Origin of the sequence: Stenotrophomonas sp. BR163 (genome assembly GCF_047520985.2) — a bacterium.
GTDB classification, from domain to species: Bacteria; Pseudomonadota; Gammaproteobacteria; order Xanthomonadales; family Xanthomonadaceae; genus Stenotrophomonas; species Stenotrophomonas sepilia.
On sequence record NZ_JAXBRE020000008.1, the window covers coordinates 1 to 57,040 of the forward strand.

A 57,040-nucleotide genomic window follows, 5' to 3' on the forward strand; every position below is an offset into this window, starting at 1 on the left:
GTTGGCGCCATGGATGGCGCCATCGAGCTTACATGGATGTACTTGCAGCGTGTCCCGCCGCCCCACCCCGGCCCAACCCAGCACGTAGAAACAACGAGCCATGACCCGCTGTTGCTGTTGCTGTTGCTGTTGCTGTTGATTTCACAGCAGTCGCGGCCGCAGGCCGCGCGGAACTCTCACAAGTGCCGCAGTTCCTGCTTCAGCGTCGCCACGCACCGGCGGCTGACTTCCAGCGGCTGCTTGCCATGCCGCAACACCGCCTGCACCTGCCCGCCCGAGCCCCGACGCAGCTCCACCAGCTCGTGGCGCGCCACCAGGCAGTTGCGATGGATGCGGATGAAACGACTGGCGAACTCTTCTTCCAGCGACTTCAGCGATTCCTCGATCAGGTCCTCGCCGCGCGCGTGGTGCACCACCACGTACTTCTCCTCGGCCTGCAGGTAGTGGATATCGTCCAGCGGAATCAGGCGCAGGCTGCCGCGCAGGCGTGCGCACAGCACGCTGCGTGCCTGCTGCCCGCTGTGCTCCTGTGGCCGGCCACCGCGGCCGGCCAGGAACGTGCGCGCACGCGCGATCGCCGCCGCCAACCGTTCGGCACGCACTGGCTTCATCAGGTAGTCGATCGCTGCGGCCTCGAACGCCGACAGCGCATGCGCATCGTAGGCGGTGCAGAACACCACCGCTGGCCGGGGTTCGAAACTGGCCAGGTGGCGGGCCGCTTCCAGGCCATCCAGCCCGGGCATCGCGATATCCAGCAGGACCAGGTCCGGCTGCAGCTCCGCGCACGCGTGCAGGGCCTGCTCACCGTTGCCGGCCTCGGCCACCACGTCCACGCCGTCCTGTGCCGCCAACAGGCTGCGCAGGCGCTCGCGCGCCAGCGGCTCGTCGTCGGCAATGACTACCCTCACGATCGTTCCCTCACTGGATCGGCACTGTCACCTGGCAGGCATAGTAGCCCTCGCTCCAGCCAGCCGTCATCCGCGCGGTGCTGCCGAAGCGCCAGGCCAGCCGATGGCCGATGCTGTGCTGGGCATGGCCGGCGCCGCGTGCCAGCGCCAGTCCCGGCGCCTGCGGATCGGGTGCCGGGTTGCGTACGCGGATCTGCAGCTCATTGCCCTCGCGCGCCAGCTGCAGTTCGATGGTGCCGCCGTCGGGCAGGCGCGAGATGCCATGCAGCACGGCATTTTCCACCAGCGGCTGCAGTACCAGCCTTGGCAAGGGCAGGTCCCATGGCAGCGGCTCGTCGCGCTGCCAACGCACCTGCAGGCGTTCGCCCAGGCGCAGCGATTCGATCGACAGGTAGCGCTCTGCCAGCTCGCATTCGTCGCGCAGGGTGGAATCGCCCTCGCCCGCCCCCAGCGCGGCACGGAACAGATCGGACAGGTCGAGCACCGCGCGCTCGGCGACTGCCGGGTCACGATGCAGCAGGCTGGCGATCAGGTTCATGCTGTTGAACAGGAAATGCGGGCGGATACGCGCCTGCAGCGCGTCGGCCTGCGCGCGCGCGTTGGCCTGCACCTGCGCGGCCCAGCGATCGCTTACGTAGAAGTAGCGCAGCGCCAGCGCGGCGATCAGCGCCGTGGTTGCCGCGCTGCCGAGGGTGAAACGCCAGAAGCCGATGCCACTGGCGAAGCTGTCGCCCAGCACCGCGTACAAGGCGTGCACGATGCCGGCACAGACCACCGCGATCAGGGTCGCCAGTGCGATGGCAGCGACCGCCCCCAGCACCTGCGGCAGCCTGGACAGCGCCTGCCGCAGCAGGCACAGGCTGGCGGTCACCGCCAGCGCCAGCCACAGCGCGAATCCGCTGGCCGACAGCAGTTCGCCGAAGGTCCAGTGACGGCTGCCGTCCGGCGCCAGCGCCAGTACCACCACCACCAGCTCGGCCAGGCCGAGCATCGCCGCCAGCCGTGGCAGGCGGCACAGTTCCGGCATCCACGGCGGTGTGCTGGCCGGCGACATGGCTCAGGCGGCGCCCAGGCGTTCCTGCAGCCAGTCACCCAGTGCCTGGATCTCCTCGGCACAGACCTGGTGGGCCATCGGGTAACTGTGCCACGCCACATCCAGGCCCAGCGTACGCAGTGCCTGCGCGCTGTGCGCGGCGACGGCCTGCGGGATCACCGGGTCGCCACTGCCATGGGCCATGAACACCGGCACCTGCACCGCGCCGCCAACACGCGTGGCGCTGCCGGCTTCGGGCAGATAGGTGGACAGCGCGATCAGGCCGGCCAGTGGCGCGGTACGCGAGAGCGCGGCCGTCAGGATGATCGCCCCACCCTGCGAGAAGCCTGCCAGGAAGATCTTCTCCGGCGCGATGCCGCGCTCGATCTCGCGCGCGATCAGTGCGTCCAGCTGCACCACCGATTCCTGCACGCCGGCCATGTCGGCGCGCGAACGGAAGTCCATGCCCACGATGTCGTACCAGCCGCGCATCGGCACGCCGTTGTTGATCGTGATCGGCCGCACGGGTGCGTGCGGGAACACGAAGCGCAGCGCCGGCCAGTGCGGCCGCACCAGTTCCGGCACGATCGGCGCGAAATCATGGCCGTCGGCGCCGAGGCCGTGCAACCAGATCACCGACCACTGCGGCGAGGCGCCGGTTTCCTGTTCCACCGTTTGCAGCATGATGCGGCTCCTTCAAGTTCGAGCCGCATTATGCCGCTGGCGCGGGGCAATCAGTACAGCGGCGGTTGCTCGGCCGCTTCCCGCCGCAGCTGCGCGGCGCGTACCAGCACCGGTGGCGGGATGTTCTCTTCGGGGATATCGAGCAGGCCGAGGCGATGCAGGAAAGCACCGGGGCCGCGCGAGGAGGTCAGCGCCACCACCGGAACGGCCAGAACCATGCCGATCACCACCGGCGCCATCCAGGCCGCCAGCGACGGCGATACCGCCCAGGCCAGCACGCCCATGAAGGCGCCGAACACACCCAGGCCACCGTAGCCACGGATCAACGCCATCCACGAGATGCCGCCGTCGTCACGCTGCTGCGCGTCCCAGCCGGAATCGCGCCCGGACAACACTTCGGCCACGCCGCGTGACTGCACGTACATCACCACCGGCGCCATCAGCGCGGCGAGCACGGTTTCCACCAGCATCGATACGAAGGCACGGATCGGACCGCCACAACCGCGGCGGTCGACCGGGTCCAGCAGCATTGCCAGGTAGCCGAGCACCTTGGGCAGCAGCAGCACCGCCATGGTGGCGGCGAACAGGCGCACCACCTGTTCTTCATCCTGTGCGCGCCAGTACACGCTGGGCGACAGGTGCAGCAGGGCGTTGAAATCGATGCCTTCCTGGAACAGCGGGATGGCGATGCCGATCAGCATCAGCATCGCCCACATCGGTGCGGTGAAATAGTGGCCGATGCCGATCAGCATGTGCGTGCGGCTGATCCAGTGCAGCCCGCGGCTGCCGACCACCTTGCCATGCTGCAGGTTGCCCTGGCACCAGCGACGGTCGCGCACCAGCAGGTCGGTCAGCGTCGGCGGGCCTTCCTCGTAACTGCCACCGAGGTAGGGCACCATGTGCGCGGCCCAGCCGCCACGACGCATCAGCGCCGCTTCGACGAAATCGTGGCTGAGCACGTGGCCGCCGAACGGCTTGCGCCCCGGCAGCGCCGGCAGGCCGGCGTGGTCGGCGAAGGCGCGGGTGCGAATGATGGCGTTGTGGCCCCAGTAGTTGCTCTCGGCGCCGTGCCACCAGGCCACGCCGCGGGCGATCACCGGCCCGTACACGCGGCCACCGAACTGCTGCATGCGCGCGAACAGGGTGCGGCCGCCGATCACTGACGGCAGGGTCTGTATCAGTCCGACGTCGGCGTTGTGTTCCATGCCGGCCACCAGGCGCACGATGCTGTCGCCGGTCATCAGGCTGTCGGCGTCAAGGATCAGCATCTGCGGGTAGGCACCGCCGAAGCGGCGGACCCAGTCAGCGATGTTGCCGGCCTTGCGCCCGCTGTTGTCACCACGTCGACGATAGAACAGGCGCGTCTGCCCCTCCGGCACACGCTCGCGCAGCTCGGCGAACACCTGTTCCTCGGCAGCGGCGATGTCCTCGCGGCGGGTGTCGCTGAGCACGAAGAAGTCGAAGCGGTCGAGCTGGCCGGTGGCCGCCACCGACTCGTAGATCGCCTGCAGGCCCGCCAGCAGGCGGCGCGGGTCTTCGTTGTAGGTCGGCATCAACAGCGCAGTACGGCTGTGCACGACCGGCAACGGCTTGTCCGGGTCGATGCCGAGCCGATAGCCCCGGTCGAACACAGCCGTCAGGAAGCCGGCCAGGGCACTGGCAAACGAGAGCGCGATCCAGGCAAACAGGCCGACGAACAGCACCAGCAGGCAGGCTTCGAGCACGCTGATGCCATTGGCCGACAGCACCCGCCACATCATCCGCGTAGCCAAGGCGGTCATGCCGAGCGTGCCACCAAACAGGTACAGCCGGCGCAGGCCGATCAAGCGCGGCGAGGTGCGATGCCGCCGGACCTTCAGCGCGCCTTCGCGCAGGGTCTGTTCGGGCATCGGCAACGGCGATTCAGCGGGCAGCAGCGCCCAGCCGGCATCGAGCCGGGGCGTTCCTGCTTCCGCATGGATGGTCTGCACCCCCATCGTCGCTTACTCCGCGCCGTCGGCACGGCCGGCCATCCCGGCCGGGCTGCATGCACCAAGGTTCCCGGCGCGCTTTCCCGGCGCCCGCACTTGTCCTGGCTGTGTCGGCCTCACGCCGCACAGTCGATGTCTGTCACTACCGGAACCCACACGATCTCCAACGGGGCGGAATCGAAAATGCGGCCCAGTCTAGGGCCCAGAATGTAAGCCGGGTGCGAAGGTCTACACCGGGATTTGTCCCCATTCAGCAAATAGCAGGCGATCACGCCAGGGCATGGCCAGATGTCACTGCATCGCCCCCGGTACTGGATCGTAACAAACGCGAACGGTTATCATTTAATCAACCGGGCAGGTCACCGTCTTCCGCACGGCCGCGACCCACCCAGCTGCGCCGGTCCTGACCGCGCACCCGACGACCCACGGAAGGGGGGGGCTGCCTGCTGTCTGCCTGCGCCTGCTGCTTCCACCGGGTCACCCCACCTCCCATGGAAGCCGTCATGTCCCTGTCGTCCCGTTCCCGTTCCGCGCGCCTGCCGCGCACCCGCCTGGCCACCGCCTGCCTGCTGGCCCTGCCCGGCCTGGCCGCCGCAGAGGCCGCCGCCGATGCCTCCACCAAGGACCTGGATACCGTGGTGGTCACGGCTTCAGGCAGCCAGCAGTGGATCAAGGATGCCCCGGCCAGCATCAGCGTGATCAGTCGTGAGGACATCGAGCGCCAGCCGGTGCCGGACCTGGCCGCCCTGCTCAGCCGCGTACCGGGCGTGACCGGCGGCCTCAGCGCCGTCGGCGAGCAGTCCAAGATCAAGCTGCGTGGCATGCCGTCCAACTACACGCTGGTGCTGGTGGACGGCAAGCGCATGGGCAGCTCGGCCTCGACCAACTATCGCCCCGACCTCGGCCGCCAGGACCTGAACTGGATCTCGCCGGACCAGATCGAGCGCATCGAAGTGGTGCGCGGGCCGATGTCGTCGCTGTATGGCTCCGATGCGATGGGCGGGGTGATCAACATCATCACCCGGCGCATCGGCGACGAATGGAACGGCAGCGCCACCCACAGCTACACCCGCCCGGCTGACGGCAAGCGCGGCGATACCCAGCAGATCGGCGCCACGTTCTCCGGACCGCTGGGCGAACGCTTCGGCCTGCGCATCGGTGCCAACAGCATGCGCCGCGATTCGGACCGCTCCAACGGCGGTGTCTCCGGCAATGCCTACGCGGGCGAAAAGGACCGCAATGTCGATGCGCTGCTGCAGTGGAAGCTGAGCGACGCACAGGAACTGTCGCTGGAAGCCGGGCACGGCGTGCAGCAGGCCTTCATCGATGCGTCGCTGGAAAAGCAGGACGAAGGTGCCTGGGGTGCCAGTGAGCTCAAGCGCAGCTCGCTGGCGCTCAACCACGATGGCAAGTGGCGCTTCGGCAATTCGAAGATCAGTGCGTACTGGACCGAGTACAGGAACGACATCGGTGCTGCCGGCCGTTCCGAAGCCACCGATACGATCATCGAGGGCAGCCTGACCACGCCGTTCACCCTCGGCGTTGAACACCAGTTCGCCGTAGGCGGCCAATGGAAGCGGCAGGAGCTGACCAACACCGACACCATCGGCCGCGCGCCGATCGACTATGCCGGCAACGCGGTCAGCGGCTCCACTCTGGACGTGGACACCTGGGCGCTGTTTGCCGAGGACGAGCTGAAACTGCACCGCACCCTGGCCCTGACCGTGGGCGCGCGCCTGGACCATCACGAGCAGTTCGGCGGCCACGTCAGCCCGCGTGCGTACCTGGTGTGGCACCCTGCCGAACAGTGGACGATCCGCGGTGGCGTCTCCAAGGGCTTCCGTGCGCCCAGCCTGACCGAGAACTCGGCCAGTGCCGCTACCCAGTCCGGGGGCCGCGGCTGCACCTCGCTGATCCCGCTGGGCTACACCCGCGGCGGGTGCTACATGGCCGGCAACCCGGACCTGGATCCGGAGACCAGCACCAACCGCGAGATCGGCATCAGCTTCGACAATGACCTGGTCGATGTCGGCGTGACCTATTTCCACACCGACTTCCGGAACAAGATCGAGTACGCACCACTGGGCCGGTTCAATGGCATCTGGTGGACGCGCATGAGCAACGTACAGCGCGCGCGCACCCGCGGCATGGAAGGCAACCTCAACGTCCGCTTCGGCGAGCAGTGGCGCTGGCGCACCTCGGCGACCTGGATGAAGGAAGCCAGGAACCTGACCACCGGCCGCAACCTGATCGATACGCCTGAGTTCTCCGGCTATTCGTCGCTGGACTGGGCGCCCAGCACGGTGTTTTCCGGCAGCCTGTCGGCGCAGTACACCGGCAGGCAGACCGGCACCGCCACGACCTTCCTCAAGGCCTATACGCTGTATGACCTGACCGCGGCATGGAACGTCAACGAAGTGCTGACCCTGCGCGGTGGCGTCAGCAACCTGGCCGACAAGAAGCTGTATGCGGAAGGCTCCACCGACTACTTCGTCGCCGGGCGCAGCTACTTCCTGAGCATGACCGCGCGGTTCTGACCGGCGGCACGCGCCGTGATCGCGCTGGCGACATGCCAGCGCGATCGACGGTGTTGCGGGTTACTCGCTTTCCAGCGCGGTCGGTGCCGCATCCCGCGTGGCGGCCGTGCGCGCACGGTCCATCGCCACCGCCAGTTGCTGGCGTGCGAGCAGTTGTTGTGCCTGCACCACTTCAGGTGTCGGCAGGAGCACCGGTCCCGGTGCGTTTTCCGGTGTAGCAGCTGTGGTCATGCAACCTCCATGGACATCCCGCCGCCGCACGGGTTCAGCCGGGGCGGCAGCGGAACTGCGCACCCTATCCTAAAAACGAGGCGGGCGGGTGACGGCGCGGCGCTTGGCCGCAGGCGCGGGAACAAGGCAGGCGTCACATTCTTGACGCTAGCGCTTGGATCCTGAATAGGACTTGTCCTATCATGAAAACGTTTTCTCACAGGGATGTTTCCCAATGAATACCACCGACCTGTCCCAGTTCAGCCCGAAGTGGCAGTTCCGCTTCAACTTCTTCCGCCAGCACGGCGCCCCCAAGAACCCCGGCTTCAAGCAGGCCTGGAAGGCACTGTCCTTTGGTGACCGCCTGAAGATCAACCTGAACTTCTTCGCGTTGTTCTTCGGTGCCATCTACCTGCTGATTCTCGGCATGTGGCGCAAGGCACTGGTGGTGATCGGCATCAACATCGCGCTGGCCATCGTCAGCATGTTCCTGCCGGATGTCGTCGGGCGCATGCTGTTCATCGCCATGAACCTGCTGGTCGCCTCCAGCACCAACTACAGCTACTACCTGGAAAAGGTGGAAGGACGCGCCAGCTGGAATCCGTTTGAAGGAATGTTCTGAGCCATCAGACCTGCGCAGGATGCGCGGCAAGGATGCATCCGACGCCCGGCAGCCGCCGGGCGTCTTCGTTTCCGGCATCAGGCCGCGCGGCGGGCCATGCCCTCCGGCTCGGCCTGCAGGCGGAAGCGCGACACCGCCACTGCCAGCTGCTCGGCCTGCTCCTCCATCGCACGGGCGGCGGCACTGGCTTCCTCCACCAGCGCGGCGTTCTGCTGGGTGGTTTCGTCCATCTGCACTACGGTCTGGTTGACCTGCTCGATGCCGGCCGACTGTTCGCGCGACGCGGCCGAGATCTCGGCCATGATCTCGTTGACCCGGCCGACCTGACCGACGATGTCCTGCATGGTGCGCCCCGCACCGTGCACCAGCTGCGCGCCGGCACCGACCTGGGCCACCGAGGCGTCGATCAGCTCCTTGATCTCCTTGGCGCCACCCGCCGAGCGCTGCGCCAGCGCCCGCACTTCACTGGCCACCACTGCGAAGCCACGGCCCTGTTCACCGGCGCGCGCCGCTTCCACTGCGGCGTTCAACGCCAGGATGTTGGTCTGGAACGCAATGCCATCGATCACCGAGATGATCTCGGCGATGCGCTGCGATGACGCTTCGATCTGCTCCATGGTGTGCACCACCTGGCTGACCACCTGGCCGCCTTCGCTGGCCACGCTGGCTGCGGAACCGGCCAGCGTGTTTGCCTGCAGCGCATGGTCGGCATTCTGGCGCACGGTGGAGGTCAGTTCTTCCATCGACGCGGCGGTTTCTTCCAGGTTGGCGGCCTGCTGTTCGGTGCGGCGCGACAGGTCGCTGTTGCCGGCGGCGATTTCACCGGCGGCCAGGCGGATGCTGGCCGCCGACTGCTGGATCTGGCCGACGATCTGGGTCAGCTGCTGCACGGTGCTGTTGGCATCGTCGCGCATCACCGCAAACACGCCGTGGAAGTCGCCCTGCATGCGCGCACTGAGGTCACCGGCGGCGATCGCGCGCAGCAGCGTCGACAGTGCCGCCAGGTTGTGGTCGCTGACCTGCATCATTGTGTTCAGGGTCTCCACCATGCGGCGGAAATCATGCTCGAAGCGCAGTGCATCACCGCGCACGGCGAAGTCACCGGCGGCGGCGGCGGCGGCCAGTTGCTGGATCTGCTCGTTGATCGCGGCCAGGTTGCGCTTGGTGGTCGCCATTGCGGCAGTGAACACCGCCTTCTCGCCCGGCAGCACTTCCATGTCCACGCTGAGGTCGCCCACGGCATAGCGCTGCATCACTTCAACCAGGCGCTGGGTGACCGCATTGCTGGAGGCCACCAGCTGGTTGCTGTCGGCCACCATGCGGCCGTACTCGCCCGGGAAGGCCGCAGCATCCATGCGATAGCTGAGTTCACCGGCATCGTGCCGGCGCGCCATTTCGGCCTGCGCAGCCATCACCGACTGCAACTGCCCACGCATGCCCTGCATTGCGTCCAGCAGGCGCCCCACTTCGTCGTTGCTGCGCGCCGGCAGCGTGCTGTCCAGCTTGCCGGCGGCGACATCACCGGCCACGCGTACCGCTTCGGCCAACGGGCGGATCGCCAGGCGGCGCAGCAGCACGTAGACGCCGGCGCTGAGGGTCAGCGCGGCGATCACGCCGACCAGCAGGGTCAGCCACAGCAGTTGGCGTGCCTCAGACACGATCACCGCATGCGGCATCACCACGCCCAGCGCGAAGCGTTGCGGGGCGTCGCCCACGCGCAGCGGCACATACACGCGTACGTTGCCGGCCGCGTCGGGGCTGAAGGCCTCGAACGGACGGTCGGCGGCGATGTCGGCCAGCATGCTGCGGGTCAGGGCATCGTTGCGCGGCTTGCCGATCTCGGCGGCATTGGCCGAGGCCAGCACCACGCCCTTGGGCGACAGCAGTTCGACGCGGCCAGCCCCCATCGGCTTCAGCGTTGACAGGTGCTTCTGCAGCGCTGCCAGCGAGAAGTCGACGGTGAACACGCCCAGGAATCTGCCGTTCTCGATGATCGGCGTGCTCAGGGTGCTCATGAGCACCTTCTGGCCGGCGATGTCATAGGCGTAAGGTTCGCTGACCTTGGGCAGCTTGTCGCGGCTGGGCACCATGTACCAGTCACCGGAACCGCTGGCAGTCTCGGTGTAGTCGGTCATCACCGACTGCTGCGGTTTGCCGTCTTGCCAGGCCCAGTAGCTCATGTAGCGGCCGGTGGCATCGTGTGCTTCGGTATTGACGAACTCCGCATCCCTGCCGTCGAAGGCATCGGCCTCCCACATGGTGCTCTTGCCCAGCCATTGAGGATGAGCACGCAGCTGTTCGCCGAGCACCGCCGCCAGGCTGGCGCGGTCGGGTATGTCACCACGGGCACGCTGGGCCAGCACGGCCTCGACCATGGCGTCATTGCTGGCGAAAGCGGTGCCCAGATCAGCCGCCACCTGGCGCGCCTCAGCGTTGGCCTCGCTGGTCATGGTCTGGCGCGAGGCGCTGATCAGACTGGCGCTGGCCTGCCGGTAGATCAGGAAGGCGGTCAGGCCGAAGCACAGCAGCGCGATCACGGCGGTGCCCAGCATCAACTTGTGGGCGATGCTGCCCGGGCGTTGGGCAGTGGCAGAGCGGGAAGAAGACATGGGAGGGTCCGCAAGCAGTTCAGGACGACCGGCACCACGAGGGCACCGCGCAGGCGCGCGATCCGTCGCGCAGGCCACCGGCAGCCGGGGCGCGCCCGGCGCTGGAAGCGCACTGGGTTAGCGGCCGCCCGCCAACGAGGTTGAGGCGGTCGGCCTGCACATTCCTGAATCCGCTCAGGGTCGGCTCAGCGTTCCCCCCTCGCGATGCCCTCACTCGGCCACGCGGTCCTTGATCCACTGTGCCCGCGGCAGTACCTCGATGCTGCCGACGGCATACTGCTGCAGCACGTCGTCCGGCCCGAAGCACGGTTGCCAGCCCAGCTCGCTGCGCAGGCGGGCACTATCGTAGACACGGTCGATGCTCAATGGCAGCGGCCAGCCACGGCGTTCGAACTCGGCCAGCAGCTGCGGCGCGCGACGGGCCAGCACGCTGCGCGGGTGCGTGGCCAGCTCCAGGCAGTCCTCGCGCCGGAACGGCGTCGGCGCACAGGCGAGGTAGCGCGCGAACGGGGCGCCTTCGTCGAGCAGCAGTGCAGCATGTGCGCTGGCCACATCGCGGGCGTCGATGCCGCGATGCAGGCGGAACATCGCCATCCGTTCGGGCGGTTCCGGGAAACACCGGCCCATGCGCAGCACGCGAACGCTGAAGCCCGGCGTGGCGGCGGCTTCGGCCAGGGTCTCTGCCTGCAGCTTGGTACGGTGGTAGATCGTGCGCGGCAGCGGCTCGGTGTCTTCGTCGATCCAACGGCAGCCACCGGCCACCACGGCATGGCCATACAACGCAGTGGTGCTGGTCAGCACGAAGCGCCGTGCACCGGCTTCGCGTGCCGCCTGCAGCAGGTGTGCGGTGGCCTCCACGTTGATCTGCTGGAACACCGCATCCGGCACCAGGCCGACATGCGGGGCATGCAGGGCCGCGGTATGGATGACCGCATCCACGCCCTGCACCGCGCGCGCGACGGCCTGCCGATCGCTGACATCGGCAATGATGCGCGTGGTGGCAAACGGACTGCGGTCCAGCCCCACCACTTCGTGGGCGGCCGCCAACGCACCGAAGATCGCGCGCCCGATGCGGCCGGAACTGCCGGTCAACAGAATCTTCATTGAGTCCATTCACTCGAAGCGCCCGGGAACTACCGGGATGCTTCGATTCTAGGCATGCAATCGCGCATCCGCGATAGGACAGCCATGCAATCGTGCGTTCATCTTGACGACTTCGCAGACGCCAGCAGTTGCCGCGCGATGAACAGCGGATCGTCGCCGCCGGCCACATCAGGCCTCACGCCAGTACGTTCCCAGTTTCCACCGGTGCGCAGATTGATGGGTTGCCGGTCGGGAATACTGATCTGATAGCCATCGGGCAGCAGCACAGGATCACCAAACATATGCGCGGCACCGCCACTGCGCGTGCCGACAATCCGCGCGCGGCCCAGTGCCTGAAGCGAATAGGCGACGAACTCGGCCGCCGAACCGGTGCGGCGGTCGATCAGCACCACCAGCGGTTTCAGGTACGCAGGCAGGCTGGCAGGCGGCAGCGGTACCGGCGTGCGCCGGCCGCGCTGGTCCAGCTGCTGCACCGCGTCGATCTTCGCGTCCAGCAGCGTGCGTACCAGCAGGTCGGCACTTGCATCGTCGCCGCCCCCGTTCTGGCGCAGATCCAGCACCAGGCCATCGGTGTCGGCCAGCAGGGCAAGGGCCGCAGCGAACTTCGGGCGCGCCAGATCCAGCGGATAGAAGGTACTCAGCCGCAGGTAGCCAATGTTGCCCTCCATCACCCGCAGCTCGCGCACGCCGGCACCATTGCCGCGGGCATCGGCGCGCCAGGCCATCAACCAATCGTCCTGGCCGGCCGCTGCGTCCACGCGTTCAACATGGAAGTGGCCATCGAACATGTCCAGGTCCTGGTTCAGGCGTGCGCTGAACGCAACCGGATCCGAACAGCTGTCCGCATAGCGCTGCTGCACCGACCAGGTGCGCAGGGCATCGGCGATACGGGCGCCCTCCGCCTCGTCAAGGTACTGCGCCTGCACGGCGGTGGCCGCCGCGCGCAGCACGCCGTCCTGCGCCGGGCAGGCCCCTGCCAGCAACGCAGCGAGCATCCAGGACACGGCCATCAACCACCTCCGCGTTGAAGATATATAAGCGCTTATATATCATCCTGGTCATGGATCTCCAACACGCCACGCTCGGCACGTTGCTGCGCGCCCTGCTCGAGCAGCTGGACCCGGCGGTCGAGCAGGCCTACCGGGACCTGCAACTGGACTACCGGCCCCGCTACACACCGGTGCTGCGCACGCTGATGGCGCAGGGCCCCTGCCGGATCAAGGACCTGGCATCGGCCTGCGGGCTCAGCCATTCGGCGCTCAGCCAGACCGTGGCGGCGATGGTGCGCGATGGCTGGCTGCACGCGTCCAGCGGCGACGATGGTCGTGAACGCATCCTGCAGTTGAGCCCCCGCGCACAGCGCGCGATGCCTGCGCTGCAGGGGCAATGGCAGGCCACTGCCGTAGCGGCGCGCAGCCTCGATGCCGATGTGGGGCAGCCGCTGGAGCAGGTACTGCGCGACGCCCTTGCAGCGCTCGCACAGCGGCCCTTCGCGCAGCGCCTGCAGGACGCCCGCCGGCGCTGAAGCCTTACTGCTCTGCGGCCATTTCGATTTCGCTGGGGAAGGTCCAGCCGCCGTTGCCCAGGCGCAGCTCCAGCGTGCGGCACTGCGCGGCCAAAGGAGCTGTATGGCCGAGCACGTACTCCTCTTCGGTCGAGCCCATCACGCCGGCCTGGGTGAAGGGTGCAGTTCATCCTAGCCACGCAGGGCGATGCGCGCAGCGGCGTATCTGCGCCGTGAAAAGCAGTACGGTGCGGCGTGAAGGCAGCCGCACCGGTGCGGACACTCCGTTAGCCGGGGACCGGCAAGGATGAGCTTCCCTTCCATGCAACGGGAGCCTTCCCATGGCCGACCAGCACCACGGCACTTCCCATCGTGGCTTCGCCTCGATGGACCGGGACAAGCAGCGCGCGATCGCCGCAAAGGGAGGACGCGCCGCGCATGCGTCCGGCAATGCACATGAGTTCAGCCCGGCCGAGGCACGCGTGGCCGGCCGCAAGGGCGGCGAGGCGATCAGCCGCAACCGCCAGCACATGGCAGCGATCGGCCGAGAAGGCGGGCACGCTCGCCACGCCAATGCACGGCAGCAGCGGCAAGCGGCCGAAGCGACGCCAACGAGGGACGGTCCACAACGCCAGCAGGGCTGACCGCGGCGCGTCCAGGCGCGCCTGTGCTGCCGGAGCAGCCCGGATGCCGCGAGCAGGGCCAGCACGCCGGTAGACGGTCATCGTCCCGCGCGCACCGTCAGGCGTGGCGAGGCACCATCCACCGCTCAGGCGTGGGCGAGGATGTTCAACAGCCGACCGAACGGATCGCGGACGAAGAAGCGCCGCACGCCCCAGGGTTCGTCGGCCGGGCCATATTCCAGCGCGATGCCGGCCGCGCGCATGCGCTGCAGCACGTCCTGCAGATTGTCCACTTCGATCGACAGGTCCGGCACCGGCGTGCCCGAGCCCCCTTCGCTGGCGAAGCTGACCTGCGCTTGCGCACTGCCCTGCCCGCCGTGGGTGACGATCCAACCATGGTCCATCACCACCGGCATGCCGAGCAGCTCGCCATAGAACGCAGCGGCACGTGAGGGATCGGGCGTGGCGATGTTGGCGACGACACGCTTGACGGCCATGTTCCACTCCACCAGGAAGAATGTGTCGAGACTGCCCGACCTTGCGCACGAACAGAAGAGCCCCGTCACGGACGGGGCCCGTCTTCAGCCGAGCATGGCTGGGCTTACACCGCGCCGCAGCGCTCCATGACACATCGATCGTATTCGTACTGGCATTCCATGGCATCACCACCACCGGACACACATGCCTGGTAAGCCTTCCAGCAGGGTAGATCGCAGGGCTGGACCGGTCCGGCCACGGCCACCGAGCCGCTGCAGGCCAACGCGAACACAACACCGGCGATCACTTTCCCGAAAGTACGCATCGACATCGCTCCTTGATAAGCCTGGTGATCCCAGGCCGGGCCACCTTAGCGCTGCACACGGGACGCTGGGTGAAGGCCGATGCCGCTCGACTCAGCGGTGCAGCAACCCCAGCACACGCAGCTGCCCGGCCAGCTCATCAATGTTGCGCCACGGCAGGATCGGCGAATTGCCGCGCTCGTCCGGCGGGTTGTCCGGCAGCGCATCGGACCAGCCACCGGCCCCCACCAGCGGCAGCAGCGGCCGCTTGTGCAGCCAGGCCAGGCAAACCTCCGAGATCGTACCGGCGCGCCCGCCGATCACGATGCAGGCATCACCGGCCAGGGCCATGATCAGGTTGCGCGCATCGCCCATGCCACAGGGCACCACCACCGTGGCGGGCCAATCGGTTGCCGGCATGCCGCTTTCCGGGATCACGCTGAGCACCTGGCCACCGGCGGCTACCGCCTGCTCGGCAGCTACCCGCGTAGCGGCGCTGCCACAGCCGCTGACCAGCGTGATGCCCTGCACGGCCAGGAAACGCCCTGCTTCAGCTGCGCGCTCGAACGCGTCGCTGCCAGGATCGGCACTACCCAATATCGCCAACTGTGGTTTACGCAATGCGCTACGCATGGACGGCTCCAAGGCCTCGAAAAGAAAGGTCGCGGCGCCCGGCCCGGCGGAGCCACGTCATGCACCGATCACACAACATTAACACGTTCATAAAAATCCCTTCACATTACTGGGGGATATCGCCATGCCTTTGCGTTAACGGCCTTGATGTCCGTCAACCAAGGAAGTTGTCCGATGAATCACCCGCTGTACGGCCGTTCGTCCCGCTCCCTGGCGCACCGCCCGCTGGCGCTTGCCGTCGCCAGCTCGCTGCTGCTGGTCACCGCACTGCCAGCCATGGCCAGCGAATCACTCGAGGCTTGGCAGCAGCAGCGCCAGATGCAGGCTGCATGGGCGCAGCCTGCTGCCAACGCTGCACCCGCAGCGACGGCCGCTGCACCTGCCGCCAGCAGCACCGCCGTTCTTGGCAACCCGGGCGATCCGGCCAGCTGGCGCAGCGATGAGTTCAACGCCGATTGGGGCCTGGGTGCGATGGGCGCGGACTACGCCTATGCACGCGGCCTGACCGGCAAGGGCGTACGCCTGGCGCTGTTCGATTCGGGCTCCGCGCTGGCGCATCCGGAGTTTGCAGGACGCAATACCTCCAGCATCACCATCGGTGCCGACTGCGCGACGCAGGGTGTGGTCGCGGGGACCGGTGCCTGCGGGCAGACCCGCGGCGAACAGCCCGGCTACAACTACTACGGCCTCGGTGCCGGCGTTCCGGCCGCACTCGCGGCACGCCTGATCGCGGCCGGCCAGCCCTATGGCTTCAGCTACGCCGACCACGGAACGCATGTACTTGGCACCATCGGCGCCAACCGCAATGGCACCGGCATGCATGGCGTGGCCTTTGGTGCGGATCTCACCGCCGCCCGCGTGTTCGGCGACACCTACTATGAGTGGCGCCTGGATCCGGACAAGTACTATCGCCCGCGCGCGGTGTACCGCACTGATCCGGATGACGCCGCCACGCTGGATATGTATGCACAGATCCAGGCGCAGGGCGTGCGTGCCATCAACCACAGCTGGGGCATCTCCACGCGCAACATGACCGCCGCCGCGCTGGACCAGCAGTACGCCAACATCGGTGCCGACTACGGCGTGTATGGCAGCATCTACGCCAACAATGGCGATACCCCGGGCTCCACCCTCATCCAGGTGTGGTCGGCTGGCAACGGCAGCGGCGCCGTCGCCGGAATCACGGCCGCCATGCCGCGCTGGAAGCCCGAACTGGAACCGTACTGGCTCGCGGTCGCCAACGTCCGCCGGCCCAACGCCGCTGCGGGCGAAACCGACTATGTGATCGATGGCAGTTCCAGCATCTGCGGCGTTGCCGCCAACTGGTGCATCTCGGCACCCGGCACCGACATCGTCAGCACCATCGTGTCCGGCGATATCCAGGGCCGCGTCGAGAACACCTCCGCCTATGTGCGGCTGATCATCGACAGCGAGAATACCCAGTACGTCTATGGCACCAAGACCGGCACGTCGATGGCGGCGCCGCACATCACCGGCGCGCTCGGCCTGCTGATGGAGCGCTTCCCCTATCTGGACAACGCGCAGGTGCGCGACGTGCTGCTGACCACCGCACGCGACCTGGGTGCAGCAGGCATCGATCCGATCTACGGCTGGGGCATGGTGGACCTGAAGAAGGCCATCGAGGGCTACGGCTCGCTGCGCGTGGACACCAACGTGGTGATGAACCAGAAGGCCGGCGGCCTGAAAGTCTGGGAAGGCGATGCCTGGGACAACTGGACCAACGACATCGGTGGCCCTGGCAAGCTGACCAAATCCGGTATCGGCTGGCTGCGCCTGAGCGGCAACAACAGCTTCAACGGCGCGGTACTGCAGGACGGTACGCTGGAATTGAACGGCGCCAACACGCTTGCCTCGGCGGTCGAAGTACAGGGCGGCCAGTTGCTGCTCAACGGCAGCCTGGTCTCCACCGCACTGACCACTACCGGTGGCGTGAGCGCGGTCAGCGCCAGCGGCGTGTTGAACAACAGCAACCTGGTGATCAACGGCGGCGTGGTGTCCTTCAACGGCACGCAGACCGGCGGCACCACCACGGTCGGCGCCAACGGCCTGCTGAAGGGCGTCGGCACGCTCGGCAATACCCGCGTGGACGGCATCATCGCGCCGGGCAACTCGATCGGCACGCTGACCATCAACGGCAATTACGTGCAGGGTGCCACCGGCGTCTATGCCGCCGAGCTGGCCCCGGGTGGCCGCAGTGACCAGTTGCACGTGACCGGCACCGCCACCCTTGGCGGCACACTGGTCGCGCTGCCGGAGCCGGGTGTGTACTACCTCGGCGAGCAGTTCAACTTCCTGCGTGCCGACGGAGGCATCAACGGCCAGTTCGCCAAGACCGACTTCAGCGCGTTCTCCCCATTCCTGCAGTTCAGCCTGGCCTACGGCACCAACGGCACGCGCATCGACGTCGCCCGTGGCGCTTCACTGACCACCGCCGCGCACACGCCCAACCAGCGTGCCGTGGCGGCCGCCGCCGACCTGCTGCCGATCGCCCAGGGCCTGCCCAAACCACTGACCCAGCTGTTCCCGCAGCAGGTTGGAGGCGTGCTCGATGGCCTCAGCGGCGAGCTGCATCCGGCCACGGCCATCGCCCTGGTCGAGGGCAGCCGCTACGTGCGCGATGCCGCGTTGTCACGCCGTGCCGGCGCCGCCGCACCCGGTAGCGACGTGGGTGACGCGACGGGTGCATGGGTGCAGGCCATCGGTGGCAACAGCAAGCTGGACGGTGACGTCAACACTGCCCGCACCGAAGCCAACAGCAACGGCCTGCTGGTCGGCATCGACCGCGAATTCTCCGGCTGGCAGGTCGGCGTGCTGGCCGGTACGGGCCGCACCGACGTGAAGCAGCAGGAGCGTCGCGCCAAGTCGAAGATCGACAACACGCACTTCGGTGCCTACGCCAGCCACAACTGGGGCGGTTTCGGCCTGCGCGGTGGTGTGGCGTGGAGCAAGCACGAGGTGAAGAGCACGCGTGATGTCGCCTTCGCAGGCTTCAGCGACAGCCTGAGCGCGCGCTACGACGCCCGCACCCGCCAAGCCTTCATCGAAGCCGGCTACCGCTTCGGTGGCCCGGAAGCCGGGCTGGAGCCCTACCTGCAGGTCGCACGCGTGGAAGTGGACCTCAAGCGCGTCAACGAACGCGGTGGAGCAGCGGCACTGCAGGGCAAGGTGGACGATACCGGAACCACGATTGCCACTGCCGGCCTGCGCTTCGACAAGGGACTGAAGGCTTCGTTCCAGCAGGAGAGCTGGCTGCACCTGCGCGGTGGCGTCGGCTATCGCCGCGCTTCCGGTGATCGCAGCCAGGTCGCCAACCTGGCCTTCGCCAACGGAAGCACGACGTTTGCGGTCAACGGCGCGCCGATCGCCGACAACGCGGTGGTGGCCGAACTGGGCCTGTCGGCCTGGCTGACCGAGCGCCAGCAGCTGGAACTGGGCTACAGCGGCCAGTACGGCAGTGAAAGCCGCGACCACAGTGCGAATGTGCGCTGGTCGGTGCGCTTCTAGTTCCCGTCACGTGTTCTCATGAAGGATTGGGGCGGCCTGATGGCCGCCCTTTTTTTATCACCGGCCGAGGCTAGCGGCGGCCGCGCAACATCGCCGCGGCGACCAGGCTGGCCACTGGCAGCAACAGCCCATAGGCCACCAGCGGCCATACCGTATCGCCTGGCAGCAGCACCGTAGCCAGTGTTCCGAAGCAGGCCACGATCAGGCTCTGCATCGCGTAGTAGAGCGCCACCGCCATACCCGACGCATCGGCAAATTCACTCAACGCGCCGCTGGCAGCCACCGAAACCACCATCACCAGCCCCACCGCGATGCCCCACATGGGCAGCACGGCGCTGGCGAATGACAGTGGCAACTCCGCAGCGAGCGCCATCAACAACACACCCGCCACCATCACGCACAGGCCACGCACGAATGTGCCAGGCACCGCCCAGCGCGCGATGAACGTCTTCGCCATGCGCGACGTGAGGACCATCACCAGTGCCACCGTCGCGAACGCCAGGCTGAAGGTGATCTGGGAGTACTGCATGCGCTCGACCAGCACGCGCGGTGCGATCGAGAAGAACACGAAGAACGTGCCCATCGCGGCACTGAATCCCAGCGTGTAGACCCAGAAGGCACCACTGCGAAGAATTTTCTGCAGTGCCGGTCCAGCGTCTCTGCGCCCTGCGGGTCGGGTTTCCTGCCACTGGCGTTGCGCGCGCAGGACGGCGACCAGGCCAAGCACACCCAGCAGCACGAAGATCGCACGCCAGCCTGCTGCTGCAGCCACCAGTGCACCCAGCATCGGCCCCAGTGCCGGCACGAAGGCCAGCATCGAAGCGAACAGTCCATACAAGGACGCCCCCTGAGGTGTATCCGCGTATACGTCGCGGACGGTGGCAAACGTCGCTACCAGCGCTGCCGACGCGCCAATCGCCTGCACTGTGCGCCAGGCCAGGAAGAACCCGCTGTTGCTGGACAACGCCAGCGCAAACGAGGCAACGGTGAACAGCAACGCCCCCAGCAACAGCACGGGGCGGCGCCCGATCCGGTCGGACAACGGGCCGAACAGCAGTTGACCGACGCCGAGCACCAGCAGGTAGATGCTCAGCGTCAATTGCACCCGCGCAGGCGATGTTCCCAAGGCGCCAGGCATCAAGGGCACTACAGGTAGATAGATATCCATGGCCAGCGAGGCCAGGAGGTCGAACGGCGCCATCAGCGCAATGGCCGATGGCAGGGTATGGGCCCAACGCGGGGCCTGTCGATTGAACATGGGGAGTCTCCGCCCAGAGTGAGTCCGGCGGTGATCCATCCACTTCGCATGCATCGCAGGGATGTTCACCGCAACAACGTCTGCGTCGTTGTTGCGGCTCAGCGAACTGTCTGCGGACCGTTCCCGTTGTTCATGGTGCTCATTGTTGGCAGTGCGGAACCGGCAAGAGTGTAGCAGCGACCAATTCAGGGTGGCCGGGGCAGCGGTGCCGCCCCGGCCGCGGCGTCCCTGGGGAGTGGGACGCCGCTGATCGTCAGGCCGCCTTCATCGCATGCTTGCGCGCGCGCATCACGTTGTGGCACTCCTGCACTTCCGGCAACAGCTGGGTAACTTCCTGGCGGACCGCCGGCGGAAGCTCGTTGTCCTTCAGCACGTCCTTGAACGCGCCCAGCAGGCGGTCCTCCGATTCTTCCAGCTCGGCCACATAGCCATAGTTGGTGTCACCGAAGGCTGCACGCACCTTGCCGTAGAACTGCTGCATCGAACCCACCACGGTGCCATGCTCGGCCGGCTTGCCGCCGCTGGCAGCCACCGAGCCACTCAATGCGGCCACGATGCGACCCTTGACACCGGCAATGCGGGTGAACAGGGCCGACAGCTCGGCATCCTTCACCTTGGTTGCGGCTTCTTCATAGAACGACTTGCCGTCACGGGCGATCTCGATCAGGTCGTTGAGACGGTGTTCGATGGTGGACTGGGTGCTCATGGCGTTGCTCCTGTATCGTCGTTTCGGGGGAGAAAAGCAGCCTCGACCGCGCTGCCTGTGGATCCACTCTGGACACACTCGTGTGGTTCGCAGGTGAGCAACGATTGATACGTACATCACTTCACCCAACCCGCACTGACTTTTTCACGCGGCGGTGGCGCGTGGATCACATCGAGCAATCCTGGGCAGGGTCACCAAGGAACAAAGAGGATGATCAGCACGATCACCAGGACCGCAACGAGTGCTCCCATCAGCACGTTTCTCTGGCGCCAACTGGGCTTCGGTTTTCCGGGGGTATTCATGCCTGTTACCTGTCTCTGCGGATGACCCCGACAGACTGATGTATCCAGGACAGTGCGTGCGTGCAGAACACGTGCAGGCAACGTGCAGGGCACCGCCCGCATGTCGATTTACGGCGCACTCGCTCGTCAGATCATCAAAGCCATCCTTGACCGCGGACTGCTCCCATGCCTCCCATCCTCACCGTCTTCGCCACCTCCCCCCACCGCGGCCAGGGCCTGGCCCGTGACATGCGCGTGCGCTGGGCACTGGAGGAACTGGCCGTAGCCTATGACGTACAACTGCTCACCTTCACCGAAATGAAGCAGCCCGCGCACCTGGCACGGAATCCGTTCGGGCAGATTCCCACCTGGCAGGAGGGCGACCGGACCCTGTTCGAATCCGGCGCCATCGTCCTGCACCTGGCCGAACAGCACCCCGGCCTGCTGCTGCGCGATCCGTACGCCCGCATGCGCGTGATCATGTGGGTGTTCGCTGCGCTGAACACGGTGGAACCCCCCATCGTTGAGCGCTCCATGGCCTGGGTGCTGGAGCGCGAGCAGCCGTGGTACGCACAGCGGCTGCCAATGCTGGATGAGCGGGCTCGGGCGCGACTGGCGCAACTGTCGACATGGCTGGCCAAGGCGCCGTGGCTGGATGGCGATTTCAGCGTGGGCGACCTGATGATGGTCTCGGTGCTGCTGCGCCTGAAGAGCAGCGGGCTGCTCGACGAGTATCCGACGGTGGCCGCCTATGTGGCCCGCGCGACGCAGCGGCCCACCTACCAGCGCGCCTTCGCCGCGCAGCTGGCCGTATTCCAGAACGGGTAGTTCCACGCCATGCGTGGAAACACTCAGCGCAAGCTGCGCCGGCAGGCGGCCTGCACCAGCATCAGCTGCGCCACCAGGATCAGCATCGCGCAGCCCGACAACAGCCAAGGGTCGATGTACCACTGCTCATTGAAACTGAAGTCGCCTGCGGAAATGCGTTTCCAACCGTTGAAGTGCTGCATCGCTGCGACCACGAAGGCGAAGCCACTCGCTGTGTACGACAACCAGGGCACGATGAGGCTCCCAGGGCGCGCGAACAGCGTCAGCAGGCCGAGCACGCCGATGACCGTGCGCTGCACGCGGCAGTACGGGCAGACATAGGCCATCCCGCTCCATTCCACCGCCCAGGCCAGCAGGCTGACCAACATGCCCGCCACTGCGGCGGCGTGCAGGACTTTCGGCGTGATCGTCATGCCACTCTCGTGTGCCATCCCGTGCTCCTTGGTTGAAAGACCCGGGCAGGGTAGCAGTGCTGCAGCGTCATCCCTTCTTGATGACGGTCCGCTTGCCGATGGTGCTGGTTTTGCCAGCGGTCGGCCTGGCCAAGCCAGGAATCAGGAAATCGGTGACCTTGTGGCCCATCGACACCTTGGACGCCAACCAGCGCGGCATGCGCCCGCGACCGGTCCAGGTCAGGCGCTTGTATTCCGGGTCGCGATACTTGGGCGCGACTTTGCCGGATTTACGGCGGACGGCTTTTCGGGCGGGCGCAGGTGTTTCCGAGGCTTGGCCGCCAAAGAGTTCTTCAAGGGTGTAGCCGGCTTCGGCGGCGGCGGCCTTCAGCATCCGCCGCACCGCACTGGCCGGACGGCGGCTGGAAATCAGCTGTTTCCGCCGTTCAGCGGCAACCACCAGGGCACCCAGCTCGCGAAGGCTGAGCGATTCAATATCGATCGTCATGCGGGAAAGGTCTACTGCAGCGCGGCAGCTGTCAAGGCGCCCTGCCCGGCGCGTAGACACGGGCTTCACCGCCGGTGGGCTCCGATCGCCTGCGTCGGCCATCTCCGAGGACCTCGACGTGAGCACTTCATCGCATTCGCTCGCCTACCTGCTTGCACGCATCCTGCTGATGGCCCTGTTCCTGGTCTCCGGGCTGGGCAAGCTCGGCGATCTCAGTGGTACCCAGGGCTACATGGAGGCAATGGGAGTACCCGGCATCCTGCTCTGGCCGACCATCGCGTTCGAAATCGGCAGCGGCCTGTGCATCCTGCTCGGCTTCCAGACCCGGCTGGTGGCGGTCGTGCTCGCAGGCTTCAGCCTGGTCACCGCTTTCATCTTCCACCACAACTTCGCCGATCAGACCCAGCAGATCATGTTCCTGAAGAACCTGGGCCTCGCCGGCGGCTTCCTGCTGCTGGCGTGCACCGGGGCGGGACGTTACAGCATCGATGGGCGTGGGCGGCGCGGATGAGCGCGCGGCATGCCGCCATCACCCCTGACCCATGGGCGCGACGCGCCGCAGGCGCAGGTTGCGCCATGTCGGCTGGGAGCCGCGAAAATCCACCGCTTCGCCATCGCTGGTGAACAACAATCCTGGCTCCACCTCAGCAACCAGGCGGATGCCATCGATGTACAGCCAGCCGTGTCGTTGCTCCAGCACAACGAACATCGATGGTTTGCCCCATTGGTCAACGCGATAGCGTCCCAGCCAGGGTTGCCAATGGGGCGCCTGCGGCCCGGTGGGCCCATCGATGGGATCGTTCTGGTCCAGGCCATCCTCGCCGTTGCTGCATTCCAGGTACGCCGGCAGCATGTCCGTCGCCGCATGGTAACGGTACGTCGCAACCTCTCCATCGGTGTCCACAGTGAAAAGTTGATCGCCGTCGATGGCCGCAAAGCGGGTACCCTCGGCGTGCGCCCCTCGATGCAGTTGCAGCTCCCCGTTTCCGGCAACCCCGATCTTCGCCTTGCCGCTGCGCCCGATCCAGCTTCCCGCCATCTGCTGCATCTGGTCCTGGGTCAACCTGATCGGCGCCAGGCTTGATAGGGGCACACGCGGCTGACGGGGCCCGAAACGCGCCGACAACAGCTGATCGAGCAGACGCTCGCCGATGCCGTACCCCGCAGACGTCGCGCGATTGAACATCGCGGCAAATCCAGCGTTTGCCTGCCTGCAGTAGGTGAACACGCACCCGAATCCGAAGCCCCCGCCGCGGTGGTGCAGCAGCCGCACCGGTGTACTGCCGTAGAGGCGTTCGCTGCGCATGACACCGAGCCCGTAGTCGCCGCCCAGGCCGAAACCATGCATCTCGTTCCAGAGACGGGGCTCAAGCAGTTGCTGCGCACCGGATCGGCCGCCACCGAGCAGGAAGCCAAGATACTTCGCCATGTCGGCGGCACTGGTCCACACGCCTCCCGACACCACCAGCGGCGTCACCGGCGGTACCTGCGTATGGCCTTCCTGGGTTCCCAGTGCCCGCACCTTGCTTGCCAGGTAGACCGACGCATCGGCCGTACTGTCGTGCATTCCCAGCGGCTCGAAGATCCGGCGCTGCAGCCAGGCCGGATAGCTGATGCCCGCAACCTGCTCAAGGACATGACCGGCAAGGTCGAAGCCCAGGTTGGAGTAGCGATAGCGCGTACCCACCGGAAAGCGCAGCCATGTCTGCGAGATGCTGCGGACGTGCGCATCAAAGCCCGGCGACGCCGGTTCGTAGTTGTTGCCCAGTGGCGCCTCGTGCGTGAATCCCGCGCGATTGGCAAGCAGCAGGCGCAGGCTGATGCGCTCCTGTGGAGCATGCTCGAAGCGGCTGCGCACCGTGAACGACGGCAGATAGCGGGTAATGGGCGCGTCCAGATCAAGGATGCCGTCCTGCACGGCCAACAGCACCGCCACCGCCGCGAAGTTCTTCGAGGTGGACTGGATGCTGAACATCGTGCTGGCGTCCACGGGCACGCTGCCCTGGCCTGATACGTGACCGAAGCCTTCAGTCCAGCGCACCTGCCCGCCTTCGACCAGGCAGACGGCAGCGGCACCGATGCCACTGCCTTTCATCGCGGAGCGGATCACGCCGCGTTCCGCTTCGATCAGGCTCCCGGTGGTGACGGTTGGCTGCGCCACCATGACAGCGCCGGTGGTCATGAGCGTGGCCGCCGGAACGGCCGCGGCGTTGGCCAGGAAGGTGCGACGACTGAGCGTACCAGGCATCAGATCACTCCACTTCAGGATGCCGCCATCTTCCCGCCAGCAGAAATGGCAGGGCATGTGTCATTCGGCACAGAGTGCGGTGATCGATGGCGCTGCGCCTTCGCTGGCTGAGCAGGCCTCAGCCCGGAGGGTCCGGCAAGCGGATTCCCTGCGCCGAAACAAAGGCGCGGGACTCGCTCCAATAGGCCTGTGGCGGTTCCCGCAGCTCTGGTCGCGCCCAGTAGTCGTTGCCATGCAATGCGCTCATCACATGGCACCAGCCGTCACGCGGATCGTGAACCTGAAATCGCCCGCGATGATGGCGCGGATGATACGCGTAGTGACCAAGCGCCTCCTGGCGCGCTTCATCCGGCGAACGACCCGCCTGATGGACCAGCGTCCATGCACGCATGTGGCGTGCATGCGCGAGCGCGCCCAGGTACTCGTCCTCATCCAGCAGTGGCACCTGCTCACCGCGGGCCAGGCACAGTGCGTCCGATTCGGCTTCGTAGTCCAGCGACGGCTGCGCCAGTTCCGGGTGCTGCTGCCAATACCTTTCGCCCTTCATGTGCAGCATCGCCCAGTGCCAGGGCTCGTCGTGGAAGATCAGCGCGTATTCGTATTCGCGGCCGGGGCTCTGGTCGGGATAGCGCTTCCGTGCCTGTTCGAGCGCCTGCGCCTCGGGCACCTGGCCATAGTGGACCAGGCACCAGGCGAACAGGTGCCGGCAGTCTTCGATTTCGGTGGTGAAGTCTTCCACCGGCATATCGGTGTTGGGCATGGTCGATCCCTGTGTGCGGATCAGATGGTACCGACGCTGCAGGGTGCGCGGGGAGATGAGACCTGCAACCGGTCGTGCGAGGTCGCGTGGTGGCCCATCACGATTCGCATCTGGAACCGACGGACTATGGGACCTCTACAGCGCTTCCACACGCCTCCACAGACCTTCCGGCCGTAGACCACGCGGCTGATTCCCAGGCCCCGCGACCATCTTCGCTCATCTTTGTGCACCTCCTTCCGCTGACAAAAGGTCGCCGAGCGGTCGCCAATGGGCGCAATGAAGGGAATGCTCGGAGAGAACGGACTGGCCGCCTTGCCGATCGGTCAACGGGCCTCGGATCCAGCGTCGCGTGGTGTGGGCCGCCCGGATGTGCGGAAGCTCGCCGGCGGTGGGCTCAGGTTCCGCTGCAGATACACCAAGGCCAACGGTCAACGCGATCGCGTCGCGGCCGCACCACGAGGGAGGGCGCACCTTCGCGGTGAGATCGCAACTGCGGCGGCCGCCGTCGGGCTAGCGAGAGAACAAGCCAATTGCTACCGCGGCACGGAATGGCCATTTTGCCACTCATGCGCTCGCCTTCCGAGAAAGGGTATTTGTCGCTTTACGTCAACCGATGCGTGATTGAGAACACCCAAGAGCCAAGCGTAGCCAGCTGCAACGAATTTCTGGTTGACAGTGAATTTCACCCCGCAATATGAAACCCCGGGAATCGAGAGGCAGGGGATCAGCGCCGAAATCAGTTATCACCACGGCCCGAGGTCCAGTCCATCGCAAAGCTCCGCGACGACAAGGGAAAAAGAATCAGGTGAAGATCAGTAGAAGTCTCACATATGGAATGTTCGTCATCGGCGTAGTCGCAACCATTTCCTGGTTGGCCTGCAGACCATCCGATGTCACAGGAAGCAAAGGAGATGAGGTTCCTCTCAGTGAAAAAAGCACTTCGCCAACGGATATCGCATCTGAATCAAGCATTCATCAATCCTTGCGTTCGCCACACCAATCCATCGAATCAACAGTGGCTTTGGGTGGCAAGGCATTTCTGCTCAAGATCGAAACACCTCACTACGAAGGCGACGCCTCGGAATACATTGACAGGCGCATCACGGCTGCACGGGCGGGCGATGCCCAGTCGAGCTATGAGATCCATAACCGCATTGCCAGTTGCAAGCGGGCGCTTAACTCAGGTGATGCCGATGAGTACAAGGCCTACGCATCAGTGGGCCTGGGGGAGCAGTACTCAAGGAAAATCGACCAGGAGATTGACCACTGCCAAGGGCTGATAGGGCGAACGGAACTCGGAGATGAGAATTGGCTCTCTCTTGCTGCCGCCCAAGGGTCGGTCGAAGCGAGACTGATCTTCGCCAAAGACCCGAAAGCCATCATTGGAAACTTGACTGAAGCGCTCAAGGACCCGGAACGGATAACCAATTATCGAAGGGATGCGATTGATTATCTAAATGAGTCGGTATCACAGGGAAGCGTCGACTCGATTGAAGCCCTTGCCGACATCCATGACCGAGGGATCATTGCCGATAAATCCCCTGAAAAGAGCCTTGCATACTGGCTCGCATATCAGCGCGCGCACCCCAATAGCCAATCGGCGGCGTCCATTGCGAGACTCTCCAAACTGTTGCAGCCCAACCAGATAGAGCGATCCAACGAGATGTCTGAGGCTATATACAGGTCCTGCTGCTTGTAACCCAACAGAAGTTTCCTACTCGCCCAACATGGCGCACGATGAAAGCAATGATTTCGAAGAAATGGTTGATTGCAACCTCCCTGGTTGTCGCAATTGCTTCCTCTTGCCCACCCATAGCTCGCCCCTTCCAACTAAACGAATAATCTGACACTGCGCGAAATCTCCCAAAATCGCTATCAGGTGGGGGTTCCGACCCGTGCATCACAAGACGTTGTGCTAGATTCGGGACAGTGTTCCTGGCGCGAGAGGTACCTTCATGGATGCATGGCTCGACAAATGCGCTACTTCATCAAGGCGCGGAGATCGGAGTCACCTCCGGCTTGCAGCGTATCGCTGCCTCTCAATAGCCGTTTCAGCGTTGATACTGTCAGCGTGTTCGAGCGGTGCCTCACCAACCCCATCGCATAAATCTAATCAAAGACAGTCCGTCAAATCAGGGAGTGAAATTGGTATGGAGCGATTCAAGAACGACATCGAGCGCCTGTCTAGTGTACGTTTTGATGATGTCGACGCGTTAAATGAACAGCTCCACACGCATCTGGGAGAGCCGACACGCCAGGACGTGATGGACGAACGGATCGCAGAACACGGAATGTTGGGCGACCTTGAGGTCCGGAACATCAGGCTGAGAAGTGCTGACGATCCTGCGCTCGCGAACCTGATCTTTGAGATCGCACCACCAAGCATTGCGCTCGAGGAAATCATCTGGGAAAACTCGACCAAACATCCATCTCGGCCTGACGCGCCTGGCTCTCGCCCTTACTGGTCTGCGCAGGTGAACGATGCAAAGGTCGTGCTCGGACTCGATTCCGATAACGTGACGCTGACCTACATATCGATCAGTCAGCGCTGATCCCTGTTATTGCGAAGGAGCCGGAGCATGGAGCGTACTGAAGAATCTGGACTGCCACAGCCGCAGGAGGGAGGCCGCCCAGGAGCCACACGGCGTCCCGCATCGCCATTGGACGACCCCTCCTTGGCGCCGCTTCTAGCAAAATCCCCAACACTTCAGGCGGGCCTCACCCAGGCGAGGCGTGAAGGTATCGTTATCCAATGGGGGGGCAGCCGGTGAAGGCACTTATCTTATACCCGGCGTCAAGATCGTTATTGACGAGAATGCGATTGGGCAAGGCTCAAGGATCGCAAGTTCTCTTGCTCACGAAGTTGGGCACCATCTCTTCACCGAACCCGAAAATCGAACTTCTAAGCAAGCCTATGTGAACAGCGAGCTGCGAGGAGAAGCCGCCGCGACTCTCAGCAATGTCCAGGTCCAGCGTGAGATCGTTGCAGCTGGCGGTCCAGATATTGGCGTTTCCGGCACAGGTAATCGTCCACAACAATACGGAACCATTGCGGCGGAACTCCAGGCCGGACGGATCAACCGTAACCAAGCACTTGGGCAGATCGCTGAGGTGTTCAAGACAGAGGCGCCGTCTGTTGGTCCTCATGCGACATACGAACTCTACTATGGCGACTACTACGATCGGGAAATAGCACCCACGCAACGGCGGCGTAGGCCAGATCCAGAATTTGACGCCGAGCGCATTGCGGTTGCGGAAAGAGTCGGTGCGGACAGCGACGACTCGCCCTCACGGCAGCGAGCATCCTCCTCAGCCCCTGAACTCGGCGATGCTGACTGCTCTCTCTACATGCAGATTAGGGCAGGTGTGGAACGCCTGGACGCAGAGCATGGGAAACCCTGGGACGAGTCGAGTCAGCGCATGTCTGCAAGCTTGCTGGTACTGGCGAAGGAGCAGGGCCTTTCACGGGTTGACCATGTTGTCTTGAACAACCCGACAGAGAACCTAGCTCGAGGTGAGAGGGTCTTCATAGTCGAGGGAGCAATGGACGATCCCGCCCATCGTCGAGGCCATATGAATACGATGGATGCGCTTCGCGCACCGGAGGCGGAATCGCTCCATCGCGCTGATGCGTTGAGCCAATCACAAGCAGCGAGCCTTGAACAACAACCGGCACAGCAGGCGCATACGCGAGACGGGCCATCGTTCTCAAGATAGAGCCGTCACTGTGCTATCGGCGCCATTCATTCCACCGCCTTGGCCCACAAGTGAGCGCCCACGCTGCAGCTCGGGCGCTCTCGAATCATCATGCGGTCGCCTCCAGTTCGAAGGGTTCGAAGCGGATCACGTCCTGGCCCAGCCACTCGTTAATAGCTGCCAGGCGCGTCTGCAGCGGCGCCAGTTCCATCGCCGCCCACACGCCCGCCGCGTCGCGGATCGACCCAAACCCGCCACTGTTCTGCGGCACGATACCCAGAAGCTGCGGTGGCACCCGGAGCACCGCCAACATGTCATCGCGGGTCACACTCTTGATCCCGGTGAACTCATCTCGGACCGCCACCTCACTGACCGGGATCACTTGCAAGCCGTCCTTCTTCCCATTGGGCGAGTGCACGAACAGGTTCTTGAAATTGCCCGGCCCGCGCGACTGCCGCAGCGCGTCGCGCAACGCGTCCACGTCCAAGCCCTCAGGTTGAGGGTCGGTCATGTAGAGGATGTAGCCGGCGTGCGAACCGTTGTTGTAATACTTCCGGCGGAATAGCGTGGCCGACTCGTTCAGCAGCGCGGCCTGTACGGCTGGCATCCACTCCGGCAGGCCGTAGATCTCCTGATCAGCATCTGCCTCTCGCAGCTGGAACACCTCACCGGCGGGAAACTCATGCTCTACCCGTCCGGCACGCACCGGGAAGAACTCACCGGGCTGCACGCCACGGCGCACTTTCTGCGCCAGCGGCACCGCCAGACTGTGCGCGGCTCCTGACATGGGGCGGCGACGCTCGACATACCCCATGCCGAAGGTGGTGTAGTCCAGCGCCAGCTGCGAGAACGCCTCACGGCTCAGCAGCCGGTGCGGTCGGAACGTGCGCACCAGCATGTTGCGTTTGAATGTCAGGCCGCTGTGCAGGTACGGGTTGGAGCGCGTTGTGCGCGACAGCCCTTGCAGATCCACCGGTGGCTCGAAGTAGCGGCCATTGCGCCAGCATTCGAGGTAGTCGAGGAAGCCGCGTGATTCCAGCACAGGGCTGGCCTCGCCAAAGGTGAAGGCTTCGATACTCACCGGCGGCGCGGCGATGGCGCTCTGGTCGGTGTCGGTCATCAGAAAATCTCCATGGTGCCGCGCGCAGCCCGTCCGCCTTCCAGCGGCTCGCTCTGCAGCGCGTGCGTGAGTGCCCAAGCCAAGTCAGCATGGCCGGTGGTACGCGAGCGCCCGGCGGTGTAGGTCACCTGGCGCCCGCTCGGGGTGATGGTTTTCTGGATCGCCAGCAGCGATTGCGTGAGGTCGGTCCAGCCGGCGTCGTATTCCAGCCGTTCGTCATTGATTACGTCATAGGCTTTCAGCACCAGCCGCGTTTTCACCTCGGGCGAATAGTTGAAGACAGTCACGCCGGGGAAGAACTGGCGCACCAGCTGAGCAACGCCGGTGCCCATGCCGGTCGCATCCACGCCGATGTAGGTCACCCAATAGCGCTTGGTGATCTGCTCGATGAACGCCGCCTGGTCTTTGAACTCCATGCCCTTGAACTGGTGGCGTTCCAGCACGCGGAACTTGCCCCCAGGCACCAGCGGCGGGGCCACAACCACGATGCCCGCGCTGTCGCCGGTCTCAGCCGGGTCGTAGCCGATCCACACGGCGCGGTCGCCGTAGGGCCGGACGGCAAACGGCTTGTAATCGACCTGGCAGGGCTGCAGCATCGTGAGCGGGAACACACTGGCGCTGTCGTCCACGAACTCGCACATCAGCAGGTTGGCGAACTCCTCGGCGCTGTAGTCACGGCGCAGTTCCTCGATATCGAACAGGTCACAGCCACGGTCCGCCGCGTCCAGCACGGTCACGATCTGGCGCCAGATGGCGTCCTCGCAGGGCCTGCCACCCATCAGGCGCGCATGGCTCACGTCCAACACCGAGGGCAACCGTGGCGACAAGCAGGATGCGGCCGGGCACAATCGCCCACCACTACGGGCCGCTACGATCACGACTTGCCAGTCGTGAAACCACCTCGCAAGCGTTGAGTTTTCCCGCGAATTTTCCCGCCGGCACAAAAAAGGCACTTGGGCGTAAGCCTAAGTGCCTGTTTTTTTATGGTGGCCCACCATCAATCACATTCATTCCACAAGAGATTGTTGGGGAAGAACTTTTCTCAGGCGGCCAGCTGCGGTTACTCGCACCGTTACTCACATTCCCCAGAAGGGGACTGGATTCGAAGCCTGACGATCGCTGTGAGCAGTGAAGCAATAGTCCCACGCTGTACAGGAAAGTACTATCCAGTCTTCTTCATCGCGCCGCGCGTGGGCTGACCTCCATGGGCCGTGGCGACAATTGGCAGGGGACGTAGCCGATGGCCGCTACACAGAAGCCGGGACGCGATGGCGTCAAGTATTGGCGAGCCGTAGACGCCATTGAGGCCTTGGGCAGCGCGTCGCTGGCCGAGGTCGAGGAGTGGGACCTGTCGCGCCACCCTCACGACCCGCTGGGCAACGCCCGCGCTGACCTGGAGTTGTTCACGGTCAATTCGCCCAGCCGAGTTCACTACAACTACTCGCGCACGAACTGGCGAAGCGACCAAGATCACCCGCACGACCGCTTGTTCAAGCTGGTCGATCCCGGCCCGCCGCGGCGCACGCGCTACGTTCTGTTCAATCCAGCGGACCACGGGCACGTGGACCTGCAAAAGGGTGGCGACGGAAAGTGGAAAGCCAGACCCCTGATCATGGACGATCAGGCGCGGGTGGAGGCAGACGCGCAGGCAGGCGCGTTCACCGCTCCAGTGGACAGCGACCACGACGCCCGCGTGTGGGCGATGCGCGCCGTGGCCCAGCGCCGCGGCCAGCCGTTGTTCCGCGCCAAGCTGCTGGACGCCTACGGCGGCCGCTGCGCCATCACCGGGTGCTCGGCGATTGAAGTGCTGGAAGCCGCGCACGTGCTGCCCTACAAGGGCATACATACCAACCGGGTGGATAACGGCCTGCTGCTGCGCGCCGACCTCCACACGCTTTTCGATTGCCAACTACTGTGGATCACCCCCGTGCATACGGTGGCCTTGGCGCCGTCCCTGCTCACCACCGACTACGCCGCCTTGCAGGGCAAGGCGCTGGCCTTGCCCGCTTCACCGGCCCACCGCCCCAACGCGGCGCACTTGGCCGATCACGCGGCGCGGTGCCAAGCTCGCCACTCGGGGCTCTAAGCCGATGCGACTCTTCGACCTGCTCAAAGTATGGGAGCCCGCGTTTGACGCGTCGAAGGCCAAGGTCCACCTGGCGCGCTACAACGGCAACGAGCGGCCGCTGGACGTGTTCCTGGAAGGGAAATTCGACTGGTGGCAGCGCTGGCAGACCAAGCGCAACTTCCAGCGCGAGTTCGTCGTGTCGCTGGTCAACGCGGGCTCCCCCACGCGCTGGCTCTACGCTGGACTATTCCGATCCATCGACTATGTGGAAGAAGCCGACCCAAAGCCCCACTACTTCTACACCCTTGAGCGGGTGCCCTCCTGCGAGGAGTGGGTCGGTCGCCTCTATCTGGAAAGCGTCTACACGGGACGGCCTTCCTACCTCCGCGGGGAGACTTTGGCAAACGATCTCACTGTGGTCGAACTGCTACCCGAGCGACTGTCGATCGCAGACTTTCCAGGCTTCAAGGCGGTGAACCTCACCAAGGCGCAGCTGGACATTGTGGTGCGCAACCAGTCCGCCGCCTGGAGCGCGGCCTTGTCGTCGGTGAAGGGGGTCTACGTCATCACCGACACGGCCACTGGCCGGCTCTACGTTGGCAAGGCATCGGGCGCCGACGGCATCTGGCGGCGCTGGTGCGCGTATGCCGCCAACGGGCACGGGGGCAACGTCGCCCTGCGCCAGGAGTTCGGCATCGAGGCATCCGAGGAACGGCGGCACGCCTTGCGCTTTGCCGTCCTGGAAATCGCTGACCTGTCGGCAACCGAGGCCGATCTCTGCGAAAGGGAGAGCCACTGGAAGTCCGTTCTGCTATCACGCAACCACGGCTTCAACCGGAACTAAAAATGCCCCTTGGGTCACTCGGTCGATTCAAAAACCGCGTCGAGCGCACCAGCTCACAGGTCGCCGCGTTAAGCTTCTCAGGTACATGAGTCGATGTCGAAGGTAGTGCGTGTGGAACAAAAGAGCATAGAGGAAACCCTGGCAGGACTCGCGGCTACGTTCGACAGGACACCCGAGACGTCCAACCGCAGCGACGTCATCTTCTTCAACGGGATAAAGCGCGAAGCGGTGATCGCGCTGCTGGATGCAGCCCACTCCGCCATCCAAGAGAACCAAGAATCTGCTGCCTGGTCCTATCTCGTCCAAGCATCGGAGCAATTGGGCTACCTCATTGGCATCAATGAAGCCGAGTCCCTGGCTACGCCAGAACAGGCCATCAATGCGAAGCTAGAACAATATGGCCGCAAAGGCGGATTGAAGAAGGGCGAGAACGCCAAGCAGCTTCAAGACGCTGTCGCCCGCAAACTCATTGCCGCCACACCCAAGAACGGATGGAAGAATCGCCAGGAGGTCCATCGGCGGTTCTTTGAAGTGGCCGATGAAGTTCCCGGATTCAGTGCAACTGACTATCAGTGGCGTGCGCTGCTCAAGCGAAGCGACGTTAAAAACGTTCTGCCGGCCACCAGCAGACGAACCCGCTGAACACCGCCGCGGGCACTGATCAATGCAGATTCGTAGGGATGCAAGCCGTGAGCGGCAACGCTGGCGCCACGATTTCGTTGAATAGCGGCTATTAGATAGCATCATAGCTGCTATAAAAACGTATAGCACCTGCTAGGGATCGGCACTTTCTCTCCGAATTTTTAACGTGTGTCCAAGCATCAGCTTGCCGACACACTCATGAATTCGCAGCGACTCCAAATCATTTCCCTGCTCGAGACGACGAAGCGCCTGAACCTCGCGCGCTCCACGCTCTACACGCGTCTCGATCGGAAATCACCCTACTTCGACCCTGATCTGCCGAAGCCCGTGCGCTACGGCTCAAGCGTCGGATTCATTGAGCACGAGATTGACGACTACATCCTTGGCCTGATGCAGGCCAGAGGGGGTGTGGACTGACAGTAGATGCGCGACTGGTTCGCGACTGTCCTGCGGGGCGCTGCTCTAGACGCTCCCTGCCACACCCCGCCACTCACAACGTGGCGAATCACTTCACAAGAATCTTGGTACAGAAAAATGCAGCACGACATCAACAATGACCTTCAGTCCGAAGCCGACGACATCATGGGAGCGCTTCGGGAATTGCAGTCCAACCCTCAGCACCGAAAGGGGCAGCTGTTCTCGCTGCTTTATCCGGCAATCGTCGAAATGCTCGAGAAGAACGTCACCCAAAAGGCGATCCTGGCCACCCTCGCGCAAAGAGGGCTGAAGCTCCATCCTGCCCGCTTCAAGGAGATGATGGCGACGGAGGCCCAGAAGATCCGCGGTATTCCGGGCTCCGGCGGTGCCGAGGAGGGTACGGAATGAACACTCCCTACTTTCCTCGCGCCTACCCCATCCACGCCATGTACAGCGTCATCCGGGACGCGATCCTGGAAGTCCAGCACAACCTGAAAGCGCCCGACGCGCTGATCGCCGGTTCGTTCCTCACGGCGATGTCCATCGCCTCGCAGGGAGATGTGGATGTCGAACTTCCCACTGGCCAGATCCGCCCGGTTTCGCTGGATGTCCTGATCATTGCCGATTCCGGCGAACGCAAGTCTGCCACCGACAGCATTGTTGGCGCGCCCATCTACGAGCACGACGAGAAGGTGGCACGGGATCACGTCCAGGCCGTGCTCGCGCACAAGGCAGATCGGCGCCTTTGGGATGCAAAGGAGGCGTCCCTGCAACGCAAGGTGGCCAAGGCACTGGACAACGGCATGGACGACGACATCGAGCAACTCCGTGAAGAACTCATCCGCCATGGCGCGCGTGAGCCCGCCAGACCTGTCCTCAGTCGCATCGTGCACCAGAACATCACCGAACGCCCCCTGATGGAAAGCATGCAGGGCGATGGCAAGTCGATTGCAATCCTGAGCGATGAAGGCGAAATCGTGCTCAAAGGAGGTGCAATGAACAAGCTTGGCACGCTCAACAAGGCTTGGGACGGCGCCACGACACTGACCTTGGATCGCGCGGACGACAGCATCGTGGTCACCAATCCCCGCCTGACCATCAGCATGATGGTGCAGGAACGGGTCTTCAGGGAGTTCATGAACAAGCGGGGCGAGATGGCTCGCGGATCAGGTCACCTTGCGCGATACCTCGTCGCTTGGCCCGCGTCCACACAGGGCTTCCGTTTCATGTCACTTGAGGAACCTGCCTGGGAGCAGCTGCCCCGCTTCCATCGGCGTGTAAGCGAGCTTCTCGCGGCCGCACATGCACGTCGTATCGCCGGTGATAACACCCGTAAGACGCTCGCGTTCAGGCAAGAGGCGAAAGAACTTTGGGTGCAAACTCAGAACGCGATCGAACCGCGCCTGCGTCAGGATGGTGATCTGGCCAGCATTCGGGACTTCGCATCCAAATCGATGGAGATCACGGGGCGGGTTGCCGCAATCCTGCATCACTTCAGCGCACAAGAGGGCAACCTGATCAGTAAGGAAACTCTGGAGCGGGCGCTGGAAGTCGTGGGCTGGCACTTCCAAGAATTCCTCGATGTATTCGGAGACAGGAATCACGAGCCTGAGCAGGCTAGGGATGTTCGTACTCTGGTCATGTACCTGTGGAGGCGCTACTGGTGTGCAGGATATGGGGTGGCTTTGCGCAACGAAGTACGAAAGAGCGGCCCGATCCGGAACCAGGGACGCTTCGAAGCGGCGCTCCACCAACTGCAGATGGAGGACTCTGTTCGCGTGGTGCATCAGGACGCCGCCCGAGGAAAGGGCAGGCTCTGGATCCACTTGAACGGGGCCGTCTTCAGCCAGGTCACCACCTAATAGGAGACCTTGCCAACTACAGCAATCGTGGCCGCCCCGTTTACGGGGCGGCTTCGTTCATTACCCGTCCGCCGACAGGCCTGCACGAGGTGCGATTCTGCTACAGGTATCGCAAATCGCCCCCAGTGCAGGCCTGCCGGCACACCGCGAGGGTCACGGCACTGACCCGCCAGCCCATCGGCGCCCCAAGGCAGATCAGACGGAATCGCGCCTGCCATTTCGACGTAACGAAACGTATTGGGCCTTCTCTTGCGGTGACATCCCTCGGATCCTCGCCGGCCCGAGATGGCGTTCAGCCCTTCTGTCAGCACCCTGCTCCTTGAGCGTCCGGTGATCGACCCTCGCAGCATGCCCGTTGATCTCCAAATGCTGATTGATGGTATCCGCCACCAACTTTCGCATCGCAATGACCTCGTCCCTGAGCTGCATTCGATTGCGTCCTCCACTGGCCTTCCTGCGCCCACCATCTTCCGGACGCTTGCTGTTGTGCCGAGCGAAGAAGCGGCCTGCAGAGCGCTCGATTCCATCATCCATGCGATCACACGTCATCAGGTGGAGATGTGGATTTGCCTCACCCTCCAGCGAAGATGATGGAGCATGGACTGCAAGCTGGTATGGCTTTCCAGGTGTCAGCTTCGCAACGATATCGTCCACCAAGGCCGCGTTCTGCTCTGATGTCAGCTCTGTAGGCAGCGCGATGATCGCCTCGCGGTAGGCGGCACCGTTCTTGCGCTCGTACTTGTCCGCGGCCCTCCACATAACCTTCGGATCATTGGCCGCCCAATGCGGCAGGTTTCCATGGCTCGCATGAACCAGATCATCGTGTCTGCGATGAAAGCCGTTTCTAGCGATGTAATCCGCATGATCACCTGCGGTTCCTTTACCTCCACTCTTGATTTGAAGATGAAACGTTGCCATCGATGCACTACCCTTTTTGCTGGTTGCGGAAATGAAAAGACCGGCCAGGTTGCCTTGGCCGGTCTTGAGCAATTGAAATGATCCGTGAGGAAACGGTAAGTGCGCGAAGGCTTTGCCCCCTATCACTATGGGGACAACCCAGGACTGATTACTGTGGATTACCACTCATCGAATCTATCCCTGCTCATAGGGTAGTGTTACGCGGGTGAAAAATTACTTTCACTGGTTCGTGGAACTGAAGACAGATGGCGAGAGTTACTCACTTCAGCAACTTAGCCAGATCTTCGACGATATTGGCCTGAGGGGAGGCCTACTGACTCGCGTCAGTGAAGCATCCGCGCACTGCCGCTGGCAGCACCGGCAAACAGATACGCGAACACGGCATCGCCCTTGCTCACCACCTCGTCTTCGGAATAGCCCATGTCGGCCATTCCGCTGGCCCACAGGTGGTTCTCGATCTCGTGGCGCAACTGCGCCTGCTTGGCAGCCATGTCGCGCAGGTGACCCATCAGCAGATTGCGCTCCTCCAGCCTGGCCAGCAGCTCGACGGCCGCCCTCTTGACCGCCTCGCGATCCTTCCGGCCGAGTGACTTCTTCCGCAGCAGGTCGAACACAGCAAGCTGTTGTTCGGTCTCCAGGCCTTCCCGCTGAAAGCGCCTGGCTTCCTCGTCCATCTCGTCATGGGTGGCGAACAGTTCCCCCATCACTTTCTGGATCTCGGCCTCATCCTTGTCGGCGTTGTACTCGGCCACGATGCGCTGGAACTTTTCGTACAGGTCGACCCGTGTCGGGTTCTCCTCCAGCATGGCCTTGAGTCGCTCGTCGATCTTCTCCATGAGGTTCAGCGCGACCAGGTTCTTCTGCTTGATGTTCTGGAACTCAACCCGCAAACGATCGAAGTCGATGGTGCTCAGATCGAACTGTGCAGGTGCCTTACCGGCCCTCTGCTCCAGGCCGATCCCGAGATCCACCACGTCGTAGAAGCCCTGTAGCAACCCGGTGATGTCCGGCGACGTACGTGCTGCCTGCAGCTTGTTGTAGATGGCATTGAGGGCGCTCTCCTGGGCGTCATAGGCGAACAGGCCCGGATTCGGGAACAGACCCCTGTACTTGGCGGCAACGTCCTCCACGATCACCATGAACGTCTTTCGTCGCTCATTGCTGGCCGCGAGCAAGTCGCACGCCTCCAGGATCTTCTCGCCCTTGTCCATGCCCTGGGCATCGATCACGTCCTGCAGCTCGAACCCGAGGTCGGCCAGGAACTCGGTCGCGTGCCGAATGCTCTCCGCATACTCGGCAATGCCCTGGCTGTCGTCCTCCAAATAGCCTGAATCCTCGCCTTCTCCTACTTCGACCCTGCCGTCACGGTCGCCCTGGGCGAAGGTCGCCAACGCCTTGCGCAGGCTCTTGATCATGCCGTTGTAGTCGATGATCAGGCCGTTCGCCTTGCCCCCGCCGACGCGATTGACCCGGGCAATCGCCTGCATCAGCGTGTGGCCCTGCATCGGCTTGTCCAGGTACAGGGTGGCCAGTGACTTGACGTCGAAGCCGGTCAGCCACATCGCGCAGACGACGGCGACCCGGAACGGGTTCTCGGCCTTCTTGAAGTCCTTCTCGAGGTTGCGTGAGGTCATCTTTGCCCGGTGGGGCGCGATTTCGAGCGGCTCACCTCGATGGTTGGTCCATTTCCTGAACTCCTCCACCTCGCCCTGCTCGCTGGAGACCACCACGCAGAACTCGGTTTCGCGCATCCATTCCAGGCGTTCACGCTTTTGCTGCATGATTTTCGGGAAGGGGCGATCAGGGAACTTGGCGGTATAAGCCAACTCGTCGGCAACCAGCTCCTTCTCCAGCACGTCGCCCAGTACCTTCCACTTGTCAGCGATCAGGTCGTACATCTTCACGCAGGTGATCTTGTCTATGCAGACCATCAGCGCCTTGCTGTTGCCGCCGGCCACGGCATTGCGGCGCTGCGAGTAGTGCTTGACGAAATCCTCCGCCACCGCGTCAAGGCGCGTGGGCGAGGTGAAGATGGAGTACTCCTTGGCCAAGGTCCGGTAGAGCTTATCCTCCTTCTCGTCCGTCCAAGGGTCTTCCGCCGTCGCTCCGAGCCTGGCTTCCTCGATATAGCGGGTGATCTTCTCGTTCAGATCGTCATCAACGATCTTCAGCTTCTCGCCGTGGTTCTCGTACTTCAGCGGCAGGGTCGCACCATCGGCGACCGCGCGCTGGAAGTCGTAAACGGAGACGTAGTCGCCAAACACCTCTCGGGTCAGCTGCTTCTCCGCCGCCTCGATCAGTGGCGTACCGGTGAAGCCGAGGAACTTGGCATTGGGCAGTCCTTTGCGCATGTTCAGGGCCAGGCGCCCGTACTGGCTGCGGTGCGCCTCGTCGCTGATTACGATGATGTCGTCGCGCTCCGAATAGGGCTCGGTCACGCGCTCCCGGTACTTCTGGATCAGGGTGAAGACGTAGCTGCGATTGCTGTCCCGGAGCATTGCCCTCAGGCTGGCGCCGGTCTGGGCCTGGTCATGCTTCGCGTTGGCACGCCCGCAGTGGGTGTAGGTGCCGGCAATCTGGTCGTCCAGCTCGGTGCGGTCGGTGACGACCACAAAGGTATAAGCCGCTGACACCCTGCGCCTGATCTTCTCGGTCAGGAACACGATGGAGTATGACTTGCCTGAGCCCTGCGTATGCCAGAACACGCCGAGCTGACCTTTCGCCAGTTCGGCTTTTGCCTTCTCATCGTCCGACTGCAGGCGAGCGATGACGCGATTCACCCCCAGGTACTGGTGGTTGCGGGCAACAATCTTGCTGGCGCTGCCTTCGCTGGTATCGAACAGGACGAAATTCTCGACGATATCCAGCAGCCGCGCCTTGTCCATCATGCCGCGCAGCAGGATCGGGAGCTGCATCGTGGTCTTGGCCGGTTCTGGGTCGTTCTCATCCAGCCGCTTCCATTGGTAATGATGCTCCGGCGTGGCCGTGATACTGGCGTACTTGGCGACATGACCGTTGGAGAAGACCACGAACTGGTTCCAGTGGAACAGCTGCTCGATGGTGCCTTCGATCGCGGCCTGCTTGCCGGATTCATCGGTGCCGCGATAGTCGCGGTAGTTCTTCTTGTAGGCGTCGTTGTAGTCCACATCGAAGCGCTTGAGTTCGACGAACACCAGCGGCAAGCCATTGACGTAACCCACCAGGTCGGCACGGCGCAGGTAGTTCTTCGAGCCGCGCACCCAGAGCTCGCGCACAGCCTTGAAAGTGTTGTTGTCCAGCCCGCTCTCGCTAAAGTCCACAAGCCGCAGGCGGCGCTCCACGGCGCGTCCGGCCCGGTCCTTGAACCAGACCAGCGCGCCGTTGCGCAACAGCTCGTGCTTGTCCTGGTTGATCGCGACCAAAGTCTTGGCATGGTCGTGTGCGGTCGCCTGATCGATGGCCTGCTGGTAAGCCTCCTCCGGCAGGCCGGGATTCAGGCGTTCCAACGCTGCCCGCAGGTCCGGCTTGAGCACTGCCTCGGTAAAGCTGCTGCGCCCGGTGAGATGCGGCCTGTCCTCGGTTTCAGCCTGGGCATGGATCGATGTCCAGCCGAGATCGTCCAGAATCGCAGCAGCGTGCTTCTGGATCATCCCGTCTTCGCTGTAATCCCCCCTTGCGTTCATCCCCTCACCCCTCGCTGAAATCGAAGCCGCACTGGCGGTGATGGCGCAGCGTCAGCAGATGGATGCAATCCTGATGGATGACATACAGCGCCAGGTAGTCTCCCAGGATGTACTCGCGCAGCTCGATGTCATCGCCCAGCAGCTCACGCACGGCCGCCCAGGCAGCGAGCACCTCGGACGTTTCGGGGTTGCGGACGATGAACTCGCGTCCGATACGCGGTGCCTGCGCCAGACGTTTGGGAAGGGCCTCGTAGGCCTGGTCCAGCAGCGCCTGCGCCGCGGCATCCGCGCCAACGTCCAGCAGATGCGCGACAGCCTCGTCCAATCTGAGCTCGTAAGCCGCGCCCAGGAAGACCCCCATGCGTCAGGTGCCCGCCTTACGAGTGGCGATCGCCGCGTCCAGCCGGGCCTGCGAGCGCGCCCTGGCCTCCTCCACCGGAATGCCCGGCTCACCCGCACGGAGGTCCTGCAAGCCGATGGCAACGTCATTCAACAGGCCAAGCTGGGAGTTGGTCCGGGCGAGCTTTTCGCGTTCGAGCCGGTGGTAATAGTCCAACTTGCGGGCATCCACCAGCGCCACGTAGCTCTCGCCGTTGCGAGTGATGATCTTTTCGTGACCCGCGCGCACTTCATCAGCCAACCGGGTCAGGTCGGCGCGGACCTTGTTGAAGGGCACGATGTCCTGTGAGGTGATGGGCATGGCTAGCTCCGACACTATTCGGATGAATACCTTAATGTATTCATTGATGTTTGGCAAGTTCACCTATTGTGGCTACGCAGCCTTCAGGTCCGGGAGCGGGATGCCGGAGACGTCCAGCTGTCCGCTCATCAGTTTGGGGAGCAGGGCGTCACGAGCCTTGGCCAACGTCTTGACTTGATTGGTCAGTTGCTCCACCTGAGTAAACGAATCCGCCACCATCGCGGCGAACTGTTCGAGCACATTCTGGGGCGGCAGCAGCACCTCAAATTGCGAGAACGAGCCGGTGTTCACGCGTTGTCGGCCGTCGGAGCCGGACATGCTGCGGATCGCATGCTCGCGAAAATTTTCCTCACGTGCCGTGCAATAAACCCACCACGGATTGGCCTTTGAGCTTCGCAACACGATGAATTCTGTCGATCCACTGGCAACCGCATCGTCGCTTTCCAGAAATTGGACGAACCCGGTCTTTCCATTCTCGATGCAAGGAGTGATACGCGCCAGCAACGTGTCACCGTTCCTGAACTTCGCTCCGCCACTGATGACTCGCGACGAGCGCTCCCCAACCACCATTAACCTTTCGGACAATGCGGCCATCTCGACAAATGGGCGTTCGACACCCTTCTCGAACGGTGTTCTCGGATTGATCTGTACAACATCGGAGAAAGCAGTTCTAGCCCATCCTTCCGGAACGCCATCCATCACATTGACGGTCTCATGGCCCGGAAAGCGCAGGTGCACGAACCATTCGCGATAAAGGCGACGGGCGGCTTCCTCCAGCAGGGCGATGCGGCGCTGGTTGGTGGCGATTAGGTCGTCGTACGCCGAAAGTACACTGCCAATCCGCACTTGCACCTCCAGCGTCGGCGCTTCCAACTGAAGCTCCCGGAGCACCTGCACATCTGCTCGCTGGCGTCCCGACGCACCAACCATGCTCTTAATCGCCACCCCGCGGAGCAAGTCCGTTTGCGAAAGATAGTACACGTATGCTGGCGTCGACTTTCCGGGAATCGCACGAAGAACAAAAAACTCGGTGGATCCGAACGCCCCATTTTCACCGCGCTCGTCAATGAACTGAGAGATCTTCCCGTTCTCCAAGCACGGTGTAATTCTCGCGAATAGCGTGTCTCCATTGCAGAACTTTGCACCGCTTCCCGTGAACTTTCGCTCTTGTTCTGCGCTCACAAATCGCTTACCCGGCAGCAATACATCCATACCCACGAACGGGTACGTTTTGCCCTTCTCCATCTGCACCCTGGGATTGAACTCGATCCACTCCGACAGCATCGTCACGCCAACAGCTCCTTGAAGTTGGCGCTAATGGTCGCCGCAAGCTCGGACGCCCTCTCATTCAACTCCGCCAGCTCGTCATGGATAGTCCGCATCCGGTCGACGAACCCCTCCTCGTCATCCTCGATGATCGGCGCGACGCCGACATAGCGCCCCGGCGTGAGCGACCAATCGTTCTGCTTGATGCGCTCACGGGTGACGGCCGCGCACAGGCCCGGAACGTCCACGAATACACCGTCAGGAAAGCGTGACAGCAGCCAGTGCGCTTGCGCGATGAAGTAGCTGGTCCGTTTCAGCGCCTCCAACGCCAGATCGCGCACCGTAGCCTCTTCTCTCCGATTCTGGTCGGCGGCTAGCAAGGCGCGCCTGGCGTCGCGGATGGCCTTGGCATCGAACGCGTCGCTCTTGCGCGCGCGCAGCTCCTTCTCAGCCTTGTCCAACAGCCTCAGCCATTGTTTGTGCCGAGTCTCAAGCTGCCGAGCCGTGGACTTCAAATGAGGCGCAAGGTCCTCCAGCACGGCCTGCGCGGCCTTCACACTGGCAAGCTTTTCTGACCTGGCCTTTGCAATCGCCTTGCATGCGATCGTCACCGCCGCTTCAAGGTCTGCGACGGCTTGCCCGATGTCCTTGCCGCCCTCCCGAGCCGCGTCAAGTTCTTCCCTGAAGGTCTCCAGCGTCGCTTCATCGATCCGGGCCTCGTCATCCACACCGTCGTTAAGTTCGGTCAGCGTCGCGTCCTTAGCAAACACAGTAAGGTGGCGCGCCAGCGATTCGATTGCCGCCGTGTCAGCCTTCAGGCGCTCTGGCAGCACCTTCAGCCATCCATCTGCATGCTGCTGATAGCGGGCTACCAGGGCGGCAAATCTGTCCCCTTGTCCGCGATAAAGCCACACCACGGCGTTGAGGTTGGCGAGCTGCTCCTCACTGAACACATGCGATCGCGCCGACACCACCGTGTACACATTGCGCGCATCGAGCATCAGCACCGTATCCTTGCGCGACTCCGGCTTGCCCTTGTCGAAGAACCACAGCGTGCAAGGCAGAGTGCGGGTATAGAAGAACTTGTTGCCGATGGCGACCATTACATCCACGTGGCCGGTGTTGACCAGCTTCTCGCGGATCTCTTTGTCCTTGTTCCCGGCGTCCGAGGCGCTGGAAGCCATCACAAACCCGGCACGGCCCGTCGGATTCAAGTACGCGTAGAAGTACTGGATCCAGAGGCTGTTGGCGTTGGAGATCGCCCCGGTCTTGGCAGCCAAACCTGGCAGGCCGAATGGCAAGCGGCCATCGGGCGCAACCTGGCCTTCGACCCTCTTGGTCTCCACCCCATCCACGTTGAACGGAGGGTTGGCCATCACGAAGTCACACTCGCCAATCAGTGGTTCGATCTGGTCGTAAAAGGTGTTGCCCTGGCGGATATTGCTGGCATCCAGGCCGTGAACCGCAAGGTTCATGCGGGCCAGCTTGGTATTGGTATCGCTCTTTTCCTGCCCATGGAAGACCACGCCGGCATCCAGCGGATCCTGTCCATGGCTCTCAATGAAGTGGCCGGACTGCACGAACATGCCCGCTGATCCGCAAGCTGGGTCCAGCACCAGGCCATGGTCGGGCTCGATGACATTGACGATCATCCGCACCAGGGATGGCGGGGTAAAGAACTCGCCGCCCTCCTGGGCCCCGGTCATGGCGAACTTGTTGAGGAAGTACTCGTAGATGCGCCCGAACACGTCGCCAGTGGCGTTGCGGATCGCCTCCCCGTCGAAGATCTTGATGAGGCGTGCCAACAGGTCCGGCTCGAACGCGGCGTAGCCGCGCGGCAGTGCTCCCTGCAGGACTTCATGCTCGGCTTCGATGCTGTCCATGGCTGCATCGATCGCCTCGCCTACGTTGGCACCGGTCGGCAGGCTGGCGATGTGCTCGAAGCGCGCGGCTTCCGGCAGGTAGATGGCGGCCTTGCCCTGGAAGCCCAGCTTGATGAGCGCCTCCCGCCGCGACGCGGGAACCTTGGGGTCGATCCCGGCGGCGATGTCCGGCAGGTAGGCGTTGAAACGGTTGCTGGCGTGTCTCAGGAAGATCAACCCCAGCACCGGCATCGAGTATTCGCTGGCAGTGAGCTTGGAGTTGGCGCGGAGGTCGTCTGCTGATTGCCACAGGTCGCCTTCGAGTCGCTGGATGTTCATGCGGTGTTCTGATCCTTGTGCGTCTGCTGCAGTTCTGCGAGAAGTTCAGTCCAGAAGTCCTCGGCGATCTCGGCTTGCTCTGCTTGTAAACCCTCGATCTGCCTCTGCAGTTCGTTTTCTCTCTCCAGAATATCGACCGCCGCATCGGCCAGGGACGCGTTCAGTGCAAATACCTTGAGCTTTCGTAGCGTGCTGATGGACATCATCGGAATGGTTGCGCCGGTCTTGATGCCTTCCAACACCTGTTGGCCCATCTTCGATCGCAGCCACAAGCCCAAGCCACGTAGGTCCACTTCAGGCCTCTCCCCCCTCAGGACCACAAACGATTGCCCTGCGATCCAGCCGCCCTCTCCCGGTGGCGGCACGTTGTCCGGCACGATGCCGACCTTGCCCGCGGTGCCTTTCACGACCAAAAGCAGATCACGCGGCCGCAGGAAGATGTCCATTGGATTGCCGGAACGCTTGGTCGCCAAGCGCACTCTCACGCTCTTTTCAGGAGTGTGGATGTAGCCGGTGCTGGGCAGATCGGCGGCCCCAACTTCGAGAACCTCGACTCCTTCTGCCACATCCACTCCGCGATCCCTGTTGGAGACCGGAATGAGGATGCGGACCACATCCTCCAGTGTTGCGGTTGGCAGGGTTTCCAGGCGCGCTTGCGCTTCGCGCTGCTGTTTTGGAATCACGTAACGACCGACATCCAGCGTGGCATCGTTGGCGAAAATTTCATCCGCGCCGACCATTTCCGCATACGAGCCCGTCTCTTGGCGTTGAGCGGGTGCCTTGGTGTCAGCTTCGCCCCTCAGGCTCAGGCAGAAGTCCTGAATGAAGTCGGTGTTCTGCAGCACCACCCGCCCCTTCCCCACCGGCGCATGGAAATGCGGCAGCGATGCATCCACGAACCCAACGCGGCGATGGCATGCCAGCGTGTTCAGCACAAGCATGGATGTCCCCAGCCCACTGGACTGGAAAACTCCATTGGGCATCGCGATGACTGCTTCGACCCAGCCCTGCTTCAACAGGTAATCGCGAACATCCCGATCCTTGCCCGAACTGAACAGAAAACTGTTCGGAACAACAATCACGGCGATCCCGTCCGTCTGGGCTGCCATGTGCTGCACCATCAGGCCCATCGTGCTCGCCTTGGCCGCAGGGAAACGGCTGTAGATGTCTTGCATCACCACGTCATCGACGCCGCTCGTCATTCCTATCGGGGGAATCGACAAGGTTGCATCGAACCTTTCCAGGTGTCCCCCATGGACTGCTGCGGGCGCGCGCAGCGGATCGCTTGACGCAACTGTTGTAGGCGCATCACGAAACAGGGCCAGCAATGCAGCAATCTGCGATCCCGCGTGTACTTCAGCGTGGACGCGCAGGCTGGAATGATCCATCAGCACACCGACAAGCCGGCCACTATTTTCCCAGGGCAAGTATGCCGACTGCGTGGATTCATCGATCGCCAGGTCCTTCATCAGACGTGCCAGCTCAACCGGCACATCGAAACCCTCGAAGGCGTCACCAAGCAGGTCCCCGGCAACATCGACCGACGCGAACCTCTCGAACACGCCACCGTCGACCAGGTACTTCACAGTTCTAAGCGCGGCGAAGACCGCATCATTTGCCTGCTCGACGTATCGAGTGGCGTTGAAGAACGCCACGCCCAGCGCGCCGGGCTGCCAGAACAGCTTTTTGAGTACGCTCAGCAGCCCATCGACGCCTCCCTGGGCCAGAGCGGTATCAAGCGTGACATCGGCAGCAAGCCTGCCCTTAGCCGACAGATGCGCCCAGGTGAGCAACTGGAACGCCAGCAGCCTGGATTCATCGGGGCGGAGAGAGGTGCTGCGGAAGTGTTCCTGCACCTGTAACAGGACCTGCCCGGCATTGTCCTTGGCCATGATCAGTGCCCCCTGCCCGTGTAGTTGTACGTGGTGATCTGGGCGTCGCCTTCGGCAACGACCACCAGTCCCCCCTTGTCCATGATCTTCATGAGAGTGCGGAGCGCTTCGCGGAGCTGCTCCGACTTCTTGCGACTCAGGACGACCTTGTCGCCCTCATTCTCGCCGTACCCCAGCACCAGATCGATCATCGCCTGATTGATGCCCCGCTGGCCCATCCGCTGCTGAAAATGCCTTGTCTTGTGCATTGCAGTGCCCTCCGCTGTTGAGCGTAGATTGCACCGCGAGTAGAAGTAGGTCAATTGCAATTCTGCAGTAATTTCCTACTGCCATACTTTTGTTTAGTTTTTGTTCATCTTTTCGGGCGTAGTCAACAACGACGCAATCACCTTATCCCATTGAAACAAAAAGAAAAAAGCTGGGCTGAGGCCACCTACTCCTACTTCCAGCCCCCCGGAGACAGCCCCGTTCCAACTGCCGCTGCAGGCATGAACCCCGTCGACGGCGGCGCCAGGACTTCACACTCGCCTTTGGGCGCCGGCAGTTTCCGGATGACTCGAGCGGACTCCAGCCGGTCGATGAAGTCGTTGACGGGAGAGTAGAAGTTCGGGATCCGGTCGTTCTCCTCATCGGTGAACACCCAGTAGGCCAGTCGCCGCTTGCGAAATCCCGCGCGCTGGGCCTCGGCCCGATTGGCGTACTGGGCGACGAAGAGCCTGTACAGCTCCCGCTCGGGATGGAAGCTGCGGCGGACCCAGGCGGCGACGTCCCTCTGGTTGAACCGGTCACCCGGTCGCCGCTGTGCCACGAAATGACAGTGGGCCAGGAGCTGCCAAAGCGCCGGATCCACGCCGAAGATCCAGGCATCCTCGTGGGCGCGGAGACAGGCAGACCGAACCGCCGGGGAAACGGAGTCCAGGAGCTCACTGACCCGGCCTTCTGCACTGATCCGGTACTCGCGTAGAAGCCCGTCGACTCGCTCAGGCGATGTCAGCTCCATCAGCTGCCCCAGATCCGCGGCGTGTTGTGCACGCTTCTGTCGGCGCACGTAGGACCTCCGACCCTCCTTGTCCCTGGCCTGGCTCGCCTCGCGCTCCTGGCGAGCCTTGGCGGCCTTGACCATCTGATTCCGCAGCTCAGCGATCTCCCGGTTTCTTGCCGCAACCTGCTCCTCCAGCTCCAGCTTGTAGGCCTCCCACTCCGCGACTGCCTCGGGGCACGAGATCCAGCTGCGGTTGGCAGCGTCATCGAGCACCGCATGCTCGAAGGCCGCCAGATCATGGGGGATGTCCCGGTGCAGCTGGGAAAGGTCGATCTCGACCATCCTCCGGCCCTGGGCTTGGACTCGCTCCGCCTTGATGTCGCCCACGGCATGGGTCACACGAACCTCAATCAGGAGCTCGCCGACTTCATCCCTGCCAACGACGTCGGGCGTATAGGTGCCGAACGATCGCTCGATCTCAATGTCGCGCAGCTCCATGCTGCAGGCCGGTCGGTCAACCTGACGCCCCCAATGGAGGTGCCCATCCTCGTCCCGGGCACGCGGCGGGTTTGGCATGTCGATGGGGTCGCCGGTCCAAGCCGGGACCACCAGCCGCTGGTGATCGGCGATCAGCTGTTTGGCCCGCTCATGGATCCCGGTTTCGCGACCGGTCTGGCAGCCGGTGTCGGTCAGGTGGGCGAAATGGGGGCGCTTGCGCCTGCTCTCCTGGGCCTTTGCGACCAGGGGCGCATGGCACGCCGGGCAGACGCAGCCGCACGCCTTGCCCTTTGGCACCTCGCTCGGTGCCCAGATCCGGCCGTCTTTCAGCCCGAACGGGACTCGAAACCCGCCGCGCCGCGCCTGCGGGTTGCCGGACGGATTGCGGAGTGAGAACGGCTCTGGGATGGTATCCATGGTGCTTTCCTTGATCGGAGGGAAAGCAAAAATTCGCGGCAAACCATGGACGAAAACAGCTCCAAACCCGCCCAAACGGGTAATCCAGAGGTCAAATCCCTCCAATTGGCGCTTGATTGGCTGGATCGGGAGGGGGGCCAGCAGCGCAATGCTCGAGTGCTTCGGGAGGTCGTGGACACGACCCTGACCGCTGTTTCGCGCGGTGAACCGCCTCCTGACACGGACACCACGACCCTTCGGGCGCTCTTTCAGGAGCTGGAAGGGGCTGGAGATACCTCCTTGAAGGCGTTCCGGGCGACCGAGCTGGAGAATTGGTGGGGATCACGCCAGGAACAGATCCGCCAGAGGTGCGCTCAGGAAGGCTGCTCCCTGACGCCACACCTCGTGGTCAAGAAAGGCGGGGGCCGCGGGCTGCCCTCCAGGCTGTCCTTCGAATTTCACCGGACCATTGAGGCGGAGCCTGAGGAGGACAGCGCCTCATCACAGATCGATTCGACCCTGGTTCGCTACCAGATGGATCCCGTCAAGCCAGCCCTGTGGCTGAGGCTGACGGTGGGCAGCAGGCCGTTCCCCGTGCAGTCATGGCGCGGCTACGTGCTCATCGGCAGCGTCGTCCTGAACATGGCCCTGATTGGGCTCGTCTGGTGGTGGCTGTACGCCTCATGGGCAAAGGGCCAGCCAGTGACCACCGCCGCGCCAGCCCAGCTCGGTCTCGCGATGCTGATTACTGGGTGGCTGTGGTGGGTGTCGCTGCCGGTGTTCCGCCTGCCGACGCAGCGAGTCACGATGGCGGGGCCGTCCTATCTGGCGATGAGCGAGCTCTACGGACAGCTTCGCACCATGCCGGTGCCGGGGCGGAAGCTGAGATCCCGTGAGTTTGCTGTCGTGCGCCACTGGGGCACGTGTCCGATCTGCTCGGCCGAGGTCGACCTGGACTCCGGGCGGGCGGCGTTTCCGGACCGGCTGGTTGGTCGCTGCCATGATGCGCCGCTGGAGCACGTGTTTTCATTCGACCCGGTGCGCCTGGTGGGGAGGCCTCTGGTAGCAGCAACGCAAGACTAAGCTGAGATGCGATCCGGTGACTGCGCAGACTCACGGGGCTGATCACTCAAACCAGCCAACCGTCGACAATCAGCAGGTCGACGTTGATCAGCAACCCCCGGAAGGAGGCTTTCGGCCAGAAGCGGACATTCAAGACGCGGGTCAAGGGTTCACGTGTGTAGTGACTAGCGCCGGTACCAATGATGTTTGACGAGACATGGCCTTCGTGAGATGACATTATTGCGAAGATTGCGATGCTTCAAGATGCAATCCACAGCTTCTCAAGGCTGCTTTCAGGGAAGGGGGGCTTCATCAGTTCGGTTCGATCCATTGACCTACGTCTAATTGACGACCTCGTCGACTTCGTCCGGGGCCCAGGCTTCGTGTTGGATTTTTCCGACAGAAGTTTCTCGGACTTCTTCGCCTCCGAACTCAAGGTCAACATCGACGATCCGAAGCACGCGGTCAATGGCGGCTCGAAGGGTAAGCGCCTCCGCCATTTCCTTCAGACCTGCGATGATGAGACCGCCGTTCGCACTCTAGAAGCGCTCTGGGAGCATCGCAGCGAGTATCTGACCCGCTCCGGCGGCGCCGACCCCGTCACTAATGCCCAGGCCCGCTATCAAGGCCTGATCAGCCGCTTAACGGGCGACTCCAAACCGTCGCGGCCTTCAAAAAGCCCCCAGTCTCTTACCGTCGACCGCGCGGCCATTACCAAGATCAAAGCGGACTTACTGCAGGTATCGGTCTTGGCGCCGCATGCGCGCGGTTATGCGTTTGAGGGCTTCCTCAAAGGGTTGTTCGACGCCTTCGGACTCGCTGCCCAAGAGCCGTTCCGACTGCGCGGCGAACAGATCGACGGCAGCTTTCAACTCGCGAGCGAGATCTATTTGCTCGAAGCAAAATGGTGTGGCCCGCCGATCGGCGTCGCCGAACTGCACACCTTTCACGGCAAGATCGAGCAGAAAGCGGCCTGGACCCGTGGCCTCTTCGTCAGCAACAGCGGCTTCACCGAAGACGGCCTCGCCGCCTTTGGACGCGGCAAACGGGTCATCTGCATGGACGGCCTCGACCTCTACGAGATGCTCAACCGTGAAATCCCGCTCACTCAAGTCCTCGAACGCAAAGTCCGCCGCGCCGCAGAAACCGGCGCACCGTTCATACGCGTACGCGACCTTTTTTCGTACTAATTAGGAGCGAGGATGGCCCAGTTTCATCATTGGTGCATTTCGGTCGATACGATGGTGGGGATCCACCATCGGCGTGTGATGACCGGGCAGGCCCCTAGCCTAGGGGTCGGCATCGAGGCGACGGCAGCTATCGTGCCCTCGCACTACGCCTCAGAAGAGCAATTGGCACGCGCATTCGTGCGGCTCGGCAAGCCCGCGACCGCGGCCCTGATCGAAGGCAAACTGCCGACCACGAAGCAGATTCGGTCCGGCGACCTCGGCGAGATCTACGCGACGGAATGGATCGATGCTCACAGCGGTGGCTACAGGGCGCCGATCAAACGCCTGCGTTGGAAAGACCATCGCAATATGGCGATGCGTGGCGACGACGTGATTGGCATCCTGCAGGACCCTCAGTCTCAACGTCTTCGCTTCCTGAAAACGGAAGCAAAGAGTCGCGCCTCATTGACGGCACAAGTCCTGACCGAAGCCCGCGCCGGGCTGGACAAAGATGGAGGACTGCCCTCGGCGCACGCACTGCAGTTTGTTTCCGCGCGCCTCCTAGAGCTCGGCAATCTGCAGTTAGCCGATGCAATCGACGATGCGCTGCTCAAGCATGGCATCCCGCTGCAGAGTGTCCAGCATCTGCTTTTCACATTCTCAGGCAATGCCCCGGACGCACTGCTAGCCGCCTCCTTGCAGACATATGCCGGGCCTATCAATCAATGGATGATCGGACTTCGCGTGGAAGGGCATGGCGCCTTTATCGGCGCTGTTTACGATCGAGTGATCGCCGATGCCAACAACCCCTGAGGCCATCGCCGCAGATATCGCCGAGGCGACGGCCGCCGGCTTTCGGAACCGACTGCTCGCTCGCGGGCAGGCCCGCGCGATCATCTGGCGTGATGGCACCCTTCCGCCCGACGCGCCGGACTTCGCACCGCAGCTTAGCTACGACCTGCACAGCTATGCCTATGCCCTGCTCGGCCTCGGCCTGCGCCTTCGTGAGGTCGGCAGCGATCACACTCAGGCTCGCGCGGCATTCGAACAGGCTGCCACGGCTCTTGAAGCGGTGATGGCAAAAGGCAACCGCCAGGAGACCGATCGCGATTTCCACTTCGTTATGGCTGCGGCCGCCTATCATCTTGCGCACCTGTCCGCACGCGCCTATTCACTGCTCGCAATCGTCGAGGCAGATGAGAATTTCTCACCGATCGAGCGGGCGCTGGCTCAGTTGATGCGAAGGAATTTCAGTGCCTTACGCAGCAGCACTCTCGACTACCGGGTCTCCGGCCAAGGCAGCGATGCCCGGATCGCCACTGAGATCCAGGCCCACCTCGACCAAGCGGAGGGCGCTGCCGTGCAGCCCGACGCCGGTGGTGACGACTTCCTTTTCGAAAGTCTGGATGCCGCGCTCACTGATGCCTTCATGGCCGCCATGTCTCTTTATTTTCTCGCGCTCGAACGCGGTGAGCGAGTGCTCGTCGATCAGGCGTTGGAGCGGCTTCGCGTAAGCCTGACGATCTGCAGCGAGATGAACATGTTGCCCCAATGGTGGGCGCATCGCGTTGCGATCCACCTGCTTTCGGACCTCTGGACGAACACGTTCCACGAAAGGGTCCCGATTCAGTCCGCTGGTGGAGTTGCGGCCGACTGGCCGCGTCTGCGCGAGCTATTCATCGCGTTGCTTCAACGTCGGGCGAAGGCGGAGATCGACTTATGGCCCTCACAGACCGAGGCGGCCGCACGCGCTGTCGACCAATCAGACGACCTCGTCGTGTCGCTGCCGACAAGCGCCGGCAAGACCCGCATCGCCGAGCTATGCATCCTGCGCTGCCTAGCCGGAGGCAAGAGGGTCGTGTTTGTCACGCCGCTGCGCGCCCTGTCGGCGCAGACCGAAACCACGCTCCAACGGACCTTCGGGCCCCTCGGCAAGACCATCTCGGCCCTCTATGGCAGCATCGGCATTAGCGGCTTCGACGAGGACGCGATTCGCGAGCGCGACATCGTCGTCGCGACGCCAGAGAAGCTCGACTTCGCGCTCCGTAACGATCCTTCGCTGCTCGATGATGTCGGCCTGCTGGTGTTCGACGAAGGGCACATGATCGGCCTCAACGAGCGCGAGGTTCGCTACGAGGTGCAGATTCAGCGGCTTCTGCGTCGTGCTGATGCTCAAGAGCGCCGAATCGTCTGCCTCTCGGCCATCCTGCCCGATGGCGACCAGCTCGATGACTTCGCCGGCTGGCTCCGCCGTGATCATCCGGGAGGACTGATCAAGAATGACTGGCGGCCGACCCGGCTACGGTTCGGCGAGGTTGTTTGGACGTCGCCAACCGCGCGACTCAACCTCCACGTCGGCGACGAGAGGCCCTGGGTCCAGCGTTTCCTTACCGGCGCTGCCCCGCCCAACTGGATTCCACCAAAGCGTCGCCGCGCTCGGCTCTTTCCCGACGACCAGCGCGAACTCTGCCTTGCGACCGCTTGGCGGCTTGTTGACGACGGTCAGACCGTCCTCGTTTTCTGCCCCGAGCGGCGCAGCGTCGAGCCGTTCGCCGACGTCATCGTCGATCTGCATGAGCGCGGCGCCCTGCGCACGCTGCTCGAGGCCGATCCTAACGTGCTAAACACCGCGATCGCGCTGGGCGAGGAATGGCTAGGCGCCGGCAGCGCCATCCTCAAATGCCTGCGTCTCGGCGTCGCTCTTCACCATGGCGCCCTGCCGACGGCCTATCGCAAGGAGGTAGAGCGCCTGCTGCGCGAGAACGTCCTCAAGGTCACCATATCCTCGCCTACCCTGGCCCAAGGTCTCAATCTGTCGGCGACCGCCGTCATTATGTATTCGCTCCACCGCGCCGGCGAGCGGATCGAGATCAGCGAGTTCAAGAACGTCATCGGGCGCGCCGGACGCGCCTATGTCGACGTCGAGGGCATCGTCCTCTTCCCAATGTTCGACGACATCCCCAAGAAGCGGCGGAACTGGGAAGCGCTCATCACCGACCTTGGTGCGCGCGATATGGAAAGCGGTCTCGTTCAGTTGGTCGCGGTGCTGCTGACACGGATGCATGCGCGCATCGGCGGAGACATCAATCAGCTCGTTGACTATGTTGTCAACAGCGCCGCTGCCTGGACCTTTCCCGAGATCCGCAATGAGGAGCCGGAAGACCGGAATCGCGCCCTGGCTGATTGGGAGCGGCACGTTGCGACACTCGATACAGCCATTCTCAGTCTCATTGGGGAAAACGACATTCCCAATGAAGGGATCGAGGCTGCCTTGGACGACATCCTCCAATCTTCTCTGTGGCAGCGACGTCTGGAGCGTCTGGATACTCAATTCCAGCAGTTGTTAAAGGCAGGTCTTTCCTCCCGTAGCCGGCTGATCTGGAATCAGTCGACGGCCGTTCAACGCCGTGGCTATTTTCTGGCAGGCGTCGGTCTGACGACGGGTCATGCCCTCGATGCCATAGCCTCCGAAGTCAACCTACTTCTCATCCAAGCCAATGGCGCGATCCTTGAGGGTGACGCTGAAGTCGCAATCACCTCTATCACCGTTCTCGCTGAGCGTGTATTCACATTCTATCCCTTCATACCCGACCCGCTGCCGGCGAACTGGCGCGACATCTTGCGTGCTTGGCTGATGGGGCAGCCTCTGGCCGCGCTGGGCGGAGATCAGCCATCGGAAGTGCTTCAGTTTGTTGAAGGAGCCCTTGTTTACCGGCTGCCCTGGGCAATGGAAGCAATTAGGGTCCGCGCCAGCGCAAATGGCGATGAGGTAGGCGCACATGGACTGAGCCTAGAAGACCATGAACTTGGCCTTGCGGTCCCGGCAGTCGTGACCGGCACGCTCAACCGCTCTGCATCAATCCTAATCCAGGCCGGCTTCAATTCGCGGCTGGCTGCAATCAAAGCAGTCGCTGATACCGGGGCGACCTTCACCACGGGCAAGGAGCTGCGGCAATGGCTGAATGCAGAAGTGCTCACCGCTTGGAACGCTCAGGCCGACTGGCCAACTAGAGAAACGAGACCGATTTGGACGGAGTTCTTACAGAACTTAACGCCGAGCGAGAAGCTCACATGGGTCGATAGGCACTATCGGGCTAGCATCACGTGGTTGGCTGCGCCCCCGCCGCCCAGCACCGTTGTCCAGATTCACCATTGGGCAGGTCGGTCGTGGGTACTTTCGCCAGACGGTACTCCGCTAGGTACAGTTCAGAACGCACTCAATTCCCATCGAAGGGGCCTGCTACGCACACAGGTGGCGCAAGATGTCAGCAAGATCGACCTCGTTTATCTTGGTCCCGACGATCTGGCGGGCGCATAACCGCCAAGTCTCCGGCACCTTGGGCCGCTGTGAAATGCTTGGCCGACCGTCCGCTTCGGGTCGAAAGCCGTCTCATCGGACCTGAGCATCGTTGTTCGATCTGTTGGTCTTGTGGCCTGAATGCGCGCGAACGAAAAAAGTAGGTTACCGATGGCAGCCCGCCAGCCCCTATTGGCTGGCGGGTGAATTGACTGGCAAGCACCCACCGGGTCTGGCCTATGACCATCACACCCATCCACGCTCAGCCAAGGCCGTCGTCTGGTGACCGCCCACAACAATGTGGTCGAGCAGTCGCACATCCACCAAGGAGAGCACCTGTTTGAGTTGCGCCGTGACAGCTCGATCCGCTGCGGAAGGTTCAACCGATCCAGAAGGGTGGTTGTGCCCAATGATGATCGCGGCGCAGTTCGTCCGGATTGCGTGTCGAACAACCTCCCTGGGGTGTACTTCAGCACCGTCGATCGTTCCTTGGAACAGCTCTGCGTACTCAATGAGGCGGTGACGGCTGTCGAGGAACGCTGCGGCGAACACCTCCCGCTGGAGTCCCGACAACTTGTCCCGAAAGAACTCCTTTGCCTTCTTCGGATCGGTGAAAGACGCCCCTCGCCTCATCCGCTGCCCGACCACGGCTCGTGCCGCTTCCACGATCTCGTCACCGCTGGCGACCTTGTATCTGCGTGACTTGCTCCTCACGTAGAGCGACAGGTGCTCTGGCGTGTCTTTGTCCATTGCTTCCTCATCTATAAGATGGCCCTACAGGACCGGAAACGACGAAGGGGCGCACGGGCGCCCCTTCGATCGCTGTTCGTGTTTGCCCGGTCAGCCGCCAGGAGACGCCTGGTGTCCGGGTGAGTACTTCGTCCCCGTCGCGGTGTACATCCACACCAGGAACCTGCCAAAGCCGTACAACGCGAAGCCGTAGACGACCACTGCGCCAATCACCCTCGTCATCGCACCCTCCTTCGCTTGGCGTCATGCGGTGCCGGCACGGGCGACCTTCTTCTGAAGGCGCTCGTGCAAGCTGACGGTGTCGCTGGTTTGCGCTGGGGCGCCGGAACCCGGCTCCTGGCTATCCGGATAGAACTCCTCCACCACGGCCGGGACATCCTCTGCCAGGTCCTCAAACGCGCCATTGGCAAACCCACGGCGAGCGGCCTCGTCCAGGGCTTCCTGATCGAACCCCGCGTCCCTGCGGCTCTGGTCGACCTCCCGCGCCTGGGTAATGGCCTGTTCCAGCGTCAGCCCCGAGCGGACGACCAGGTCGACGTAGTAGATCGCTGAGCGGAAGCTCATCGTCGTCGACTTGCCCCGTAGCTTGAGCTCCAAGGGCATGCAGGCGAGTCTTCCGCCCGACACGGCGTGGAAGTACTGCAGCCGGGCCGCGAGCGTGCGGATGGTGTTGTAGGACGTGGTGCGCAGCACGAAGCTGCCCAGCTCGTCCTCCTCCCCCACTCGTACGTTGAGTCGGGCATAGGCCTTGCATTCGCCCATGGCGAACGCGCAGGCGTCCGGACCCGGACAGGACTCCTGGGTGACGCCCTCCTTGGCCATCCGGCGGCTGGTCTCTCCATTGCCCACGCACACCGGCCTGCCCGTACTCCGGTC

At 63.5% G+C, this 57,040-nt stretch carries 51 protein-coding genes (1 of these 51 cut by a window edge); 20 read left to right on the plus strand and 31 right to left on the minus strand.

Annotation, left to right across the window (positions count from 1 at the left end; all coding sequences use genetic code 11):
• Positions 1–176 precede the first annotated feature (176 nt).
• The 4 genes from ACM0PY_RS08690 to mdoH are packed head-to-tail and all read right to left on the minus strand — an operon-like array spanning position 177 to position 4,601.
• Positions 177–908 (minus strand): LytR/AlgR family response regulator transcription factor, encoded by a 732-nt coding sequence (locus ACM0PY_RS08690; RefSeq protein ID WP_061478104.1) that lies wholly within the window; start codon positions 906–908, stop codon positions 177–179.
• Positions 909–918: 10 nt separating this feature from the next.
• Positions 919–1,962 (minus strand): sensor histidine kinase, encoded by a 1,044-nt coding sequence (locus ACM0PY_RS08695; RefSeq protein ID WP_180885033.1) that lies wholly within the window; start codon positions 1,960–1,962, stop codon positions 919–921.
• A gap of 3 nt (positions 1,963–1,965) precedes the next feature.
• A complete protein-coding gene (locus tag ACM0PY_RS08700; protein WP_180885035.1) occupies positions 1,966–2,625 on the minus strand; it encodes an alpha/beta hydrolase in 660 nt (219 codons plus the stop codon).
• A 50-nt stretch (positions 2,626–2,675) separates the two neighbouring features.
• The gene (gene mdoH, locus ACM0PY_RS08705) at positions 2,676–4,601 is read right to left on the minus strand and encodes a glucans biosynthesis glucosyltransferase MdoH (RefSeq protein WP_134970919.1); all 1,926 of its coding nucleotides are present in this window, start codon (positions 4,599–4,601) and stop codon (positions 2,676–2,678) included.
• A 497-nt stretch (positions 4,602–5,098) separates the two neighbouring features.
• On the opposite strand from mdoH, the gene ACM0PY_RS08710 reads away from it, so the two are divergent.
• Positions 5,099–7,132 carry a TonB-dependent receptor domain-containing protein gene (locus tag ACM0PY_RS08710; RefSeq protein ID WP_180885037.1) on the plus strand — a complete coding sequence of 678 codons (2,034 nt, stop codon included), beginning with the start codon at positions 5,099–5,101 and terminating at the stop codon, positions 7,130–7,132.
• A 60-nt stretch (positions 7,133–7,192) separates the two neighbouring features.
• Here the strand turns inward: ACM0PY_RS08710 and ACM0PY_RS08715 are convergent, their stop codons facing one another.
• Complete coding sequence (locus tag ACM0PY_RS08715; RefSeq protein WP_172412093.1) at positions 7,193–7,363, minus strand: hypothetical protein; 171 nt, start codon at positions 7,361–7,363, stop codon at positions 7,193–7,195.
• 214 nt (positions 7,364–7,577) lie between these two features.
• On the opposite strand from ACM0PY_RS08715, the gene ACM0PY_RS08720 reads away from it, so the two are divergent.
• Positions 7,578–7,964 carry a DUF2628 domain-containing protein gene (locus tag ACM0PY_RS08720; protein WP_014648516.1) on the plus strand — a complete coding sequence of 129 codons (387 nt, stop codon included), beginning with the start codon at positions 7,578–7,580 and terminating at the stop codon, positions 7,962–7,964.
• 77 nt (positions 7,965–8,041) lie between these two features.
• Here ACM0PY_RS08720 and ACM0PY_RS08725 read toward each other — a convergent pair whose 3' ends face one another.
• The 3 genes from ACM0PY_RS08725 to ACM0PY_RS08735 all read right to left on the minus strand — a co-directional run bounded on the left by ACM0PY_RS08725 (position 8,042) and on the right by ACM0PY_RS08735 (position 12,687).
• Positions 8,042–10,573: a methyl-accepting chemotaxis protein gene (locus tag ACM0PY_RS08725; RefSeq protein WP_414609396.1), complete on the minus strand. Its 2,532-nt coding sequence runs from the start codon at positions 10,571–10,573 to the stop codon at positions 8,042–8,044.
• A 210-nt stretch (positions 10,574–10,783) separates the two neighbouring features.
• A complete protein-coding gene (locus ACM0PY_RS08730) occupies positions 10,784–11,677 on the minus strand; it encodes an NAD-dependent epimerase/dehydratase family protein (protein ID WP_180885039.1) in 894 nt (297 codons plus the stop codon).
• 98 nt (positions 11,678–11,775) lie between these two features.
• A complete protein-coding gene (locus ACM0PY_RS08735; protein ID WP_180885041.1) occupies positions 11,776–12,687 on the minus strand; it encodes a S41 family peptidase in 912 nt (303 codons plus the stop codon).
• Positions 12,688–12,737: 50 nt separating this feature from the next.
• Here ACM0PY_RS08735 and ACM0PY_RS08740 point away from each other — a divergent pair, with 50 nt between their 5' ends.
• Positions 12,738–13,202: a MarR family winged helix-turn-helix transcriptional regulator gene (locus tag ACM0PY_RS08740; protein ID WP_180885043.1), complete on the plus strand. Its 465-nt coding sequence runs from the start codon at positions 12,738–12,740 to the stop codon at positions 13,200–13,202.
• Positions 13,203–13,206: 4 nt separating this feature from the next.
• Here ACM0PY_RS08740 and ACM0PY_RS08745 read toward each other — a convergent pair whose 3' ends face one another.
• Positions 13,207–13,341: a hypothetical protein gene (locus tag ACM0PY_RS08745; RefSeq protein WP_258013315.1), complete on the minus strand. Its 135-nt coding sequence runs from the start codon at positions 13,339–13,341 to the stop codon at positions 13,207–13,209.
• 181 nt (positions 13,342–13,522) lie between these two features.
• Between ACM0PY_RS08745 and ACM0PY_RS08750 the strand changes: the two genes are divergently transcribed.
• Entirely contained in the window at positions 13,523–13,825 is a 303-nt protein-coding gene (locus tag ACM0PY_RS08750) for a KGG domain-containing protein (protein WP_180885045.1), read from the plus strand.
• Between the two features lie 125 nt (positions 13,826–13,950).
• Here the strand turns inward: ACM0PY_RS08750 and ACM0PY_RS08755 are convergent, their stop codons facing one another.
• From ACM0PY_RS08755 to ACM0PY_RS08765, 3 genes are all read right to left on the minus strand, one after another.
• On the minus strand, positions 13,951–14,301 hold the full coding sequence (locus ACM0PY_RS08755) for a VOC family protein (RefSeq protein ID WP_072167239.1): 351 nt from the start codon (positions 14,299–14,301) through the stop codon (positions 13,951–13,953).
• Positions 14,302–14,405: 104 nt separating this feature from the next.
• Positions 14,406–14,606, minus strand: a complete 201-nt coding sequence (locus ACM0PY_RS08760; RefSeq protein WP_061478113.1) for a hypothetical protein — start codon at positions 14,604–14,606, stop codon at positions 14,406–14,408.
• Positions 14,607–14,697: 91 nt separating this feature from the next.
• Positions 14,698–15,216: an SLOG cluster 4 domain-containing protein gene (locus ACM0PY_RS08765; RefSeq protein WP_180885047.1), complete on the minus strand. Its 519-nt coding sequence runs from the start codon at positions 15,214–15,216 to the stop codon at positions 14,698–14,700.
• A gap of 174 nt (positions 15,217–15,390) precedes the next feature.
• On the opposite strand from ACM0PY_RS08765, the gene ACM0PY_RS08770 reads away from it, so the two are divergent.
• Positions 15,391–18,741 carry an autotransporter domain-containing protein gene (locus ACM0PY_RS08770; protein WP_134970933.1) on the plus strand — a complete coding sequence of 1,117 codons (3,351 nt, stop codon included), beginning with the start codon at positions 15,391–15,393 and terminating at the stop codon, positions 18,739–18,741.
• Between the two features lie 70 nt (positions 18,742–18,811).
• Here the strand turns inward: ACM0PY_RS08770 and cml are convergent, their stop codons facing one another.
• Both cml and ACM0PY_RS08780 read right to left on the minus strand, forming a co-directional pair.
• Complete coding sequence (cml, locus tag ACM0PY_RS08775; protein ID WP_134970935.1) at positions 18,812–19,999, minus strand: CmlA/FloR family chloramphenicol efflux MFS transporter; 1,188 nt, start codon at positions 19,997–19,999, stop codon at positions 18,812–18,814.
• 253 nt (positions 20,000–20,252) lie between these two features.
• Positions 20,253–20,705 (minus strand): PA2169 family four-helix-bundle protein, encoded by a 453-nt coding sequence (locus ACM0PY_RS08780; protein WP_005419568.1) that lies wholly within the window; start codon positions 20,703–20,705, stop codon positions 20,253–20,255.
• A gap of 467 nt (positions 20,706–21,172) precedes the next feature.
• On the opposite strand from ACM0PY_RS08780, the gene ACM0PY_RS08785 reads away from it, so the two are divergent.
• Entirely contained in the window at positions 21,173–21,814 is a 642-nt protein-coding gene (locus ACM0PY_RS08785; RefSeq protein WP_180885049.1) for a glutathione S-transferase family protein, read from the plus strand.
• 23 nt (positions 21,815–21,837) lie between these two features.
• Here the strand turns inward: ACM0PY_RS08785 and ACM0PY_RS08790 are convergent, their stop codons facing one another.
• Together ACM0PY_RS08790 and ACM0PY_RS08795 are read right to left on the minus strand one after the other, a co-directional pair.
• Positions 21,838–22,245: a hypothetical protein gene (locus ACM0PY_RS08790; RefSeq protein WP_134970939.1), complete on the minus strand. Its 408-nt coding sequence runs from the start codon at positions 22,243–22,245 to the stop codon at positions 21,838–21,840.
• Positions 22,246–22,294: 49 nt separating this feature from the next.
• Entirely contained in the window at positions 22,295–22,714 is a 420-nt protein-coding gene (locus tag ACM0PY_RS08795; protein WP_053497010.1) for an H-NS histone family protein, read from the minus strand.
• A 118-nt stretch (positions 22,715–22,832) separates the two neighbouring features.
• On the opposite strand from ACM0PY_RS08795, the gene ACM0PY_RS08800 reads away from it, so the two are divergent.
• Positions 22,833–23,225, plus strand: a complete 393-nt coding sequence (locus ACM0PY_RS08800) for a DoxX family protein (protein WP_019660763.1) — start codon at positions 22,833–22,835, stop codon at positions 23,223–23,225.
• A gap of 18 nt (positions 23,226–23,243) precedes the next feature.
• Here ACM0PY_RS08800 and ACM0PY_RS08805 read toward each other — a convergent pair whose 3' ends face one another.
• Together ACM0PY_RS08805 and ACM0PY_RS08810 are read right to left on the minus strand one after the other, a co-directional pair.
• A complete protein-coding gene (locus tag ACM0PY_RS08805) occupies positions 23,244–25,019 on the minus strand; it encodes a serine hydrolase domain-containing protein (protein WP_235646750.1) in 1,776 nt (591 codons plus the stop codon).
• A 61-nt stretch (positions 25,020–25,080) separates the two neighbouring features.
• Positions 25,081–25,722 carry a hypothetical protein gene (locus ACM0PY_RS08810; RefSeq protein WP_134970941.1) on the minus strand — a complete coding sequence of 214 codons (642 nt, stop codon included), beginning with the start codon at positions 25,720–25,722 and terminating at the stop codon, positions 25,081–25,083.
• 835 nt (positions 25,723–26,557) lie between these two features.
• On the opposite strand from ACM0PY_RS08810, the gene ACM0PY_RS08815 reads away from it, so the two are divergent.
• The 3 genes from ACM0PY_RS08815 to ACM0PY_RS08825 all read left to right on the plus strand — a co-directional run bounded on the left by ACM0PY_RS08815 (position 26,558) and on the right by ACM0PY_RS08825 (position 29,439).
• Positions 26,558–27,421, plus strand: coding sequence for an SEL1-like repeat protein (locus ACM0PY_RS08815; protein ID WP_180885051.1), 864 nt, complete (start codon positions 26,558–26,560; stop codon positions 27,419–27,421).
• 451 nt (positions 27,422–27,872) lie between these two features.
• On the plus strand, positions 27,873–28,274 hold the full coding sequence (locus ACM0PY_RS08820) for a hypothetical protein (RefSeq protein ID WP_180885053.1): 402 nt from the start codon (positions 27,873–27,875) through the stop codon (positions 28,272–28,274).
• Between the two features lie 181 nt (positions 28,275–28,455).
• Positions 28,456–29,439: an XVIPCD domain-containing protein gene (locus ACM0PY_RS08825; protein ID WP_235646749.1), complete on the plus strand. Its 984-nt coding sequence runs from the start codon at positions 28,456–28,458 to the stop codon at positions 29,437–29,439.
• An 88-nt stretch (positions 29,440–29,527) separates the two neighbouring features.
• On the opposite strand, the gene ACM0PY_RS08830 is transcribed toward ACM0PY_RS08825, so the two are convergent.
• The gene (locus ACM0PY_RS08830; RefSeq protein WP_180885055.1) at positions 29,528–30,538 is read right to left on the minus strand and encodes a phage portal protein; all 1,011 of its coding nucleotides are present in this window, start codon (positions 30,536–30,538) and stop codon (positions 29,528–29,530) included.
• Positions 30,538–31,335 (minus strand): phage terminase large subunit family protein, encoded by a 798-nt coding sequence (locus ACM0PY_RS08835; protein WP_235646748.1) that lies wholly within the window; start codon positions 31,333–31,335, stop codon positions 30,538–30,540. Before ACM0PY_RS08835 ends, ACM0PY_RS08830 begins: the two co-directional genes overlap by 1 nt.
• A gap of 443 nt (positions 31,336–31,778) precedes the next feature.
• On the opposite strand from ACM0PY_RS08835, the gene ACM0PY_RS08840 reads away from it, so the two are divergent.
• The 6 genes from ACM0PY_RS08840 to ACM0PY_RS08865 all read left to right on the plus strand — a co-directional run bounded on the left by ACM0PY_RS08840 (position 31,779) and on the right by ACM0PY_RS08865 (position 36,371).
• Positions 31,779–32,624 (plus strand): HNH endonuclease, encoded by an 846-nt coding sequence (locus ACM0PY_RS08840; RefSeq protein WP_241900157.1) that lies wholly within the window; start codon positions 31,779–31,781, stop codon positions 32,622–32,624.
• Between the two features lie 4 nt (positions 32,625–32,628).
• A complete protein-coding gene (locus tag ACM0PY_RS08845) occupies positions 32,629–33,450 on the plus strand; it encodes a GIY-YIG nuclease family protein (RefSeq protein ID WP_099470530.1) in 822 nt (273 codons plus the stop codon).
• A gap of 93 nt (positions 33,451–33,543) precedes the next feature.
• Entirely contained in the window at positions 33,544–34,092 is a 549-nt protein-coding gene (locus ACM0PY_RS08850; RefSeq protein WP_099470529.1) for a hypothetical protein, read from the plus strand.
• Between the two features lie 168 nt (positions 34,093–34,260).
• The gene (locus ACM0PY_RS08855) at positions 34,261–34,509 is read left to right on the plus strand and encodes a helix-turn-helix transcriptional regulator (RefSeq protein WP_111008288.1); all 249 of its coding nucleotides are present in this window, start codon (positions 34,261–34,263) and stop codon (positions 34,507–34,509) included.
• A gap of 117 nt (positions 34,510–34,626) precedes the next feature.
• Positions 34,627–34,917, plus strand: coding sequence for a hypothetical protein (locus ACM0PY_RS08860; RefSeq protein ID WP_099470527.1), 291 nt, complete (start codon positions 34,627–34,629; stop codon positions 34,915–34,917).
• Positions 34,914–36,371: a YfjI family protein gene (locus ACM0PY_RS08865; RefSeq protein ID WP_099470526.1), complete on the plus strand. Its 1,458-nt coding sequence runs from the start codon at positions 34,914–34,916 to the stop codon at positions 36,369–36,371. Before ACM0PY_RS08860 ends, ACM0PY_RS08865 begins: the two co-directional genes overlap by 4 nt.
• A gap of 195 nt (positions 36,372–36,566) precedes the next feature.
• Here the strand turns inward: ACM0PY_RS08865 and ACM0PY_RS08870 are convergent, their stop codons facing one another.
• The 9 genes from ACM0PY_RS08870 to ACM0PY_RS08910 all read right to left on the minus strand — a co-directional run bounded on the left by ACM0PY_RS08870 (position 36,567) and on the right by ACM0PY_RS08910 (position 48,907).
• The gene (locus tag ACM0PY_RS08870) at positions 36,567–37,361 is read right to left on the minus strand and encodes a MobA/MobL family protein (protein WP_242899276.1); all 795 of its coding nucleotides are present in this window, start codon (positions 37,359–37,361) and stop codon (positions 36,567–36,569) included.
• A gap of 251 nt (positions 37,362–37,612) precedes the next feature.
• Positions 37,613–40,951 carry a type I restriction endonuclease subunit R gene (locus tag ACM0PY_RS08875; protein WP_111188969.1) on the minus strand — a complete coding sequence of 1,113 codons (3,339 nt, stop codon included), beginning with the start codon at positions 40,949–40,951 and terminating at the stop codon, positions 37,613–37,615.
• A gap of 4 nt (positions 40,952–40,955) precedes the next feature.
• On the minus strand, positions 40,956–41,312 hold the full coding sequence (locus ACM0PY_RS08880) for a hypothetical protein (RefSeq protein WP_099470524.1): 357 nt from the start codon (positions 41,310–41,312) through the stop codon (positions 40,956–40,958).
• Between the two features lie 3 nt (positions 41,313–41,315).
• On the minus strand, positions 41,316–41,651 hold the full coding sequence (locus tag ACM0PY_RS08885) for a type II toxin-antitoxin system prevent-host-death family antitoxin (protein ID WP_099470523.1): 336 nt from the start codon (positions 41,649–41,651) through the stop codon (positions 41,316–41,318).
• 72 nt (positions 41,652–41,723) lie between these two features.
• Positions 41,724–42,935 (minus strand): restriction endonuclease subunit S, encoded by a 1,212-nt coding sequence (locus tag ACM0PY_RS08890; RefSeq protein WP_239544486.1) that lies wholly within the window; start codon positions 42,933–42,935, stop codon positions 41,724–41,726.
• 2 nt (positions 42,936–42,937) lie between these two features.
• The gene (locus ACM0PY_RS08895; protein ID WP_099470522.1) at positions 42,938–45,118 is read right to left on the minus strand and encodes a type I restriction-modification system subunit M; all 2,181 of its coding nucleotides are present in this window, start codon (positions 45,116–45,118) and stop codon (positions 42,938–42,940) included.
• Positions 45,115–47,010, minus strand: a complete 1,896-nt coding sequence (locus ACM0PY_RS08900; RefSeq protein ID WP_099470521.1) for an N-6 DNA methylase — start codon at positions 47,008–47,010, stop codon at positions 45,115–45,117. Before ACM0PY_RS08900 ends, ACM0PY_RS08895 begins: the two co-directional genes overlap by 4 nt.
• A 2-nt stretch (positions 47,011–47,012) precedes the next feature.
• The gene (locus ACM0PY_RS08905) at positions 47,013–47,258 is read right to left on the minus strand and encodes a DUF4258 domain-containing protein (protein ID WP_099470520.1); all 246 of its coding nucleotides are present in this window, start codon (positions 47,256–47,258) and stop codon (positions 47,013–47,015) included.
• Positions 47,259–47,449: 191 nt separating this feature from the next.
• A complete protein-coding gene (locus ACM0PY_RS08910; RefSeq protein ID WP_099470519.1) occupies positions 47,450–48,907 on the minus strand; it encodes a competence protein CoiA family protein in 1,458 nt (485 codons plus the stop codon).
• Positions 48,908–49,078: 171 nt separating this feature from the next.
• Between ACM0PY_RS08910 and ACM0PY_RS08915 the strand changes: the two genes are divergently transcribed.
• The 4 genes from ACM0PY_RS08915 (at position 49,079) to ACM0PY_RS08930 (ending at position 55,435) form a co-directional block, all read left to right on the plus strand.
• Complete coding sequence (locus ACM0PY_RS08915) at positions 49,079–49,969, plus strand: hypothetical protein (RefSeq protein WP_158230274.1); 891 nt, start codon at positions 49,079–49,081, stop codon at positions 49,967–49,969.
• A 362-nt stretch (positions 49,970–50,331) separates the two neighbouring features.
• Positions 50,332–51,138: a restriction endonuclease gene (locus ACM0PY_RS08920; RefSeq protein WP_099470537.1), complete on the plus strand. Its 807-nt coding sequence runs from the start codon at positions 50,332–50,334 to the stop codon at positions 51,136–51,138.
• 12 nt (positions 51,139–51,150) lie between these two features.
• Positions 51,151–51,930 carry a Hachiman antiphage defense system protein HamA gene (locus tag ACM0PY_RS08925; RefSeq protein WP_099470517.1) on the plus strand — a complete coding sequence of 260 codons (780 nt, stop codon included), beginning with the start codon at positions 51,151–51,153 and terminating at the stop codon, positions 51,928–51,930.
• The gene (locus tag ACM0PY_RS08930) at positions 51,914–55,435 is read left to right on the plus strand and encodes a DEAD/DEAH box helicase (protein WP_099470516.1); all 3,522 of its coding nucleotides are present in this window, start codon (positions 51,914–51,916) and stop codon (positions 55,433–55,435) included. The genes ACM0PY_RS08925 and ACM0PY_RS08930 overlap by 17 nt, the downstream gene beginning before the upstream one ends.
• A 225-nt stretch (positions 55,436–55,660) precedes the next feature.
• Here the strand turns inward: ACM0PY_RS08930 and radC are convergent, their stop codons facing one another.
• On the minus strand, positions 55,661–56,164 hold the full coding sequence (radC, locus tag ACM0PY_RS08935) for a RadC family protein (RefSeq protein ID WP_099470515.1): 504 nt from the start codon (positions 56,162–56,164) through the stop codon (positions 55,661–55,663).
• A gap of 243 nt (positions 56,165–56,407) precedes the next feature.
• Positions 56,408–57,040: the 3' portion of a recombination directionality factor gene (locus ACM0PY_RS08940; RefSeq protein WP_099470514.1), read on the minus strand. 261 nt of this gene lie beyond the right edge of the window; 633 of the gene's 894 nt are visible here — the last part of the coding sequence; its start codon lies beyond the right edge, outside the window — the gene reads right to left on this strand; it ends in the stop codon at positions 56,408–56,410.

Coding starts and splice junctions, on each gene's coding strand:
- ACM0PY_RS08900 (WP_099470521.1), bottom strand. CDS start 47,010: ATGGCCAAGGACAATGCCGGGCAGGTCCTGTTACAGGTGCAGGAACAC.
- ACM0PY_RS08720 (WP_014648516.1), top strand. CDS start 7,578: ATGAATACCACCGACCTGTCCCAGTTCAGCCCGAAGTGGCAGTTCCGC.
- ACM0PY_RS08830 (WP_180885055.1), bottom strand. CDS start 30,538: ATGACCGACACCGACCAGAGCGCCATCGCCGCGCCGCCGGTGAGTATC.
- ACM0PY_RS08845 (WP_099470530.1), top strand. CDS start 32,629: ATGCGACTCTTCGACCTGCTCAAAGTATGGGAGCCCGCGTTTGACGCG.
- ACM0PY_RS08865 (WP_099470526.1), top strand. CDS start 34,914: ATGAACACTCCCTACTTTCCTCGCGCCTACCCCATCCACGCCATGTAC.
- ACM0PY_RS08930 (WP_099470516.1), top strand. CDS start 51,914: ATGCCAACAACCCCTGAGGCCATCGCCGCAGATATCGCCGAGGCGACG.
- ACM0PY_RS08885 (WP_099470523.1), bottom strand. CDS start 41,651: ATGCCCATCACCTCACAGGACATCGTGCCCTTCAACAAGGTCCGCGCC.
- ACM0PY_RS08850 (WP_099470529.1), top strand. CDS start 33,544: ATGTCGAAGGTAGTGCGTGTGGAACAAAAGAGCATAGAGGAAACCCTG.
- ACM0PY_RS08895 (WP_099470522.1), bottom strand. CDS start 45,118: ATGAACATCCAGCGACTCGAAGGCGACCTGTGGCAATCAGCAGACGAC.
- ACM0PY_RS08890 (WP_239544486.1), bottom strand. CDS start 42,935: ATGCTGTCGGAGTGGATCGAGTTCAATCCCAGGGTGCAGATGGAGAAG.
- ACM0PY_RS08725 (WP_414609396.1), bottom strand. CDS start 10,573: ATGTCTTCTTCCCGCTCTGCCACTGCCCAACGCCCGGGCAGCATCGCC.
- ACM0PY_RS08695 (WP_180885033.1), bottom strand. CDS start 1,962: ATGTCGCCGGCCAGCACACCGCCGTGGATGCCGGAACTGTGCCGCCTG.
- ACM0PY_RS08700 (WP_180885035.1), bottom strand. CDS start 2,625: ATGCTGCAAACGGTGGAACAGGAAACCGGCGCCTCGCCGCAGTGGTCG.
- radC (WP_099470515.1), bottom strand. CDS start 56,164: ATGGACAAAGACACGCCAGAGCACCTGTCGCTCTACGTGAGGAGCAAG.
- ACM0PY_RS08790 (WP_134970939.1), bottom strand. CDS start 22,245: ATGGCACACGAGAGTGGCATGACGATCACGCCGAAAGTCCTGCACGCC.
- ACM0PY_RS08805 (WP_235646750.1), bottom strand. CDS start 25,019: ATGCCCTGCCATTTCTGCTGGCGGGAAGATGGCGGCATCCTGAAGTGG.
- ACM0PY_RS08875 (WP_111188969.1), bottom strand. CDS start 40,951: ATGAACGCAAGGGGGGATTACAGCGAAGACGGGATGATCCAGAAGCAC.
- ACM0PY_RS08765 (WP_180885047.1), bottom strand. CDS start 15,216: ATGCGTAGCGCATTGCGTAAACCACAGTTGGCGATATTGGGTAGTGCC.
- ACM0PY_RS08770 (WP_134970933.1), top strand. CDS start 15,391: ATGAATCACCCGCTGTACGGCCGTTCGTCCCGCTCCCTGGCGCACCGC.
- mdoH (WP_134970919.1), bottom strand. CDS start 4,601: ATGGGGGTGCAGACCATCCATGCGGAAGCAGGAACGCCCCGGCTCGAT.
- ACM0PY_RS08815 (WP_180885051.1), top strand. CDS start 26,558: ATGTTCGTCATCGGCGTAGTCGCAACCATTTCCTGGTTGGCCTGCAGA.
- ACM0PY_RS08745 (WP_258013315.1), bottom strand. CDS start 13,341: ATGGGCTCGACCGAAGAGGAGTACGTGCTCGGCCATACAGCTCCTTTG.
- ACM0PY_RS08760 (WP_061478113.1), bottom strand. CDS start 14,606: ATGCGTACTTTCGGGAAAGTGATCGCCGGTGTTGTGTTCGCGTTGGCC.
- ACM0PY_RS08910 (WP_099470519.1), bottom strand. CDS start 48,907: ATGGATACCATCCCAGAGCCGTTCTCACTCCGCAATCCGTCCGGCAAC.
- ACM0PY_RS08795 (WP_053497010.1), bottom strand. CDS start 22,714: ATGACGATCGATATTGAATCGCTCAGCCTTCGCGAGCTGGGTGCCCTG.
- ACM0PY_RS08755 (WP_072167239.1), bottom strand. CDS start 14,301: ATGGCCGTCAAGCGTGTCGTCGCCAACATCGCCACGCCCGATCCCTCA.
- ACM0PY_RS08840 (WP_241900157.1), top strand. CDS start 31,779: ATGGCCGCTACACAGAAGCCGGGACGCGATGGCGTCAAGTATTGGCGA.
- ACM0PY_RS08730 (WP_180885039.1), bottom strand. CDS start 11,677: ATGAAGATTCTGTTGACCGGCAGTTCCGGCCGCATCGGGCGCGCGATC.
- ACM0PY_RS08710 (WP_180885037.1), top strand. CDS start 5,099: ATGTCCCTGTCGTCCCGTTCCCGTTCCGCGCGCCTGCCGCGCACCCGC.
- cml (WP_134970935.1), bottom strand. CDS start 19,999: ATGTTCAATCGACAGGCCCCGCGTTGGGCCCATACCCTGCCATCGGCC.
- ACM0PY_RS08750 (WP_180885045.1), top strand. CDS start 13,523: ATGGCCGACCAGCACCACGGCACTTCCCATCGTGGCTTCGCCTCGATG.
- ACM0PY_RS08735 (WP_180885041.1), bottom strand. CDS start 12,687: ATGGCCGTGTCCTGGATGCTCGCTGCGTTGCTGGCAGGGGCCTGCCCG.
- ACM0PY_RS08785 (WP_180885049.1), top strand. CDS start 21,173: ATGCCTCCCATCCTCACCGTCTTCGCCACCTCCCCCCACCGCGGCCAG.
- ACM0PY_RS08880 (WP_099470524.1), bottom strand. CDS start 41,312: ATGGGGGTCTTCCTGGGCGCGGCTTACGAGCTCAGATTGGACGAGGCT.
- ACM0PY_RS08925 (WP_099470517.1), top strand. CDS start 51,151: ATGGCCCAGTTTCATCATTGGTGCATTTCGGTCGATACGATGGTGGGG.
- ACM0PY_RS08810 (WP_134970941.1), bottom strand. CDS start 25,722: ATGCCCAACACCGATATGCCGGTGGAAGACTTCACCACCGAAATCGAA.
- ACM0PY_RS08820 (WP_180885053.1), top strand. CDS start 27,873: ATGGAGCGATTCAAGAACGACATCGAGCGCCTGTCTAGTGTACGTTTT.
- ACM0PY_RS08860 (WP_099470527.1), top strand. CDS start 34,627: ATGCAGCACGACATCAACAATGACCTTCAGTCCGAAGCCGACGACATC.
- ACM0PY_RS08780 (WP_005419568.1), bottom strand. CDS start 20,705: ATGAGCACCCAGTCCACCATCGAACACCGTCTCAACGACCTGATCGAG.
- ACM0PY_RS08905 (WP_099470520.1), bottom strand. CDS start 47,258: ATGCACAAGACAAGGCATTTTCAGCAGCGGATGGGCCAGCGGGGCATC.
- ACM0PY_RS08740 (WP_180885043.1), top strand. CDS start 12,738: ATGGATCTCCAACACGCCACGCTCGGCACGTTGCTGCGCGCCCTGCTC.
- ACM0PY_RS08715 (WP_172412093.1), bottom strand. CDS start 7,363: ATGACCACAGCTGCTACACCGGAAAACGCACCGGGACCGGTGCTCCTG.